Source organism: Kitasatospora sp. NPDC058478, from assembly GCF_042720345.1.
Classification (GTDB): domain Bacteria; phylum Actinomycetota; class Actinomycetes; order Streptomycetales; family Streptomycetaceae; genus Kitasatospora.
Window position 1 is genome coordinate 13,170 of the sequence record NZ_JBHXML010000042.1, and the last position, 57,671, is coordinate 70,840.

A 57,671-nucleotide genomic window follows, 5' to 3' on the forward strand; every position below is an offset into this window, starting at 1 on the left:
CCCACTTTTATCTATTTTGTGGGGTGGGTGGGGGGGGGGGGGGTGGGGGTGTGGGGGGGGCCCCGGGCCGCCGCCCGCCCCCGGGGGGGGGGCGCCCGCCCTCCGGTCGGGCGGGCTCAGCGGCCCGCGTAGACGTCCTCGACGTAGCGGCGCTCGTCGATCAGGCCCTGGAGCCAGGCCTGGGCCCGGCCTTCGTCGGCGCCGGGGGTCCGGCTCAGGTAGAGCTCGCGGAAGGCGGCGCGGACGCCCGGGGCCATCCGGGCGCCGTCGCCGCACACGTAGACCTCGGCGCCGGCGGCGAGCAGGCTCCAGACCTCTGAGCCCTCGGCGGCGATGCGGTCCTGGACGAAGCGCCGGCCGTCGACGGGCTGTTCGCTGAAGACCGGGCGCATCGAGACGGCGCCGGCCTGCTCGGCGGCGAGCAGTTCGTCGCGGTGCAGGTAGTCGGCGTCGGGCGCGTCGCAGCCGAAGTAGAGCAGGGCCGGGGCGAGTTCGGCGCCCCTGTCCCTCTCCGTGGCCTCGGCGGTGGCGGTGGCCTTGTCGGCGGTGGCGGCGAGCAGGGCGCGGCGGTCGGCGACCGCGCCGCGGAACGGCGCCAGGCCGGTGCCGGCCGCGATCATGATCACCGGGGCGCGGTGGCCGATCCGGAACGTCTCGCGGCACGGCTGGAGGCGCGCCAGCACGGTGTCCCCGACGGCCACCCGGTCGAGGTAGCCGGATCCGACGCCCCGGAAGGAGCCCCGGCCGGAGCGGGCCGGGGCGTCGAGCACGGAGACCATCAGGTCCACGTGGCGCGGGGCGCTGGTCGGCGAGGTGGAGATGGAGTACATCCGGGGTCGGATCGGCGGCAGCAGTTCCAGCAGCACCGGCCAGGTCAGGACCTCCCGCAGGGCCGGGTGGTCCTCGACCAGGTCCAGCAGCGTCCGCGGGTCGTCCTCGGGCAGCGCCCGCAGCGCGGCCCGCTCGGGCGGGCAGGGGTTGAGGTCGGCCAGCGTCGCGCGCTGGGCGGCGCTCGGGCGGTCCTGCAACTCGACGTGGTGGGTGAGCAGTTCGCGGACCGTCAGCGGCCGGTCCACGGCGAGGATGGTGCGCCGGTTCGCCACGATGCCGAGCAGGGTGTCCGGGTCGGCGCCGAACACCTTGGCGGCGCGCTCGACCAGGGCCGGGTCGTTGGCCGGCAGCACCGAGACGTGGTCCGCGGTGCGGTAGTCGACGCCCTCCGGCAGGGCCAGCCGGACCAGGCGCTTGACCCGGGGGTAGGCGGGGTCGGTGAGGCTGCCGACCGCCGTGACGGTCAGCCCGATCACGCGGCGCTTCGCGGCCAGGGCGTCCAGCGGGCCGCCGGCCAGCTCGGTCACGGTGTACGTCTCCAGGGCGGCGGCCTCGGCGGGCGCGGTGCCGGTGCCGGGGGCGGGGGCGACGACGGGTGCAGCGGCGTCGCCGTACCGCTCCAGCAGGGCCCGGCTCAGCGCCGTGGTGAACTCCGCCACCTTCCCGGCCAGATCGCCGGAGGCGTCGGCCGCGCCCCGGGCGAGCAGCCGGGTGCCGCCGAGGGCGGCGAGGCCCTCGTCGATCAGCGTCGGCACGCGCTGGTACGTGGCGGCGTACGTCCGGTCGCCGATGCCGAGCACCGCGTACCGGACGTCCTTCGCGAACCCGGCGGTGCTCGCGGCGCCCTCGCCGCCCTCGGCCTGTTCGGCCTGTTCGGCCTGCTCGGTCGCCGTCCGGAGCCGGCGGACGAACTCCGCCGCGTCGTCCGTCGGCTGGCCGTTGTACGAGGCGGCGGTGATCACCACCGGCCGGTCGGTGGGCAGCCCGTCCGCGTAGGCGTCCAGCGGGGCGACGGCGGTGTCGCAGCCGAGCGCGGCCGCCGCGTCGGCCAGCTGCCGGGTGAACTCGCGGCAGGCGCCGTAGTTGGAGCCGTGCAGGAGCAGCAGACCGGTGCCCTGGCGGACCCGCCCGGGCAGGTCGGCGGCGCGGACGGGCGCGTCCGCCACCGCCGGGGGCGTGGGCGTGCGCGGGGCGAGGGCGAGGGTGAAGTCGTCGGGCTTGATGGTGAGCGTCTGCTTGATGGTCAGCTGGTAGTCGGCGTGGTCGATCAGCCGGTAGCGGTGGACCAGCATGCCGAGCAGCATGGTCGCCTCGTGCAGCGCGAACTGCCGCCCGATGCAGGCGCGTTCACCGGTGCCGAAGGGCTTGAAGGCGTGCGGTGAGCGGGCCGCCTCCGGCTCGGGGTCGAAGCGGGAGGGGTCGAACAGCTCCGGGTTGTCGCCCCAGACGGGGTCGCGGTGCAGCATCATCGTGGCCACCAGGACCGGCTCCCCGGCGCGGACCGGGATCCGGCCGCCGAGCAGGGTGTCCGCGCGGGCCTCGCGGCTGAACGCGGGGGCCGTCGGCCACAGCCGCAGCGCCTCGTTGAGCACCTGCCGGGTGTACCGGAGCCGGCCGATGTCCTCGTACGAGGGCTCCGGATCGGCCTGGTCGCCCCAGAGCGCGTCCACCTCGCGCTGGACCTCGCGGAGTACGGCGGGGTGCTTGACGAGGTAGTACAGCGCGAAGGAGAGCGCGCCCGAGGTGGTCTCGTGGCCGGCGATCAGGAAGGTGATCACCTGGTTGCGGATGTTCTCGGCGTCCAGTCTGCTGCCGTCGGCGGGGTGCACGGCGTCGAGCATCAGGCCCAGCAGGTCCTCGGCCGGGCCCTGTTCGGGGCTGCCGGCGCGGGCGGCGATCACCTCGTCCACCACCGAGGCCAGGTACCGGGCGTCGCCCCGGGCGGCCTGGTCGGGCTCGCTGTGGTCGAGTTCCGGGTCGCGCAGGAGCTTGTTCATCGCCCAGTTCAGGGAGCGGACCATCGCCTCGACGAAGGGGTGCGGCTCCTCCCGGTCGAAGGAGCCGAAGTCGAAGCCGAAACCGGCCAGCCCGATGGTGTCCAGGGTCATCCGGGTCATGTCGCCGGGCACGTCCACGACCAGCCCGGCGGCCGACCGGCCGTCCCAGGACTCGATCAGGCGGCGGGCCACCCGCAGCATCACGGGGTGGTAGGTGCGCATCGAGCCGAGCGCGAAGGCGGGCATCAGGATGTCGTGCGCCCTGGCCCAGTTCGGCTCCGCGTTGTACGCCGTGAACAGGCCGTCCCCGGTGAACTCGCGGACGTTCTCCAGGGCCGGTCCGATCGACTTGGTGAACCGCTCCTCGTCGGCCAGCTCCTCGACCAGGTCCAGGCCACTGACGATCAGGGTGTCCCGCCCGTGCAGGCGCTGGACGAAGGCCGGGGCGTGCCGCCGGGCCAGCTCCATGGTGCGCAGCAGGGGGGCGGCGATCGGCGGCGCCGACGAGATGTCGACCAGCGGCACCCCGGCGGGGCTCTGCCGGGGCACCAGGGTCCCGGGCGGGAGCCCGGCCCCGGCCGGATTCGCAGCCTCGGCTGCCGCCGGGGTCATCGTCTCGGTCATGGGTTGTCGCCTTCCGTGGCAGGAGAAACCTCGTCGTCCTCCACTCTCGCCCGATCAGGGCGGGAACCCGGGCCCGAGGACTACATGTTTGTGCAGTAGCGGCGGGCGCGGAAGACTTGTCAACGGACCGTCAGGTCTGCTGCACGCGCAAGTTGTACACGGGAGGGGCCGGGCATGAGACTGACCGACTGCGAGTCGACGGCGGAGAGCTGGCAGGACCTCGCCGTCATCTGGCGCAACCGGACGCTGCGGTTGCTCGACCACGTGCCGGTGGCGCTGGCGGTGTGCGAGTTCAGCGGCCGGATCATGATCGTCAACCGGGCGATGGCCGCCGAATTCGGCCTGTTGCCCGGGCAGTTGCGCAACCGGAAGATCCTGGAGTTCTTCACCCTCCGGGACAGCGCCACCATACCGGCGCTCGCCGAGGCCGTCCGCCTGCACCGCCGCTCGCAGTACCCGGCGCCGGTCTCCTGGTCGGCCGCCGACGGCACCGAGCGGAGTGGCGAGATGACCGTCGCCCTGGTCGGCGACACCCCGGAGGACGCCCCGAACCTGCTGCTCTCGCTGCCGGTCCGCACCGGGCCCGCCGGCCCGCCGGCCGCCCCCCGCCCCGAGGTGAGCCCGATCGAGGCCCGGATCCTCGCCGCCGCCGCCCGCGGCGCCACCACCGCCCAGATCGGCCGGGAGATCGGCCTCACCCCGGACGGCGTCAACTACCACCTCGCCCGGCTCACCCGCCGCTGGCGGCTGCCCAACCGCACCGCACTGGTCGCCCGCGCCTACGCCACCGGCGTCCTGGCCCCCGGCGCCTGGCCACCGGAGCCGGCCCCCCGACCATGACGGGGGCGGCTCGCGGGGGAGGCCAGCAGGCTGGGCTGCGCGGGCTGGGTTGCACGGGGCTGGGCCGTTCGGTGATTTAGTTATATGCTCACAATGATTTCAACAATACAAATACTTGTGGAGCCCCCACCATGCCGGACGCCGCCCCACGACGGCCCTGGCTCGTGCTCGCCATCTGCTGCATGAGCCTGCTGATCGTCAGCCTCGACAACACGATCCTGAACGTCGCCCTGCCCGCCATCCAGCGCGACCTGCACACCTCGGTGTCCGGGCTGCAATGGACGGTCGACGCCTACACGCTGGTGCTGGCCAGCCTGTTGATGCTCTCCGGCTCCACCGCCGACCGGGTGGGCCGCCGCCGGGTCTTCCAGATCGGACTGGTGGTCTTCACCGCGGCGTCGCTGCTGTGCAGCCTGGCCCCCGGGCTCGGCTGGCTCGTCGTCGCACGGATGCTCCAGGCGGTGGGCGGATCGATGCTGAACCCCGTCGCCATGTCGATCATCAGCAACACCTTCACCGACTCCCGGCAGCGTGCCCGCGCCATCGGCGTGTGGAGCGGCGTCGTGGGCATCAGCATGGCCGCCGGACCGATCGTCGGCGGCGCCCTGGTCGAGTCGGCCGGCTGGCGGGCCGTCTTCTGGATCAACGTGCCGATCGGCCTGGCCGCGCTGTTCCTGACCCGCAGGTACGTGCCGGAATCACGGGCGCCGCGGCCCCGCCGGGTCGATCCGGTCGGCCAGGTGCTCGTCATCGTCCTGCTCACCGCGCTCACGTACGCGATCATCGAGTCGCCGGAGCGCGGCTGGACCTCGCCGCTCGTCGTCGGCTGCGCGGCGGCGGCGCTGGGCGCGCTGCTGGGCCTGCTGTGGTACGAGCCCAGGCGCGCCGACCCGCTGATCGAGCTGCGGTTCTTCCGGTCCGCGCCGTTCGCGGGCGCCACCGTGATCGCGGTCGCCGCCTTCGCCTCCCTGGGCGGGTTCCTGTTCGTCAGCTCCCTCTACCTGCAGAACGTGCGCGGGCTCACCCCGCTGCACGCCGGGCTGTTCATGCTGCCGATGGCGGTGACGGCGCTGCTGACCGCACCGGTGTCCGGCCGCATGGTCGCCTCCCGGGGGCCGCGCATCCCCCTGCTCCTCGCCGGGGCGGCCCTGTGCGCGAGCGCCGTGCTCCAGGCGCTCACCTACTCCGAGCACCTTCCGACGGCCGTGCTGGTCGTCGCGTACCTGCTCTTCGGCACCGGCTTCGGCCTGGTCAACGCGCCCATCACCAACACCGCCGTTTCGGGCATGCCCCGTTCGCAGGCCGGTGTCGCGGCCGCGGTGGCCTCCACCAGCCGGCAGATCGGCCAGTCCCTCGGCGTGGCCGTCGTCGGCGCCCTGATGGCGGGCGGCGCGTACGCGCACACGGCGGCCTTCACCGACGCCGGGCGGACGGCGTGGTGGATCATCGCAGGTTGCGGCGCTGTCGTGCTGGTCACGGGTACGCTCACTTCCGGCCGCTGGGCCCGGGAGACGGCCCTGCGCACGGCGGAGCGGCTCGCCGCCGAGGAGACGCCTGAGACGCCGGAGGCGCCGGGGACGAGGGAGACGAAGGAGACGGTGAACACCTGATGGACCGCCCGCACACCGGCGAGCACCACGAGGGGGACGAGGCCGCCACCAGCACGGCGACCAGGGTCTGGCAGGGGCTGAACGCGCTCGTCCTGGAGCGCTACGACCGCCGCAAGACCGTCGCCGAAGCCCTCGGCATGAGCTTCAGTCGGGTCAGGGCGCTGCGCCGCCTCGGCGCCGACCCGATCACCCTGCGGGACCTGGCCGAGCGGCTGGGCAGTGACCCGCCCTACACCACCGTCATCGTCGACGACCTGGTGCGGCGCGGCCTCGCCGAACGCGTCACCAATCCCGCCGATCGCCGGTCCAAGCTGGTCCATCTGACCGAGGAGGGCCAGGCGAAGGCCGCCCTCGCCGCCAGGATCCTCACCACCCCGCCCGACGACCTGCTCGCCCTGCCCCCGGAGGACATCCAGGCGCTCGACCGCGTCCTGGCGAAGCTCCTGGACTGAACCCCCCGGGGCGGGTGCCGTCATGGCCGCCGACGGGCTGTGAGGCCAGCGTGAAGGTCGTGGGTGGGGCCGGTGATCGGCCGTTGATCGGGCGTAGACGGCAAGCCTGCAGCATCTGGAACCGGAGGGGACCGGTTCGGAGGCCACAGCCTGACCACCGGGACCCACGCGGTCGGACCACGGACCGCGCGGGTGCCCAGCGCTGATGCCGCCACCGGTCCCGACCCCCATCAGGAGTCCGGACCACGAAGGGCAGACGAGGCATGGACGGCGGGCAGTGGGTGCAAGCGGTGAGGCCGGCGGCGGGCTTCGGCGAGCAGTTGAGGGTACGGCGCGAGCGGATCGGCCTGACCCAACAGTGCCTGGCCGATCACGCCACCCTGAGCGTGCGGGCGATCCGGGACATGGAGAGCGGCCGAGTCAGAAGGCCGCGGAACGAGACCGTCCGGCTGCTGGCGGACGCGCTGCGGCTGGAGGGCCGCAGCCGGACGGACTTCGAGGAGGCCGCCCGTCGGCACCCGCTCGCCGATGAGCCGGCGGCCGTGGCGCCGGTCGCCCCGCCGGTGGCGCGCGGGGCCATCGTCGGCCGGGAGATGGAGGCCGAGGTGCTGTCCGACGCCTTCGCCGTGCACGGGGACCGGCTGGTCTCGCTGGTGGGGCTCGGCGGGGTCGGCAAGACCCGGCTCGCCCTGGAGGTGGCCCGCCGCCTGCACCTGGCCGCCTGCTGGTCGGTGCGCTGGGTGGACTGCGCCGGCGACCCGGCCCCCTGGCACGGCCGGATGGACGACATCGTCCGGGACATCGGCGACCGGCCCGCCCTGCTGGTGCTGGACGGCGCCGACGGCGGGGTGGACGCCGGCCGGCTGGACGGGCTGTTCCACCACTGCCCCGGGCTGCGGGTGCTGATCACCGCCCGGGAGGCCTGGCCGCTGCCCGGCGGGCAGGTCGTCCCGCTCGCGCCGCTGCCCGTACCGGCCCCCGAACTCGACGCCGAACCGGAGGCGCTGGCGCAGATCGGCGCCGTCCGGCTGCTGCTCTCGCACCTGCGCCGGCTGCGCCCCGGCTACACCCTGGAGCGCTCCGAGGCCCCCGCCGTGGCCGCGCTCTGCCGCCACCTGGACGGCCTGCCGGGGGCGTTGGAGCGCGCGGCGGGGTGGACGCTGGTGCAGTCCACCGCCCAGCTGCTGGCCCGGCTGTCGGCCGGCCCGTTCACGCTGGCGGCACCGCCGGTGGTGTACGGCACGCGCGGTGACGTCCGGGACGAGGTGGAGCCGGCGATCCAGCGGTTGACGGAGCGCCAGCGGGCCCTGCTGGACGTGCTCGTGGACGAGCCCGGCGACTGGTCGGGGGAGGACGCGGTGGTCCGCAGCGGCTGGGCGCCGCAGACCTGCCTGGCGACGGTGCACGAACTGCTGTCGCGCGGGCTGATCCGCAGCGTGCCCGCCCGCGACGGGGTGCGCTTCACGGTGCTCAACGTGTGCCGCCGCCTCCTCCAGGAGGAGCCCGGGCACCGGTTCGCGCCGGCCGGGGACGTCCAGCTGCTCGCCGTCGCGGGCTGACCACACGGCGGCCGGCCGGGTGTCGATACTGCCGCATCTTGCCCGCATCTTGCCGCACGAGCTGCCGGTCGCCGGGCCCGATCGTTCCTAGCGTTCTCCGCAGGGCTGGACCGTCGCGGAATACGCGCCGGAATTCCCGGGCCGCCGGCTGGGGCGTCGGCGGAATTCCATCGAGGATCGCTACCGACGAGGGCTGGATTGTGGAGCACAGAAATGCTGGAGAGAGAAGACTGGACGTCGTCGTGACGACGACGGCCTCGGATTCGCACACCTGGAACCTGGTGTTCCTGCAACTGCTGCTGGAGGAAATGGGCCACCGGGTGACGAACCTGGGCGCGTGCGTCCCCGACGCCCTGCTGCTCTCCGAATGCCGCCGGATCGAACCGGACCTGATCGTGGTCAGCAGCGTCAACGGGCACGGCTACCAGGAAGGACTGCGGGTGATCCCGGCCCTGCGCGCCTGCCCGGAACTGCGGCGCACCCCGACGGTCATCGGCGGCAAGCTCGGCATCGCCGGAACCGACGACCCCGACCGCGAGCGCACGCTGCTCGCGGCCGGCTTCGACCGGGTCTTCGAGGAGGACTCCGCGGTGGCCGGGTTCCGCGAGTTCGTCGACGGGCTGCACTCCCGGGTCCTGCTGTGACGAGCTTCGGCGCGTTCGTGGCGCAGGCCGCGGAGGCCGGCGCACTGGTGGTCCAGCCCCGGATGGGGATGGCGCAGGCGGCCCGGATGCGGGAGGGCCTGCTCGCCACCCGGGCGGCGGCCGCCGTCACCGTCGGCACCATCACCCTGGACAGCTACACCCGCACCGGCGACCTCGACGCCGCGCGGCGGGCCCTGGCCGCCGGGGCCGGCCTCAACGGCTACCCGATCGCCACCCACCCGGTCGACGTCACCCGGGCGGTCCTGGCCGGGGTGGCGGACGCGGGCTTCCCGGTACAGGTCCGGCACGGCTCGGCCGCGCCGGAGCACATCATCGGGGCGCTGCTGGCGGCCGGCCTGGACGCCACCGAGGGCGGACCGGTCTCCTACTGCCTGCCGTACGGCCGCACCCCGCTGCACGAGGCGGTGGCCCGCTGGCAGCGCAGCTGCGAACTGCTGTCGTCCATGCGGGAGTTCGGTGCGGATCCGCACCTGGAGACCTTCGGCGGCTGCATGATGGGCCAGCTCTGCCCGCCCTCGCTGCTGATCGCCATCAGCGTCCTGGAGGCGCTGTTCTTCCGTCAGCACGGGCTGCGCAGCATCTCGCTCAGCTACGCCCAGCAGGCCAACGCCCGCCAGGACGAGGAGGCGCTGGCCGCGCTCGGCCGGATCGCGGGCGAACTGCTCGCGGACGTCGGCCACCACCTCGTGGTGTACGCGTACATGGGCGTGTACCCGCGCTCGCCCGGCGGCGCCCGGCTGCTGCTGGAGGACGCCGCGCGGCTCGCGGTGCGCGGCGGCGCCGCCCGGCTGATCGTCAAGACCACGGCCGAGGCGCACCGCATCCCGACCGTCGCCGAGAACGTCCGGGCGCTGGAGACCGCCGCCGCGGCCGCCACGGCGGAACGCGCCCGCCCCCGGCCCGCCGCCCCGCCGGACACCGGGATCGAGGCCGAGGCCAGGGCGCTGATCGGTGCGGTGCTCGACCTGGACGCCGACCTCGGGCGGGCCCTGGTGCGGGCGTTCGCGGCCGGCTACCTGGACGTGCCGTACTGCCTGCACCCCGACAACGCCGGGCGGACGCGCAGCTCGCTCGGCCCGGACGGACGGCTGCTGTGGTCCGCCGTCGGCTCGATGCCGATCGCCGGGCTCGCCGAGGGTGGCCGCGCGCCGATCCTCGGCTCGGCCGGGCTGCTGGCCGCGCTCTCCCAGGTCCAGCAGCGCTACGACGACCGGGCCGGGCGCTCGCCCGCACCCGCACTGCGGGGGCTGCCCGCCGCGCGGTGAGACGCCCGGTGAGGCGCCCGCTGAAACGCCCGGTGAGACGTCCGGTGAAACGCCCGCTGAGAAACCACGCTTCACGCTTCACGCTTCACGCTCCACGAGAGAACGAGAGAAGAGGACCCCGACCATGCCCGACACCACGCCCCTGCCGCCGACCGACCCGGGCCGGCACCTGACCGCGCCGGCCACCCGCAGCGCGCTCCGGATCCAGCAGCACCTGCTCACCGCGGCCCGCGAGTTCCTGCGCGGCCGGGGCTTCACCGAACTGCTGCCGCCGATCATCGGCCCGGTCACCGATCCCGGTGCGCGCGGCTCCAAGCAGGTGGACATCGACTTCTACGGCCACCGCTACAAGCTGATGACCAGCGCGATCCTGTACAAGCAGGCCTCGCTGCTCGCCTTCGACAAGATCTTCTGCATCGCCCCGAACGTCCGCCTGGAACCGCTGGAGACCGCCGGGACGAACCGGCACCTCGCCGAGTTCCACCAGTTGGACGTGGAGGTCGCCGGGGCGAGCCGGGACGACGTCGTCCAGCTGGCCGAGGACCTGGTGGTGCACATGGTCGACAGCACCGTCCGCGCGCTGCCCAAGGAGTTCGCCGAACTCGGCCGGGACCCGCAGGCCTTCGCCGAACTGCTGCAGGGCTCCTTCGGCCGCATCCGGCACGCGGAGGCGGTCGCCGAACTCCAGGGCATCGGGCACCCGCAGAGCCCCGAGGCCGAACTCGACTGGGAGGGCGAGGCGTTGCTGTCGGCCCGGCGGGACCGGCCGTTCTTCGTCACCGACTACCCGAAGGGCTCGCGCGGCTTCTACGACCGCGAGCACCCCGACGACCCGGGCCTGCTGCGCAACTTCGACCTGCTGGCGCCCGAGGGCTACGGCGAACTGTGCAGCGGCAGCCAGCGCACCAACGACTACGCGGAGATCGTCACCCGGATGCGGGAGACCGGCGAGAACCCGCAGAAGTACCGCTGGTACCTGGACCTGGTGCGCGAGGGCGTGCCGGCCAGCGCGGGCTTCGGCATCGGGGTCGAGCGGCTCACCCGGTACGTCGCCGGGCTGGACGCCGTCTGGCAGGCCAGCGCCTTCCCGAAGATCGCCGGGGTGGTGTCCCCGTGAGCGACCTCAGCGCGCCGGGATTCCCGGAGGAGGAGGTCCGGCACCGGGCCCGCGCCGGGGCGGCCGCCGCCTTCCCGCCCGCCGAGGAGTACGGACACGTGCTGTTCGGCGCCGGCCACCCGGGCGCGGCGGACCGGGCGGCGCCGCCGGACGCCCTGGACGCGCTGCGGATCGTCCCGCCGCTGTTCCTGCCGCAGCGGCTGGCCAAGCTGATCGACCTCGGCCGCGAGCCCGACTACCGGGACGTCGAACTCGCCACCGCCATCGGCGGGTTCGCCTCCGCGCTGCCGGTGTACGTCTCCGCGACCGGCTCCACCCGGGCCGCCGGCGGTGACCTCGGGCTGGCGCTGAGCCGGCAGGCCGGGGCACTCGGCATCCCGATGGTGATCGGCGAGAACGTGGTGCCGGTCAACGGCTACGGCCGGCTCGGCGAGGCGGCCGACCGTACGCTGCTCGGCCGGCTGCGCGCCTACACCGAGGAACTTCCGGAAGGCCTCGGCGGCGTGGCCGTCCAGCAGAGCACCGAGGACGCCGACGCCGAGGTGTGGAACCTCGTCCACAGCGACCCGGCCGCCCTGCCGCTGCTGGAATCCGGGCGGCTGGCCTTCGAGTTGAAGGTCGGCCAGGGCGCCAAACCGGGCCTGGGCGGCATGACGGTGCTGGAGGCCGAGGCCGCCGCCGCGCTGGGCGACCGCTTCGGGCTGGACCCGTTGTTCGGCGACGGGCGGGTGCTGCGCGCCGCCACCCCGGGCACCTTCACCGCGGAGATCCTGCGCCAGCAGATCCGGCTGATGCGCAACAACTACCCGCGGGTGCGGATCTGGGTGAAGCTCTACCCCGGCCGGGACGTGGCCGAGGCCGCCCGGGTGGCGCACGAGGCCGGGGCGGACGCCGTCGTGGTGGACGGCGCCGAAGGCGGAACCGGCTGGGCGCCCGGGGTGTTCCTGCCGCACGTCGGACTGCCGCTCGCGGAGTGCCTGCGCCGGCTGGCGGTCGCGCCGCCGCCCTCGCTGCTGGTCTCCGGGCGGATCTGGGAAGGCGCCAGGGCGGTCAAGAGCCTGGCCTCGGGGGCCCGTGCGGTGGGCCTCGGGCGGGCGGCGCTGATCGCCGTGGCGGAGGACCGGGAATCCGGGCTCCGCCGTTTCGTGGACTGTCTGGCGCTGGAACTCCGACTGCTGATCAGCGCGCTCGGAAAGTACGCTCCGCAGGCCCTGGACCGGGAGGACGTCTGGTCCCCCGAGGAATGCGGAATCACCGCCGGCCGGTAGCCCCGGCCTGCCCGGGTCGATTCCTGCGGCATGTCCGGAAAGCGGCAGCGGAAAACTGCCGATTTCCTTCCTCCTTTCCTGCCGATAGGGCCGTCGAATTCCCCCTATCGTCGAACTCGTCGCCGATTCATCTCACTTCTGGGGCTGGATGATGTCCTCTCGCGGTTTTCCTACTGAGAATGCTGCGCCCGAAAGCACGGCGCCCGAAATCACGGTGCCTGAAATAACGGTGTCCGCTTTCGAGCCGCCCGCTTTCGAGCCGTTCGCCTCCGCCGTCCGCCGCTTTCCGGAGCGGCCGGCCGTCCGCACCGGCGGCCGGACCGTCAGCTACCGGGAGCTGGACGGCCTGACCGCCGCGCTCGCCGCCCGGCTCGCCCCCGGGGGGACGGTCGCCGTCACCGGCCGTGACCGGCTGGACCACGTGGTCGTGCTGCTGGCGGTCCTGCGGGCCGGCGCCACCTACCTGCCGCTGGACCGGGAGGCCCCGGAGGAGCGCAACCGCTGGATCACCGAGGACGCCGGGGCCTCCCTCGCCCTCGGCGGCAAGGAGCTCACCGAGCTCGGCGACGGTGCCGCAGCGGGTGCCGGTGCGGGCTACGTCATCTACACCTCCGGCACCACCGGCCGCCCGAAGGGCGTGCACGTCCCGCTCGCCGCGCTCACCGGCCACCTGGCCGCCGCCGTCCGGACCTTCGGCCTGACCGAGCAGGACGTGGTGCTGCAGTTCGCCCGTCCGACGGTGGACGTGGCCGTGGAGCAGGTCCTCGGCGCGCTGTCCGCCGGGGCCTGCCTGGTCCTCCCGGAGCACCAACTCCTCTCCCCGGCCGAACTGCTGGACCTGCTGGACGCCGAGGGCGTCACCGTCGCCAACCTGGCCGCCGGCTACTTCCAGGACGTGGTGGCGGCCCTGGGCGGCCGGGTGCCGCGCACCCTGCGGCTGATGATCTCGGGCAGCGACAAGCTGGAGCCCGCCACCGCGGCCGCCTGGTGGGCCGCGACCGGGGTGCCGCTGCTGAACGCGTACGGACCGACCGAGACCGTGGTCACCGCCACCACCCACCGGCTCGCGGGCGAGCAGCCCGAGGCGGGTGTGCCGATCGGGACCGCGCTCGGCGGGCGGCGGCTCTACGTGCTCGACGAGCGGCTGCGTCCGGTGCCGCCCGGCACGGCCGGCGAACTGTACGTCGGCGGGCCGCTGCTGGCCTCCGGCTACCTCGGCCGCCCGGGCCTGACCGCCGACCGCTTCGTCGCGGACCCGTTCGTGGCCCCGCTCGCGGACCCGGGCGGGGCGGCGCCCGCAGCGCCGAGCGGCGCTCCCGGCGCGCGGATGTACCGCACCGGCGACGTGGTGCGCCGCACGACCGAGGACGGCCCGCTGGAGTTCGTCGGCCGCAGCGACCATCAGGTGAAGGTCCGCGGCTTCCGGGTCGAGCCGGGCGAGATCGAGCAGGTGCTGGCCGGGTACCCGGGCGTCACCGGCTGTGTGGTGGTGGCGCGCGAGGGCCGGCTGGCCGGCTACCTGACCGGCGCCGCGCCGCAGTACGCCGAGGCGCGGGCTTGGCTGGCCGAGCGGCTGCCCGAGCACATGATCCCGGCGACGCTCACCGCGCTGGACGCCTTCCCGCTGACCGGCGGCGGCAAGGTGGACCGCCAGGCGCTGCCCGAGCCGCAGGCAGCCCCCGAGGGCCAGCCGACCGGCCGCCCGCCGCGCACGCCCGCCGAGCAGCTGATCGCGGCGGTCTGGGCGGACGTGCTAGGGGTGCCCGAGGTCGGGGCGGACGACAACTTCTTCCACCTGGGCGGCGATTCGCTGACGGCCGTGCGGGTGGTGGGTCGGGTCTTCGACGTCTTCGGCATGGTGTCCCCGTACACCATCTTCGACGCGCCGACGCTGGCGGAGTTCGCCGCCGCGGTGACCGCCGCCTCCGGCGGTGAGCGCCCGGCGCTGGTCCGCTCGGGCGCCGCCGAGGCCCCGCTGTCCAAGTTCCAGCGCGGCCTCTGGTTCCTCGACCAGTGGAACCCGGACGCGCCGACCTACGTGGTGCCCTGGGTGTTCCGGTTCGCCGGGCCGGTCGACCCCGAGCTGCTGCGCCAGGCGCTGGCCGGGGTGGTGGCGCGGCACGAGAGCCTGCGGACGACCTTCGAGCTCGCCGAGAACGGCCCGCGCCAGGTCGTCCACCCGGCCGTGGAGCTGCCGTTCACGCTCACCGAGACCACCGCCGGCCAGGTGGACGACCTGGTGGCCGAGGCCGCGCTGGAGCCCTTCGACCTGGAGGCCGGGCCGCTGGTGCGGGCGCGGGTCTTCCGGGCCGCCGGGGCGACCACGCTGCTGCTGCTCCTCCACCACATCGTCTGGGACGAGGGCTCGCTGCCGGTGCTGGAGGCCGAACTCCAGGAGCTGTACGCCGCGGCGGCCGAGGGGCGCCCGGCCGAGCTGCCGGAACTCGCCGTCCAGTACGGCGACTACGCGGCCTGGCAGTACCAGGATGACACCGCCGAGCGGCAACTCGACTACTGGCGCGAGCAGTTGTCCGACGCGCCGGACGCCGACGCGCTGGCGCCGGACCACCCCCGCCCCGAGGAGCAGGCCTTCCGTGGCGCGTTCCACCGCTTCGCGATGGCGGATCCGGTGGCCGGGGCCGTCCGGGCGCTCGCCCGCAGCGAGGACGCCACCCCGTTCATGGTGCTGCTCGCCGGGCTGGCGCTCACCCTGCACCGCCGCTCCGGGCAGCGCGACCTGGTGCTCGGCTCGCCGGTGAACGTCCGTGGCCGGGCCGAACTCGACGGTCTGATCGGCTACTTCGTCAACCTGCTGCCGCTGCGCCTGAAGGTCGAGGAGGGCGTCTCCTTCCGCGAGCTGGTCCGGCACGTGCGCGAGGTGTCGATCGCCGGCTACCGGCACCAGGAGGTGCCCTTCGACGACATCGCGAACGCGGTGGTGGAGGAGCGCCCCGAGGACCGCAACCCGCTGTGCCAGGTGCTGCTGGAGCTGCACCCGCTGGACACCCGCCCGCTGACCGTCGGCGGCTGCGAGGTCACCCGCGAACTGCACTCCAACCCCGTCTCCCGCTTCGACCTGTCCGTCTCGGTGGACGACCGCGGCACCGGCTTCACCGGCCGCTTCGAGTACGACAGCGACCTCTTCGAGGCCGCCACCATGGCCGGCCTGTGCGAGCAGTGGCTGGGCACCCTGGCCGCCGCCCTGGAGGTGCCGGGGCACGCCCTGTTCGAGGCGCAGGCCGCCCGGGCCCCGCAGGCCACCGCCCTGATCTCCGGTGAACGGACCGTCCCGTACGGTGAGTTGAACGCCGCCGCGAACCGGCTGGCCCGCCACCTGGTGGGCCTCGGCATCGGCCGCGGCGACACCGTCGCCGTACTCGCCGAGCGCGGGCCGGAGATGGTCACCGCGCTGCTGGCCGCCCTCAAAACCGGCGCCGCCTACACCCTGCTCGACCCGGACTTCCCGGCCGAGCGGCTGGCCGGCGCGGTCGCCGACACCGGCGCCGCCACGGTGATCACCCACGGCCACGCCACCGTGCCGTTCGCCGTCCGGCGCCAGGTGGACCTGGACGCCGCGGCCGCCGAACTGGCCCGGTGCGCGGCGCACGACCTCGGCCTGCCGGTCGACGGCGGCGACCTCGCCTGCGTGATGTTCACCTCCGGCTCCACCGGCCGCCCCAAGGGCGCGGCCGTCCCGCACCGCGCGCTCACCACCACCTACCTCGGCCAGGACTACGCCCGCTTCGGCCCGGACGAGGTCTGGCTGCAGTGCTCGCCGGTCTCCTGGGACGCCTTCGCGCTGGAGCTCTACGGCGCGCTCTGCTTCGGCGGAGCGTGCGTCCTGCAGCCCGGCCAGCGCCCCGACCCGCAGGCCATCGCCGAGCTGACCCGCCGCCACGGCGTCACCGAACTCCAGCTCTCCGCCAGCCTGTTCAACTTCCTGCTGGAGGAGCTCCCGGAGACCTACGACGGCCTCAAGCTGGCCATCACCGCCGGCGAGCGGGCCTCCGTCACCCATGTGGCCAAGGCCCTGGAGGCCTACCCCGGCCTGGTGGTCGCCAACGGCTACGGCCCGGTCGAGAGCCTCGGCCTGACCACCTGCCACCAGGTCGGCCCGGAGGACGTCACCGGCAGCTCCGTCCCGATCGGCGTCGCGCTGAACGGCAAGGGCATCCTCGTCCTGGACGAGCTGCTGCGCCCCGTCGAGCCCGGCGTGACCGGCGAGCTGTACGCCTCCGGCGGCGGTCTCGCCTACGGCTACCTCGGCCGGCCCGGCCTCACCGCCGAGCGCTTCGTCGCCTCCCCGTTCGGCGCCCCCGGCGAGCGCATCTACCGCACCGGGGACCTCGGCTACGTCAGCACCGGGGGCCTGCTGGAGGTCACCGGCCGGATCGACGACCAGGTCAAGATCCGCGGCTTCCGGGTCGAGCCCGGCGAGATCGAGGACGCGCTCACCCGGCACCCCGCCGTCCAGGAGGCCGCCGTCACCGTCCACGAACCCGCCCCGGGCGACCACCGCCTGGCCGCCTACGTCACCGTCGGGGCCGACGCGCCGGACCCGGAGGTGCTCCTCGACCACCTGGCCGGCCTGCTGCCCGAGCACATGGTGCCCGCCACCCTGGACGTCCTGGACGCCCTGCCGCTCAACCACAACGGCAAGGTCGACCGGAAGGCGCTGCCCGCCCCCGCCGGGCGCCGGGCCGCCGCCCGCGACCCGCTGACCGAAGCCGAACGGCTGGTCGCCGAGGCCATGTGCGAGGTCCTCGACCTCACCGAGGTCGGCCGGGAGGACAACTTCTTCCGGATCGGCGGCAACTCGCTGGCCGCCGTCCGGGTCGCGATGCGGCTGTCCCGGGAGACCGGCACCCGCGTCCCCCCGCAACTGGTGTTCCGGGCCAGGACCGTGAGCGCCATCGCCGAACGGCTGGCCGCCCGATGACGGGCCGCACCGCACACGAAGGGAACGAGGCCGTGAGCCCGTCCGACCACCCGGCGCGCACCGCGCCCGCCTCGGGGCTGCAACGCGGCCTCTGGTTCCTCGACCGCCTCGATCCGCGGCAGGTCACCTACTGCACGCCCTGGACGGTCGACGTCACCGGCCCGCTCGACCTCCCGCTGCTCCAGCGCGCGCTGGACGCCCTGGTGGCCCGGCACGAGGTGCTGCGCACCACCTTCGCGCTGCACCCCGACGGCCCGCGCCAGCAGGTCCACCACACCCTCGCCGTGCCGCTCGCGGTGACCGACCTGCGCCCGCAGGGCGGCCCCGAGCAGGCCGGACGCCTGGAGGAACTGCTCACCGCCCGCTGCGCCGAACCCTTCGACCTGGCGGCCGGCCCGCTGCTGCGCGCCGAGGCCTTCCAACTGGCGGACGAGCGCACCACGCTGCTGTTCACCGTCCACCACATCGTCTGGGACGGCTGGTCCGCCGAGGTCTTCGAGCGTGAACTCGCCGACCTGTACGGCGCCGCGGTGCAGGGCCGGCCCGCCGAACTGCCGGAACTGACCGTGCAGTACGCCGACTACGCGGTGGAGGAGCTCGACACCTCCTTCGAGGAGCACCTGACCTACTGGAAGGAGCAGCTGCACGGCGCGCCCGCCCTGCTGGAGCTGCCCACCGACCGGCCCCGGCCCGCCGAGCGCGGCGCGGCCGGACGGACCGAGGAGTTCGGGCTCGCCCCCGGCACGGCGGCGAAGGTGCGCGCCCTGGCCGAGGCGGAGGGCGTCACCCCCTTCACCGTCCAACTGGCCGCCTTCGCCCTGCTGCTGAACCGCTGGACCGGCGCCGACGACCTGGTGATCGGCACCCCCGTCACCACCCGCAACCGGCCCGAACTGGAGCACCTGCTCGGCTACTTCGTCAACCTGCTGCCGCTGCGCCTGCGGCTCGCGCCCGGGCTGAGCTTCCGCGCCCTGCTGGAGCACGTCCAGGACGTCGCCTTCGAGGCCTACGGCTACCTCGACGTGCCCTTCGACCAGCTGGTCGACCAGCTCGGCACCGCCCGCACCGCGCAGCACCCGCCGCTGGTCCAGGTGGTGTTCGGCGCCCACGGCGAGGACCGCACCCCGCTCGTGCTCGGCCCGGCCACCGCCGAGAGCCGGGTGCGCTCCAACGGCACCAGCAAGTTCGACCTCACCTGGTCCGTCTTCGACAGCAGCGGGACGGGCAGCGGGGCCGGCAGCCGGACCGGCGACCCCACCGGCTCCGGCGGCGAACTGCGCGGCGAGGCCGAGTACCGCAGCGAGCTGTTCGACGCCGGGACGGTGCGCCGGCTGGCCGCCGACTACGGCGCCCTGCTCACCGCGGCCCTGGACGACCCCGACGCCACCGTGCTGCGGCTGACCGGCCGCACCGCCGCGGCCGAGGCCGTCCGGGCCACCGACACCCCAGGCCACTGCCTGCACCGGCTGTTCGAGCAGGCCGTCGACGCCCACCCCGACCGGCCCGCCGTCAGCGACTCCGGCCACACCCTGAGCTACGCCGAACTCGACCGCCGGGCCAACCGCCTGGCCCACGCCCTGCGCGCCCGCGGGGCCGGCCCCGGCGACCGCGTCGGCATGCTGCTGGACCGCACGGCCGACGTCCTGGTCACCGTCCTCGGCGTGCTCAAGACCGGCGCCGCGTACGTGCCCGTCGACCTCGCCGCCCCCGCCGACCGCGCCGCGCTCGTCTTCGCCGACGCCGACGTCACCCTCGTCGTCACCGACCGCCCGGACCGGGCCCCCGAAGGCCCCTGGCAGGCCTACGACCTGACCGCCGAGGCCGCCGACCTGGCCGCCCGCCCGGACCACCGCCCGCCGGCCGCCGGGCGCCCCGGCGACGTCGCCTACATCATCTTCACCTCCGGCTCCACCGGCCGCCCCAAGGGCGTCGCCGTCGCCCACGAGCACGTCAGCCGGCTCATGGCGGACGGCGCGGAGCACTTCGACTTCGGCCCGGAGGAGACCTGGACGCTCTTCCACAGCTACGCCTTCGACTGGACGGTCTGGGAGATGTGGGGCGCCCTGCTGCACGGTGCCCGCCTGGTCGTCGTCCCCTACGTCACCAGCCGCTCGCCGGAGGAGTTCGCCGAACTGCTGGAGCAGGAGCGGGTCTCCTTCCTCTGCCTCACCCCCTCGGCGCTGCGCCAGCTGGAGCCCGTGCTGCGGCGCGGCCCGCGCGACCTGTCCGCGCTGAAGTGGATCATGCTCGGCGGGGAGGCGCTGGACCCGGGCGTCGTCCAGCGCTGGTTCGAACTCGACCCGCCGCCCCCGGCCCGGCTCTGCAACCTGTACGGCATCACCGAGACCACCGTCCACGTCACCACCCACGACCTGGCCGGCAGCGCCGGCTTCGAGCGCAGCCTGATCGGCGCGCCCATGCCGCACCTCACCGCCCAGGTCCTGGACGACTGGCTGCGCCCGGTGCCGCCCGGCGCGGCCGGCGAGCTGTACATCGGCGGCGGCAGCCTCGCCCACGGCTACTGGGGCCGCCCCGGCCTCACCGCGGGCCGCTTCGTCGCCGACCCCTACGGCCCGCCCGGCGCGCGGCTCTACCGCACCGGCGACGTCGCCCGCCGCCTGCCCGACGGCGGACTGGAGTACATCGGACGCGCCGACTTCCAGGTCAAACTGCGCGGCTTCCGGATCGAGCTCGGGGAGATCGAGAACGCGCTCGCCGCCCACCCGGACGTCGACGCCTGCGTCGTCACCGTGCACGACGACCGGCTCGCCGCGTACGTCACCGGGCGCGAGCCCGCCGACGTGCGCGCCTTCCTCGGCCGCGCGCTGCCCCCGTACATGGTCCCGGCGAGCTTCACCGTCCTGGAATCGCTGCCGCTCACCGTCAACGGCAAGGTGGACCGCGCCGCGCTGCCCGCCCCCGGCCAGCGCAGCACGGCCACCGGAGGCCGCCACGTCGAGCCGCGCACCCCGGAGGAGGAGGCCTTCGCCGCCGTCTGGACGGAGGTCCTCGGAGTGGACGGCATCGGCGTCCACGACGACTTCTTCCACCTCGGCGGCGACTCCATCCGGGCCGTCCAGCTCGCCGGCGCGCTGCACGAGCGCGGCTGGGGGGTGAGCCTGCGGGACGTCTTCAACGCGCCCACGGTCGCCGCCCTGCTGCCGCTGGCCGAGCCCGTCGCCGAAGGCCCGGCCGACCACGAGCCCTTCGCCCTGATCACCCCGGAGGACCGCGAGGACCTGCCGCCCGGCCTCGCCGACGCCTACCCGATGGTCTCCATGCAGCTCTCCATGGTCTTCCACATGGAGATCGCCGGCGGCACCGACAGCTACCACAACGTCAACTCCTACCGGATCTCGGGCGACCTCGACGAACAGGCCTTCCGCCGCTCGGTCGCCGAGGCCATGGAGCGCCACGCGGTGCTGCGCACCGGCCTCGACCTGTCCGGCTACGGCGAACCGCTCCAGCTCGTGTACGGGCGGCTGCCCGCGCCCGTCGAGTTCACCGACCTGCGCGGCGAGCCCGACCAGGACACGGCGGTCCGCGAGGTGTTCGACACCCACCGGTGGACGCCCTTCGACCTCGCCACTCCGCCGCTGTTCCGGATCACCGTGCAGCGCCTCGCCGAGGACGCCTTCCAGCTCACCATCTCCGAGCACCACGCCATCCTCGACGGCTGGAGCTTCACCTCGCTGTTCACCGAGATCCTGGAACGCCACACCGCCCTGGCCGCCGACCCGCTCGGCGCCCCCACCCCGCCGCCGCGCACCGCCTTCCGCGACTTCGTGGCCGTCGAACGGCAGGCCGCCGGGGACGAACGGTCGCTCGCCTACTGGCGCGACCGGCTGTCCGGCGTCAGCGGCCAGCTGTTCCCCGGCAGCGAGGACGTGCACGAGGCGCCGCGCACCGTCGAGCGGGTGCTGCCCGAGGCGCCCGAGCAGCTGCGGCAGGTCGCCGACGCACTCGCGGTGCCCCTCAAGTCGGTCGCCCTCGCGGCCCACCTGCACGCCCTCGCCGCCATCACCGGGCGACGGCGCGTCACCACCGGCCTCGCCGTGAACGGCCGGCTGGAACGGCTCGGCGGCACCGAGGTGTACGGGCTGTTCCTCAACACCGTCCCGCTGAGCTGCGAGCCCACCGGCGACCTGCTCGCCCTGGTGCGCGAGGTGCACCGGGAGGAACTGGACATGATGCCGCACCGCCGGGTGCCCTTCGCCCGGCTCGCCCGGCTGATGACCGACACCGCGCTGGACAGCCAGTTCGGCTACCTGCGCTTCCACGCCCTGGGCCGGCTCAGCTCCGCCCGCATCGTGGACGGCCGGATCGGCTGCGAGCCGACCCTGCGCCACGAACCCAACAGCTTCGCGTTCGGCGCCTCGCTGATCCAGGACCCGGTCTCGCAGCGCGTGCTGCTCGCCGTGGACCACCAGCGCTCCCTGGTCACCGACACCACCGCCGAGCAGTTCATCGACACCTACACGGCAGCCCTGCACGCCATGGCCGCCTCCGTCCGAGAGTCCTGAGGAACCGTCATGACCGACCTCCTGCACCGCCTGCGCGATGCCGTCGCCGCCCACCCCGAGCGCACCGCCGTCCTCGCCGGAACGGCCCGCCTGGACTTCGCCGAACTCGACCTGCGCACCGCCGCGCTGGCCCGCGCCCTGCGCGCCCACGGCGTCGGCCGCGGCGACCGGGTCGGCGTCCACCTCGCCCGCACCGCCGACCTGCCGGTCGCCCTGCTCGCCGTCTGGCGGGCCGGCGCCGCCTACGTCCCGCTCGACCCGGCCTACCCCGCCGAGCGGCTGGCCTTCATGGCCGCCGACGCGCGGCTCGCGGCCCTGATCAGTGCGGACGGCCTCCCGGCGGCCCAGGGCGTGCCGGTCCTGCGCCCGGACGCCGCCGGGCCGGACACCGTCGAAGGCCTTGAGCTGCCGGAGGCGGCCGACCCGCTCGACCCCGCCTACGTCATCTACACCTCCGGCTCCACCGGGCTCCCCAAGGGCGTCGAGGTGCCGCGCGGCGCCGTCGCCGCCCTGGTGGAGGCACTGGAGGCCACCGGCGCCTACCGCGCCGAGCCCGGGGTGGTCGGCTGGAACGCCAGCGTCTCCTTCGACGCCTCCGTCCAGCAGTGGGCCCGGATCTGCCGCGGCGACACCGTCCTGGTCATCGGCGACGAAGACCGCGCCGACCCGGCCCGGGTGGCCGCCCTGCTGGCCGAGCACGCCGTCACCGACCTCGACCTGACCCCCTCGCACTGGGAGCTGCTGCGCGAGCCGCTCACCGGCGCCCGGGTGCCGCGGCTGTTCATGGGCGGTGAGCCCGTCCCCGAGCACACCTGGCGGGAGCTCGCCGACGGCGGCATCGACGCGCTCAACCTGTACGGGCCCACCGAGTGCACCGTCGACGCCGTCACCGCGCCGATCAGCGGCCCCGGGCCGCACCTGGGCGAGCCGCTGCCCGGCGTGCGCCTCCACCTGCTGGACGAGAAGCTCGCCCCGGTCGCCGACGGCCTCGTCGGCGAGCTGTACCTCGCCGGGCCCGGGCTCGCCCACGGCTACCCCGGCCGCCCCGGGCTGACCGCCGGACGCTTCGTCGCCGACCCGACCGCCCCCGGCGAGAGGATGTACCGCACCGGCGACCAGGCCCGGCGCGGCGAGGGCGGCCGACTGGAGTACGCCGGCCGGGTGGACCGCCAGGTCAAGCTGCGCGGCTACCGGATCGAGCTCGGCGAGGTCGAGCACGCGCTGGCCCGGCTGGACGGCGTCCAGGCCGCCGCCGTCACCGTCCACGAGCCCGCCCCCGGCGACCGCCGGCTCATCGGCTACGTCACCGGCGCCGCCACCGCCGCCGAACTGACCGAGCGCCTGCGGGCCACCCTGCCCGCGCACCTGGTGCCCTCGGCGATCACCGTGCTGGACGCCATGCCGCTCACCCCGAACGGCAAGGTCGACCACGCGGCCCTGCCCGCCCCCGCGGCGCAGCCCGCCCCCGCGGCCGAGGAGACGCCCGCCGAGGGCGCCGACGGGCTGGCGGAGCAGGTCGCCGAGGTCTGGCGCACCGTGCTCGGCCTGACCGGCGTCACGCCCACCGACGACTTCTTCTCGCTCGGCGGCCACTCGCTCGCCGCGCTGCGCGTCGTCCACCTGCTGCGCCGCCGGCTCGGCATCGAGCTCCAGCTGCGCCACCTGCTGGACTCGGCCGACCTGGCCGCCTTCACCGCCACCGTCGGGAAGGCCGTCGAGGCCGGCACCGCCGCCCCCCGGCCCGCCCTGACCGCCCGCTCCCGGGTGAGCGGCGCATGACCACCGCCGCGCGGGTGCGCCCCCGCGTCGAGGGGGACTGGCTGCTCGTCCCCGCGCCCCAACCGCACCGCCCGTTCCGGCTGTTCTGCTTCCCGCACGCCGGGGGCGACGCCACCGCCTACACCCCGCTCGCCCGCGCCCTCGCCCCGACCGCCGAGGTCTGGGCCGTGCGTCCGCCCGCCCGCGGCGGCCGCCTCGGCCACCCGATGCCCGCGAGCTTCGACCTGCTGGTCGACGCCGTCGTGGACGCCCTCACCCCGCACCTGACGGGCCGGTTCGGCTTCTACGGGCAGAGCTTCGGCGCCCTGCTCGGCTACGAGGTCGCCCGGGCGCTGCCCGCCGAGCGGCGGCCCGAACTCGTGGTCGCCGCCTCCGCCTCGCCGCCCGCCACCTGGGCCGGCCGGGACCGCCCGCAGCACACCGCCGACGACCTGCTGCGCCTCGCCGGAATGGCTGAACTCATCGAGGGCGACCAGGAGTTGAAGGAGCACGCGCTCCAGGGCATCCGTACCGACCTGGCCGTGGTCGCCACCTACCGCCCCCGCCCGCACCCGCCGATCGGCTCCGACCTGCACACCGTCGCCGGCGCCGACGACCCGATGCTCGCCTCCGCCGGACTCCAGGGCTGGGCCGTCCACACCCGCGGCGCCAGCGGCCACCACGTCGTCCCCGGCGGCCACCTGCTCGCCACCGTCGACGGGCCCGGCCCGGTCGACCTGCTGACCTCCCTCATCGAGCGACCGGGCCCGGGCCACCGGGCCGGCGCCGCCGCCGACCAGTCCACGACGGAGTAGCCATGCTGACCACCACCCCGGTCGACCTCACCGACCCGGACCTGTGGGCCCGCCCCGACACCCCCGCCCTGGTCGCGGAGCTGCGCCGGGAGGCCTCCGTCCACCGCACCGACACCGTCGACGACGGGCCGATCTGGTCGGTGCTCTCCTACCGGCACTCCGCGGAGGTGCTGCGCAACGCCACGCTCTACAGCTCCGAGCAGGGCTCGCTGCTCGGCGCCGGCGAAGGCAACGTCCCGGTCGGCTCCGGCCGGATGATGGCCCTCACCGACCCGCCCCGGCACCGCGAACTCCGCGCGCCCGCCAACCCGTTCTTCGCCCCCGGCCCGGTGCGCGGAGCATCCCGCGGCATCACCGAACTCGCCGCCTCGATCGTCGACCGGGCCGTCGAGCTGGGCGAGGTCGACCTCGTCGACGCCGTCTCCGCCCTGCCGCTGTCCGTCATGTGCGACCTCCTGGACGTCCCCGAGAAGGACCGCGAGATGGTCGAGCGGGTCTGCGACGTCGCCTTCCTCGGCCGCACCCCCGAGGAGCGCCGGGCCGGCCACCAGCAGCTCATCCCCTACCTGCTGCACCAGGTGATGCTGCGCCGCACCGACCCGCGCGACGACCTGATCAGCATGATGGCCACCTACCGGGTCGGCGGCAAGCTGCTGCCGATCGAGGACGTCGTCCTCAACCTGGACAACATCGTGGTCGGCGGCGTCCAGACCGTCCGCCACACCGCGGCCATGGGCCTCCACACCCTCGTCCAACACCCGGAACTGTGGCGGCAGTTGCAGCGGGGCGAGGTCGGCATGGACTCGGCGCTGGACGAACTCCTGCGCTGGACGTCCGTCGGGCTGCACACCCTGCGCACCGCGAGCCGCGACACCGAGCTCGACGGCCGCACCATCCGGCGCGGCGACCGGGTCGCGGTCTGGGTGTGGTCCGCCAACCGCGACCCGGAGGCCTTCGACCGGCCCGAGGAGATCCTGCTCGACCGCGCCCCCAACAAGCACCTCGCCCTCGGCCTCGGTGCCCACTACTGCATCGGCGCGCCGCTGGCCAAGGCCGAACTCGGCGCCCTGTTCACGGCGATGCTGGAGCGCGTCGCCGAGATCGAACCGACCGGGCCGGTCGTCCACAACCGCTCGATCATCAACTTCGGCCTGGACCACTTCCCGGTGCGCCTCACCCCGCGCTGAACCGGCCCGCCTCACCCCGCGCTGAACCTGCCCGCCGCGGACCGCCGACGGGGCCCGAACCGAACTGCCGCGTTCCTGCCGCGACTCCTGCCGTTGCGCCCCCCGGCCCGCCCCTACCTTCGAAGCAACCCAAGGAGGACACCATGAGCAACCCGTTCGAGGACGACAACGCCGGCTACCTGGTGCTGGTCAACGACGAGAACCAGCACTCGCTGTGGCCGGTCTGGATCGACGTGCCGGCCGGCTGGACCACCGTCCACGGCGAGGACACCCGCCAGGGCTGCCTCGACCACATCGAGGCCAACTGGACCGACATCCGGCCCGCCAGCCTGACCGCCTCCCTCGCCCGGCAGTGAGCGCGACCATGCTGAACTGGGAACTGAACCCCGGCCGCCCGGCCCTCGCCCACGCCCCGCGCACCGCCGACATCGGCGAGGCCGGCGCGTGGCTGCGCGAGAACGAGACCGAGCTCACCGAAGCCCTCCACCGGCACGGCACGATCTTCCTGCGCGGCCTGCCGGTCGCGAGCACCGAGGACGTCGCCGCCGTGCGCGACGTCCTCATCCCCGAGCGCACCCCCTACCGGGAGAAGGCCACCCCGCGCAGCGACTACGGCAACGGCGTCTTCTCCTCCACCGACCTGCCGTCGCCCCAGCCGATCCGGATGCACAACGAGAACAGCTACACCCTCACCTTCCCGGGCCGGCTGCTCTTCGCCTGCCTGACCGCCCCCGAGGAGGGCGGCGCCACCCCGACCGCCGACTGCCGCCAGGTGCTCGACCACCTGCCCGCCCGCCTGGTCGAGCGGATGCGGACGTCCGGCTGGACACTCACCCGCAACTACTCGGACTACGTCTCCCTCGGCTGGCGCACCGCCTTCGCCACCGAGGACCGGGCCGCGGTCGAGGCCTACTGCCGGGAGAACGGCATCACCTGGGAGTGGCTGCCGGACGGCAACCTGCGCACCGGCCAGCTGCGCCCCGGCACCATCCACCACCCGGCGACCGGCGAGGAGGTCTGGTTCAACCACCTCGCCTTCTGGAGCGAGTGGTCGCTCGACCCGGACATCCGCGAGGCGATGACCGACGAGTTCGGCCCGGACGGCTTCCCGTTCAACACCGGCTTCGGGGACGGCGAACCGCTGGAGCGCGCCGACGTCGACGCCCTCAACGAGGCGTACCACGCCGCGACCGTGCGCGAGCGCTGGCAGGTCGGCGACGTGATGCTGGTCGACAACGTGCTGTGCGCGCACGGCCGGGACCCGTACCGCGGCGACCGCAGGATCGCCGTCGCGATGGGGCAGCCCCTGGACGTCCTGGACTGCCGGCCCAGCGTCCGGCCCACCCTGGCCTCCGCCTGACCGTCTGCCCAAGAACACCCCGTGCCGTGACGTGAGTAGAGGAAGCACCGTGATCCCGGTTTCGTACGCACAGCAGCGTCTCTGGCTGATCGACCAGATCGAGGGGCCGACCGCGCTGTACAACCTTCCGTTCGCCCTGCGCCTGCGCGGCGAGCTCGACACCGCCGCGCTGCGCGCCGCGACGGTGGACGTGGTCGCCCGGCACGAGGCCCTGCGTACGGTGTTCCCGGTGGACGGGGGAGTCCCGGTGCAGCAGATCCTGCCGGCCGAGGAGGCGCAGCCGCGCTTCCTGGTCGTGGACTGCGCACCGGACGACTACCCCGCCCGCCGGGACGCGGCCTCCGCCGAGACCTTCGAGCTGAGCCGCGAACTGCCCATCCGGGTCACGGTGTTCACTCTCGCTCCGACCGAGCACGTGCTGCTCGTCGTCCTGCACCACATCGCCGGTGACGGCTGGTCGCTCGGCCCGCTGCTGCGCGACCTCGCCACCGCCTACCGGGCCCGGCTCGCCGGCCGTGCCCCCGACTGGGAGCCGCTGCCCGTCCAGTACGCCGACTACGCGCTCTGGCAGCGCGACCTGCTCGGCGACGAGCGCGACCCCGAGAGCCTGCTCGCCCGCCAACTCGACCACTGGCGAACCGCCCTGGCCGGACTCCCGGAGGAGCTGGAGCTGCCGACGGACCGCCCCCGACCGCCCACCCCCACCGGCGCCGCCGACTCCGTCGACCTCGCCTGGGGCGCTGACCTGCACACCGCCCTGCTCGGCCTCGCCCGGACGCATCGCACCACCCTGTTCACCGTCCTCCAGGCAGGCCTCGCCGCACTGTTCACCAGGCTCGGCGCCGGCACCGACATCCCGCTCGGCACCGGCCTCGCCGGCCGCGCCGACGAGGCCCTGGACGACCTGGTCGGCTTCTTCGTCAATTCGCTGGTGCTGCGCGCCGACACGTCCGGCGACCCGAGCTTCGCCGAGCTGCTCGGCCGCGTCCGGGAGGCCCAGCTCGACGCCTTCGCCCACCAGGACATCCCCTTCGAGCGCCTCGTCGAGGAGCTCAACCCGACCCGCGCCCTCGGCCGCCACCCGCTGTTCCAGACCCTGCTGGTGCTCCAGAACCACGGACAGCAGGCCGAACTCGACCTGCCCGGGCTGGAGTCCGCGCCCGAGCCGATCGGCCTGCGGGTCGCCAAGTTCGACCTCAACATCGGCATCGCCGAACGCCACGGACCCGACGGTGCCCCCGCCGGGCTCACCGGCTCGATCGAGTACGCCGCCGACCTCTACGACCACGCCACCGTCGCCGCCCTGGCCGCCCGGCTAGGCCTGCTGCTGACCGGTGCTGCCGCCGACCCGCACGCCCCCATCGGCACCCTCGACGTCCTCGCCCCCGACGAGCGCACCCGCATCCTCACCGAGTGGAACGCCACCGGCGCCCCGGCCCGGCCCGGCACCCTCGCCGAGTCCTTCGAGCGCCAGGCCGACCGCACCCCGCACACCACCGCCCTCGCCCACGACGGCGGCACCCTCGACTACGCCGAACTCGACGCCCGGGCCAACCGCCTCGCCCACCACCTGATCGCCCTCGGCGTCGGCACCGAGACCCCCGTCGCGATGCTGATGGAGCGCTCCGTCGAGGTCGTCGTCGCCACCCTGGCGATCCTCAAGGCCGGCGGCTGCTACGTGCCCATGCACCCCGGCCTGCCGCCCGAGCGGATGACCGACGTGCTCGCCGACACCGGCGCCCCCGTGCTGCTCACCGACCGCGCCGACCCGGGCTTCCCGCACCGGGCCGTGGTGGTCCGCCCCGGCGACGAGGCGGCCGCCCCCGCCCACCGCCCCGGCGTGCCCGTCCACCCGGACCAGCTCGCCTACGCGATGTACACCTCCGGCTCCACCGGCCGCCCCAAGGGCGTCGCCGTCCGCCACCGCGACGTCCTCGACCTCGCCGCCGACCGCCGCTGGCAGGACGGCCGGCACGAGCGGGTCCTGCTGCACTCCCCGCACGCCTTCGACGCCGCCACCTACGAGATCTGGACGCCCCTGCTGGCCGGCGGCACCGTCGTGGTCGCCCCGCCCGGCGCCCTCGACGCCACCTCCCTGCACGCCGTCACCACCCGCCACGGCGTCACCGCCGTCTTCCTCACCAAGGCCCTGTTCGACCTCGTCGCCGAGCAGGCCCCGCAGACCTTCGCCGCCCTGCGGGTCGTCTGCACCGGCGGCGAGGCCGCCTCCGGCACCCTGATGCGGCGCGTCCTGGACGCCTGCCCCGACCTGCTGCTCGCCCACGTCTACGGGCCCACCGAGACCACCACCTTCGCGACCCACCACCCGCTCGTCCACGCCGACCTCGACGGCCCCCGGGTGCCGATCGGCGGCCCGCTCGACGCCATGCGCAGCTACGTCCTCGACGCCCGGCTGTGCCCCGTCCCGCCCGGCGTCCCGGGAGAGCTGTACATCGCCGGTGCCGGCCTGGCCCGCGGCTACCTGAACCGGCCGGCCCTGACCGCCGAGCGGTTCGTCGCCTGCCCGTACGCGCCCGGGGAGAGGATGTACCGCACCGGCGACCTGGTGCGGCTGCGCGCCGACGGCGCCGTGGAGTTCCTCGGCCGGATCGACGGACAGGTCAAGCTGCGCGGCTTCCGGATCGAACTCGGCGAGATCGAGGCGACGCTCTCCCGCCACCCCGCCGTGCGCCAGGTCATCGTGATCGCCCGCGAGGACCGCCCCGGCGACACCCGGCTGGTCGCCTACTGCACCGCCGACGCCTCGCTCACCCCGGCCGAGCTGCGCACCTTCGCCGGCACCACGCTGCCCGGCTACATGGTCCCCTCCGCCGTCGTCCTCCTCGACGCCCTGCCGCTCAACGCCAACGGCAAGGTCGACCGCCGGGCCCTGCCCGCCCCGGACGTCGCCGCCGACGGCACCGGCCGCGAGCCCCGCGACGAGCGCGAACGGGCGCTGTGCGAGCTCTTCGGCGACCTGCTCGGCATCGACGACATCACCATCGACGACGACTTCTTCGCGCTCGGCGGGCACTCGCTGCTCGCCACCCGCCTCACCGGGCGGGCCCGCGCCGAACTCGGCATCGAACTCGCCATCGGCGACCTCTTCCAGGCCCCCACCGTCGCCGGGCTCACCGACCGGCTCGCCGACCGCGCGGCCGACGCGCCCGCCCCGGCCCGCCCGGCGCTGCGGCCCGGCCCCCGGCCCGACCGGGTGCCGCTCTCCTTCGCCCAGCGCCGCCTCTGGTTCCTCGCCCAGGCGGACGGCCCCGCCAGCACCTACAACGTGACCCTCGCCCTGCGGCTGCGCGGCCCGCTCGACCCCGCCGTCCTCGCGGACGCCCTCGGCGACACCGTCCGGCGGCACGAGGCCCTGCGCACCGTCTTCGGCGAACAGGACGGCGTCCCGTACCAGCACGTCCTCGACGGGCCGACCGCCCCGCTGCTCACCGTCACGGACCGCCCGAGCGACGAACTCGCCCGCCACACCTTCGACCTGGCCGCCGACCTGCCCCTGCACGCCTACCTGCGGCCCGAGGGCCCGGACGAGCACGTCCTGGTCCTCGTCCTGCACCACATCGCCGGGGACGGCGCCTCGCTGGGCCCGCTCTACCGCGACCTCACCGACGCCTACCGGGCCCGGCTCGCCGGCCGCGCCCCCGGCTGGGAGCCGCTGCCCGTCCAGTACGCCGACCACGCGCTCTGGCAGCACGCCCTGCTCGGCGACGAGGACGACCCGCAGAGCCTGGCCGCCCGCCAACTCGCCTACTGGCGCGACGCACTGGCCGGCCTGCCGGAGGAGCTGCCGCTGCCGCTCGACCGGCCCCGGCCCCCGGTCGCCAGCCACCGCGGGACCGTCCTCCCGCTGGAGCTCGACGCCGAACTGCACGCACGCCTCGGCGCCCTCGCCGTCGAGCACGGCGCCACGCTGTTCATGGTCCTCCAGGCCGCCTACGCCACCCTGCTGCACCGCTTCGGCGCCGGCACCGACCTGCCGATCGGCACCCCGGTGGCCGGCCGCCTCGACGAGGCCGTCACCGACCTGGTCGGCTACTTCGCCAACACCCTGGTGCTGCGCACCGACGTCTCCGGCCGCCCCAGCTTCGCCGAACTGCTGCACCGCGTCCGCGACACCGACGTGGCGGCGTACGAGCACCAGGACACGCCGTTCGAGTCGCTGGTCGAGGAGCTGAACCCGGCCCGGTCACTGGCCCGGCACCCCCTGTTCCAGGTGATGCTGGCCTTCGCCGGCACCCCCGAGGACGGGCCGGACCTGCCCGGCGTCACCGTGACCGAGGAGCCGGTCGACTTCGGCACCGCGACCTTCGACCTCACCCTCAGCCTGGTCGAGCGGCTCGCCGCCGACGGCTCCCCGGCCGGGCTGAGCGGCGGCCTGGAGTACGCGACCGACCTGTTCGACCGGGAGACGGTCCGGCGGCTCGCCACCGCCCTGGAGCTGATCCTGCGCCAGGCGGTCGAGGACCCCGAGCGCCCGGTCGCCGCCCTGGAGGTGCTCGGCGAGGCCGAGCGGGACGCTCTCGCCGCATGGAACGACACAGCGCTGCCGGACGCGGGCGCGCCCTACCTGACGGTGTTCGAGGAGCAGGCCGCGCGCACCCCCGGGGCCGTCGCCCTGGTCTGCGGCCCCCAGTCGCTGACCTTCGCGGAGTTGAACGCCCGGGCCAACCGGCTGGCCCGCGCCCTCGTCGACGAGGGCGCCGGGCCGGACACCGTGGTCGCCCTCGCCGTGCCGCGCTCGGTGGAGTCGGTGGTCGCCACGCTGGCGACACTGAAGGCCGGCGCGGCCTTCCTGCCCCTGGACCCGGAGTACCCGGCGGAGCGGATCGCCCACATGCTGGCCGACTCCGCCCCGGCGGTCGTGCTCACCGACCACCGCTGGCCGCTCGCCGAGTCGCTGGACGGACGCACCGTGCTGCCCGTCGACGACGAGCTGTGGGCCTTCCACGACGACCACGACCTGCCCGGCACCGCCCACCCGGGGCACGCCGCCTACATCATCTACACCTCCGGCTCCACCGGCAGGCCCAAGGGCGTCGTGGTCTCCCGCGGCAACTTCGCCAATCTGCTGGCCTTCCACCGCGCCGAGGTCGGGGCCGCCGTCGAGCGAGCCCGGCCGGGCCGCCGGCTGACGGTCGCGCTCACCGCCTCGCTGTCCTTCGACGCCTCCCTGGAGGGCTTCCTCTGGCTCGCGGCCGGGCACGAGCTGCACCTGATCGGCGACGACGTGCGCCGCGACGCCGCCGCGCTGGTGCGCCACGCCGAGCGCACCGGGATCGACGTCCTCGACCTCACTCCCACCTACGCGGACCAGCTGATCGAGGAGGGACTGCTCACCCGCTGCCCGCCGGCCCTGCTGCTGCTCGGCGGCGAGGCCACCGGCCAGGCCCTGTGGACCACCCTGCGGGACGCCCCGGACCTGATCGCGTACAACCTGTACGGCCCGACCGAGTGCACCGTCGACGCCCTGTACCACCGCCTCGCCGACAGCGAGCGCCCGCTGATCGGCCGCCCGCTCGGCAACCTCCGCGCCTACGTGCTGGACTCCCGGTTGAACCCGGTGCCGGCCGGGGTGCCCGGTGAGCTGTACCTGGCGGGGGCGGGTCTGGCCCGGGGCTATCTGAACCGGCCGGGGCTGAGCGCTGAGCGGTTCGTGGCCTGCCCGTTCGCGTCCGGGGAGAGGATGTACCGCACCGGCGACCTGGTGCGCCGCCGCCCGGACGGCGACCTGGACTACCTGGGCCGCACCGACCAGCAGGTCAAGATCCGCGGCTTCCGGATCGAACTCGGCGAGATCGAGACCGCGCTGACCTCGCAGCCCGGGGTGCTCCAGGCCGCGGTGCTGCCGTACGAGCAGGGCCCGGGCGGGGCGCGGCTGGTCGCCTACCTGGTCGGCCCGGCCGCGTCGGACCCGGCCGAGCTGCGCGCCGCCGTCGCGGCCGAACTGCCCGCCCACATGGTGCCGGCCGCCTTCGTGGGGCTGGAGGCGCTGCCGCTCAACGCCAACGGCAAGCTGGACCGCTCCGCGCTCCCGGCGCCGGACTTCGCGGAGTTCGCGGGTGGCCGGGCGGCGCGGACGGCGGAGGAGGAGATCCTCTGCGGCCTGTTCGCCGAGGTCCTCGGTGTCGAACGGGTGGGCGCCGACGACGACTTCTTCGCGCTCGGTGGTCATTCCCTGCTGGCGACGCGGTTGTTGAGCCGGGTGCGGTCGGTGCTGGGGGTGGAGCTGGGGGTGCGGGATGTGTTCGAGGCGCCGACGGTGGCGGGGCTCGCGGCCCGTTCGGGCGCGGCGGCCGGCCGGCCGGTGCTGTCGGGGGGCGTCGAGCGTCCGGAGCGGGTGCCGCTGTCGTTCGCGCAGCAGCGGCTGTGGCTGATCGACCGGATGGAGGGCCCCAGCGCGCTCTACAACGTGCCGGTCGCGCTGAGGCTGGGCGGTGAGCTGGATGTGGCGGCGCTGGAGGCGGCGCTGGGTGATGTGGTGGCGCGGCACGAGAGTCTGCGCACGCTCGTGGCCGAGGTGGACGGCGAGCCGTACCAGCGGATCCTGCCGCCCGATGAGGCCCGGGTCACCGTCGAACGCCGGGACTGCCCGGCCGACGCGCTGGCCGACGCCGTGGACGAGGAGTCCCGCCGCCCCTTCGACCTGGCGGCCGAACCCCCCTTCCGCGCGACCCTGCTGAGGACGGCCGAGGAGAGCCACGTGCTGCTCCTGGTGCTGCACCACATCGTCAGCGACGGCTGGTCGATGGGTCCGCTGCTGCGGGATCTGTCGACGGCGTACGCGGTGCGGTCCGGTGGCGAGGTGCCGGTGGTGGAGCCGCTGCCGGTGCAGTACGCGGACTACGCGCTCTGGCAGCGCCGACTGCTGGGGGAGGAGTCCGACGAGAACGGCCTGCTGTCACGTCAACTCGACTACTGGCGCGGGGTCTTGACCGATCTCCCGGAGGAGTTGGCGTTGCCGGTGGATCGTGCGCGTGGTGTGGTGGCGTCGCATCGGGGCGACCGGGTGGTGCTGCCGCTGGGTGTGGAGCTGCATCGTGGGTTGGTGGGGTTGTCGCGTGCGCATCGGGTGACGTTGTTCATGACGGTGCAGGCGGCGTTGGCGGCGTTGTTGACCCGGTTGGGTGCGGGGACGGATGTGCCGATCGGCACGGTGGTGGCCGGTCGTTCGGACGAGGCGTTGGACGAGTTGGTCGGGTTCTTCGTCAACACGCTGGTGCTGCGGACCGATACGGCGGGTGACCCGAGTTTCGCGGAGTTGCTGGGTCGGGTGCGGGAGTCGGATCTGGGGGCGTTCGGGCACCAGGACGTGCCGTTCGAGCGTCTGGTGGAGGAGCTGAACCCGGCGCGGTCGCTGGCCCGCCACCCCCTCTTCCAGGTGATGCTGGTCCTGCAGAGCAACGAGCAAGCCGAACTGGAGCTGCCCGGACTGCGCGTCGAGACCCTGCCGGCCGGGACCGGGGTCGCCAAGTTCGACCTCAACGTGATCATGGAGGAGGTCTTCGGCCCGGACGGCGAACCTGCCGGAATCGACTGCGCGATCGATTTCGCGACGGATCTGTTCGACCGGGAGACGGTGGAGTCGCTGGCGGTGCGGTTCGGGCGGTTGCTGCGGGCGGTGGTGGAGCGTCCGGAACTGCCGGTGGGCCGGGTGGAGTTGCTTGCGGCGGACGAGCGGGCCGGGCTGGTGGGGGGCGGGTTCACGCCGCTGCCGTCGCGGGTGTCGCTGGTGCCGGAGGTGTTCGAGGCGCAGGTCGCGCGGACTCCGGAGGCGGTGGCGCTGGTGTGCGGCGCCGAGACGTTGACCTTCGCCGAGTTGAATGTGCGGGCGAATCGGCTGGCGCATCGGCTGATCGCTGCGGGCGTGGGGCCGGAGTCGGGTGTGGCGTTGGCGCTGCCGCGTTCGGTGGAGTCGGTGGTGGGGTTGCTGGCGGTGCTGAAGGCCGGCGGGGTGTACCTGCCGCTGGACGCCGAATACCCCGCCGACCGCACCGCCGACACCCTGGCGGACTCCCGTCCGTCGCTGGTGCTGACCGACCCGCGGTGGCCGCTGCCCGAGGTCCTGGCGGACCTGCGGACGCTGGACGTCACCGAGGACGGCCCCGGCCCCGAGAGCGATCCGGCCCCCCGCGTCACCGCGCAGGACGCGGCGTATGTGATTCACACGTCGGGTTCGACGGGTCGTCCGAAGGGCGTGGTGGTGTCGCACGGGAGCCTGGCCGCTCTGCTGGCGGCGCATCGTGTCGGTGTGATGGCGGGTCGGGTGCGGTCGCGGGTGGCGTTGACGGCGTCGTTGTGCTTCGACGCTTCCTGGGACGGCCTGTTGTGGCTGGTGGCCGGGCATGAGCTGCACCTGGTCGGTGATGAGGTGCGGCGGGACGCGGCAGCGCTGGTGCGCCATGTCCGCGAGCGCGGTATCGGGGTGCTGGAGGTGACGCCGTCCTTCGCCGAGCAGTTGGTGGAGGAGGGGTTGTTGGCCGAGTCGGCGCCGGAGCTGTTGCTGCTCGGTGGTGAGGCGGTGGGCCAGGCCCTGTGGACCATCCTGCGGGAGGCGTCGGCGACGGAGGCGTACAACCTGTACGGCCCGACGGAGGCGACGGTGGATACGCTCGTCCACCCGCTGGCCGCGACGGAGCAGCCGGTGCTGGGCCGGACGGTCGCCGGGACGCAGGCCTATGTGCTGGACGAGTGGTTGAACCCGGTGCCGGCCGGGGTGCCCGGTGAGTTGTACCTGGCGGGGGCGGGTCTGGCCCGGGGGTACCTGAACCGGCCGGGGCTGACCGCGGAGCGGTTCGTGGCCTGCCCGTTCGCGTCCGCTGGGTCCCTCCGGCCCGATGGCGGGCAAGGAGGGAGGATGTACCGTACGGGCGACCTGGTGCGCCGTTCGCGGGACGGTGAGTTGGAGTACCTGGGCCGCACCGACCAGCAGGTCAAGATCCGTGGCTTCCGGATCGAACTCGGCGAGATCGAACAGGTGCTGGTCCGCCACGAAGCCGTCCGCCAGGCGGTCGTCACCACCCGGGAAAGCGACGACGGCGACCGCCGGCTGGTGGCCTACTGCGCGGTGACCGAGCAGCTCCCTGGGATCGCCCTCGACCTGCGGGAGTTCGTCGGCCGGGCACTGCCCGGCTACATGGTGCCGGCCGCCGTCGTCCCGCTCACCGCTCTGCCGCTCACCGGCAGCGGAAAGGTGGACCACCGAGCCCTGCCGGCGCCGGACTTCGCGGAGTTCGCGGGTGGCCGGGCGGCGCGGACGGCGGCGGAGGAGATCCTCTGCGGGCTGTTCGCCGAGGTCCTTGGGATCGCCGGGGTCGGCATCGACGACGACTTCTTCGCGCTCGGTGGTCATTCCCTGCTGGCGACGCGGCTGTTGAGCCGGGTGCGGTCGGTGCTGGGGGTGGAGCTGGGGGTGCGGGATGTGTTCGAGGCGCCGACGGTGGCGGGGCTCGCGGCCCGTTCGGGTGCCGGGGTCGGTCGTCTGGTGCTGTCGGCGGAGGCGGAACGTCCGGAGCGGGTGCCATTGTCGTTCGCGCAGCAGCGGTTGTGGCTGATCGACCGGATGGAGGGCCCGAGCGGGCTCTACAACCTCCCCGTGCTGCTCCGCTTGGGCGGTGGGCTGGATGTGGCGGCGCTGGAGGCGGCGCTGGGTGATGTGGTGGCGCGGCACGAGAGTCTGCGCACGCTCGTGGCCGAGGTGGACGGCGAGCCGTACCAGCGGATCCTGCCGCCCGAGGAGGCCCGGGTCACCGTCGAGGTCCTGCCCGTGGGCACCGACCCCGAGAGCTGCGTCGACCGGCCGTTCGACCTGTCCGCCGACCTGCCCATGCGCGTCCAGGTGATTCCGGGCGGGTCCGACGGAGACCTGCTGGTGCTGGTGCTGCACCACATCGCCGGTGACGGCTGGTCGATGGGTCCGCTGCTGCGGGATCTGTCGACGGCGTACGCGGTGCGGTCCGGTGGCGAGGTGCCGGTGGTGGAGCCGCTGCCGGTGCAGTACGCGGACTACGCGCTCTGGCAGCGCGGGTTGTTGGGGGAGGAATCGGATTCCGGGAGTGTGCTTTCGCGTCAGTTGGATTACTGGCGTGGGGTGTTGGACGGCCTCCCGGAGGAGTTGGCGTTGCCGGTGGATCGTGCGCGTGGTGTGGTGGCGTCGCATCGGGGTGACCGGGTGGTGTTGCCGCTGGGTGTGGAGTTGCATCGTGGGTTGGTGGGGTTGTCGCGTGCGCATCGGGTGACGTTGTTCATGACGGTGCAGGCGGCGTTGGCGGCGTTGTTGACCCGGTTGGGTGCGGGGACGGATGTGCCGATCGGCACGGTGGTGGCCGGTCGTTCGGATGAGGCGTTGGACGAGTTGGTCGGGTTCTTCGTCAACACGCTGGTGCTGCGGACCGATACGGCGGGTGACCCGAGTTTCGCGGAGTTGCTGGGTCGGGTGCGGGAGTCGGATCTGGGGGCGTTCGGGCACCAGGATGTGCCGTTCGAGCGTCTGGTGGAGGAGCTGAATCCGGCGCGGTCGTTGGCCCGCCACCCCCTCTTCCAGGTGATGCTGCTGCTGGAAGGCGACCGGACGGCCTCGGCGCCGCTCACCCTCGGCGCCCTGCCCGCCACCGTGCAGTCGACGGCCGGATCGGTGGCCAAGTTCGATCTGAGCATCGGCATGGGCGAGACCTTCGACGCGGACGGCGAGCCCGCCGGCCTGGAATGCGCGATCGACTTCGCGACGGATCTGTTCGACCGGGAGACGGTGGAGTCGCTGGCGGTGCGGTTCGGGCGGTTGCTGCGGGCGGTGGTGGAGAGTCCGGAACTGCCGGTGGGCCGGGTGGAGTTGTTGGCGGCGGAGGAGCGGGCCGGGCTGGTGGGTGGCGGGTTCACGTCGCTGCCGTCGCGGGTGTCGCTGGTGCCGGAGGTGTTCGAGGCGCAGGTCGCGCGGACTCCGGAGGCGGTGGCGCTGGTCGTCGGCTCGGAGCGCCTCACGTTCGCGGAGTTGAATGTGCGGGCGAATCGGCTGGCGCATCGGTTGATCGCTGCGGGGGTGGGGCCGGAGTCGGGTGTGGCGTTGGCGCTGCCGCGTTCGGTGGAGTCGGTGGTGGGGTTGCTGGCGGTGTTGAAGGCCGGCGGGGTGTACCTCCCGCTGGACGCCGAGTACCCCGCCGACCGCATCGCCCGTACGCTCGCCGACGCGCAGCCCGTCCTCGCCGTGACCGACGATCGCTGGCCGCACCCGGAGTTGCTGGCCGGGCTGACCGTGGTGGAGGCCGGTGACGTGGCCGGTCCGGAGTCGGAACCGGTCGCGCGGGCTTCGGCCGGGGACGCGGCGTATGTGATTCACACGTCGGGTTCGACGGGTCGTCCGAAGGGCGTGGTGGTGTCGCACGGGAGCCTGGCCGCTCTGCTGGCGGCGCATCGTGTCGGTGTGATGGCGGGTCGGGTGCGGTCGCGGGTGGCGTTGACGGCGTCGTTGTGCTTCGACGCGTCGTGGGACGGCCTTCTCTGGCTGGTGGCCGGGCATGAGCTGCATCTGGTCGGTGATGAGGTGCGCCGGGACGCGGCAGCGCTGGTGTGCCATGTCCGCGAGCGCGGTATCGGGGTGCTGGAGGTGACGCCGTCCTTCGCCGAGCAGTTGGTGGAGGAGGGGTTGCTCACCGGCTGCCCGCCGGAGCTGTTGCTGCTCGGTGGTGAGGCGGTGGGCCAGGCCCTGTGGACCACCCTGCGGGAAGCTCCGGCGACGGAGGCGTACAACCTGTACGGGCCGACGGAGGCGACGGTGGACACGCTCGTCCACCCGCTGGCCGCGACGGAGCAGCCGGTGCTGGGCCGTACGGTCGCCGGGACGCAGGCCTATGTGCTGGACGAGTGGTTGAACCCGGTGCCGGCGGGGGTGGCGGGGGAGTTGTACCTGGCGGGGGCGGGTCTGGCCCGGGGGTATCTGAACCGGCCGGGGCTGACCGCGGAGCGGTTCGTGGCCTGCCCGTTCGTGTCCGGGGAGAGGATGTACCGCACCGGCGACCTGGTGCGCCGTTCGCGGGACGGTGAGTTGGAGTACCTGGGCCGCACCGACCAGCAGGTCAAGATCCGGGGCTTCCGGATCGAACTCGGCGAGATCGAACAGGTCCTGAGGCGGCACCCCCGGGTGTCGGCGGCCGTCGTCCGCCCGGTCGAGGACCGGGCAGCGGGCACTCGTCTGGTCGCCTACGTGGTGGCCGACGGCCGGCTGGACCAGGCAGGTCTGCGGGCCTTCGCGGGCGGGTTCCTGCCCGGCTACATGGTGCCGGCCGCCGTCGTCCCGCTCGACGCGCTGCCGCTCACCGGCAGCGGCAAGCTCGACCACCGGGCCCTGCCCGCCCCGGACTTCGCCGAACTCGCCGGGGGCCGCGCGCCGCGCACCGAACAGGAGCGGGTCCTCTGCGGGCTGTTCGCCGAGGTCCTGGGGATCGCCGGGGTCGGCATCGACGACGACTTCTTCGCGCTCGGCGGTCACTCCCTGCTCGCGATGAAGCTGCTCGCCCGGATCCGTGCTGCCCTCGGCGCCGACCTCGGGATGCGCGCGCTGTTCGAGGCCCCGACCGTCGCCGGACTGGCCGGCCGGCTCGGTGCCGGGCCGGCCGCCGACGCCCTGGACGTACTGCTGCCGCTGCGCACCGGTGGCGGCCTGGCCCCGCTGTTCTGCGTCCACCCGGCCGCCGGCATCAGCTGGGTCTACTCCGGCCTGCTGCCGCACCTCGGCGCCGACCGGCCGGTCTACGGTCTGCAGGCCCGCGGTCTGCGCGGGGAGGCACCGGCGAGCGTCGCCGAGATCGCCGAGGACTACGTGCGGCAGATCCGGGCGGTGTGGCCGTCCGGCCCGTACCACCTGCTCGGCTGGTCCTTCGGGGCGGTCGTCGCGCAGGAGATGGCCGTCCGGCTCCAGGCCGAGGGCGCACCGGTCGGTGTGCTCGCCCTGCTCGACGGCGCACCGGTCACCGGCCACGGTCCGGCGGCCGTCGACGGGCCGGAGGAGGACGAACCCGTCGACACCCTGGCCGAGTTGCTGCTGTCACTGGGCTACGACCCGGAGGCCGGGCGCGGCCAGGCCGAGCTGGCCGCCGTCCTGGGGGAGGCCGCCGCCGAGCTGCCCGGCATGTTCGAGCGGCACCGCAAACTCATGGCCGAGCACGTGCCCGGCCGCTACCGGGGCGACGCCGTCTTCTTCGGCGCGACCCTCGACAAGCCCGCCGACTGGCCCTACGAACGGTCCTGGCGGCCGTACCTGGACGGCCGGATCGAGCCCCACCGCCTCGCCTGCGCGCACGGCGAGCTGACCCGTCCGGAACCCCTCGCACGGATCGCCTCCGTGCTCGCCGAGAAGCTTGGAGAGTGACCCGCGATGTCCGTCACCACCCCCGCCATGGCTCCGCCGGAGCCGTCCCGCAGCCGCTGGGGGCTGTGGGCCCAGGCCGACTTCCGTCGGCTCTGGATCGGTGAGACCACCAGCGGTCTCGGTACGGCGGTCGGCAACGTGGCGCTGGCCCTGGTGGCCGTCGTCACCCTGCACGCCAGCCCGCTCGCGGTCGGCCTGCTGACCGCCTCGGCCTGGCTGCCCTGGCTCTTCCTCGGGCTGCCGGCCGGTGCCTGGGTGGACCGCTGGCCCAAGCTGCGGGTGATGCTGGTCTGCGACCTGCTGCTGCTCGTCCTGTTCGTCAGCGTGCCGGTGGCCGGCTGGCTCGGTGTGCTGACCATGGCCCAACTGGTGCTGGTGGCCCTGCTGACCGGCGGGGTGAAGGTGTTCTTCTCCACCGCGTACGGGGCGGTGCTCCCGTCGCTGGTGGCCAAGGAGGACGTGCTGGAGGCGAACGTCAAGCTGCGTTCCGGGGAGTCGGCGGTGGAGATCGCCGGTCCCGGTGCGGCCGGCCTGCTGTCGCAGGTCTTCGGCGCGACCAGCGGCCTGCTCGCCGACGCGGTGAGCTACCTCGTCTCGGCGGTCTGCGTGGCCCGGATCACCGTGGTGGAGCAGCCTCCGCCGCCGTCGCAGCGGCGGGGCATCCTGAAGGAGATCGGCGAGGGCGTGGGCTTCCTGGCCCGCGACCCGTACCTGCGGACGCTGGCCTGCTTCGGGGCGGTCGGCAACCTCGGGCTGAACGGCATCCAGGCCGTCCAGACGGTCTTCCTGGTGCGCAGCGTCGGCATCGGATCCGGCGAGGTGGGCCTGGTGTTCGCGGTGGTGAGCATCGGCGGGCTGGCCGGCGCGGCGGTGGCCGGGCGGCTGGCCGGGCGGCTGGGCAGCGCCCGCGGGCTGCTGCTGTGCGAGCTGGTGGTCGCGCCCTTCATCTTCCTGCTGCCGATGGCCGGCGACCAGCTGCCGCTCGCGGTCAGCGCGCTCGCGTGGTCGGTGGCCGTCTGCGGCGTCGTGGCCGGGAACGTGCTGGCCGGCAGTTTCTACCAGTCCTACTGCCCGCCCGCGATGATCGGGCGGATCAGGGCCAGCGCCTCGACCGTCAACTACAGCGCGATCCCCCTCGGCGCCCTGCTCGGCGGCTGGCTCGGCGAGGTGCTGGGCCCGCGCACCACGATCTGGATCATGGCGGGTGTGCTGCTGTCCGCAGGCGCCGTGCTGCTGGCGAGCCCGCTGCGCGGAATGCGCGACTTCCCGGCGCGCCCCGAACACGGCGACCACCGCGCCGACGACGCGCGGCCCGAGCCCGCCGTCTGACCCCGCCGCCTGAGCCCGCCGTCTGACCCCTCCGCCTGACCCGCATACCCCGCCCCGACCGCCCGATCCCTCACCCCGGAGCCCTCCGATGACCCGCACTGCCCGCCCGCGCCACTACCTGATGTGCCGTCCGACCCACTTCGAGGTCACCTACGCGATCAACCCGTGGATGGACCCGGCGAAGCCGGTCGACACCGGGCTCGCCGTGGCGCAGTGGGAGCGGTTGTACGCGCTCTACCAGGAGCTCGGTCACCGGGTCGACCTGATCGACCCGATCCCGGGCCTGCCCGACATGGTCTACGCGGCCAACGGCGCCACCGTGGTGGACGGCAAGGTGCTCGGCGCCCGCTTCCGCAACGCCGAGCGGGCCGCCGAGGGCCCCGCCTACCTGGAGTGGTTCCGCGCCCGGGGCTTCGAGACGCGCGATCCGGAGCACGTCAACGAGGGCGAGGGGGACCTGCTGCTGACCGCGGGCTCCGTGCTGGCCGGGCGGGGCTTCCGCAGCGTGGCCGACGGGCACGCGGAGGCCCAGGAGTTCTTCGGGCGCCCGGTGATCGGCCTGGAGCTGATCGACCCGCGCTACTACCACCTGGACACCGCGCTGGCCGTGCTGGACGGTGACGAGATCATGTACAACCCGGAGGCCTTCTCGGCCGGCAGCCGTGCCGTCCTGCGCCGGCTGTTCCCCGACGCCCTGCTGGTGGACGGCGCCGACGCGGCGGTGTTCGGCCTCAACGCCGTGAGCGACGGCCTGCACGTGGTGCTGCCGGAGGCGGCCGTCGGCCTGGCCGCGCGGCTGCGCGAGCGCGGATTCCGGCCGATCGGGATGGACCTCAGCGAGCTGCTCAAGGGCGGTGGCAGCGTGAAGTGCTGCACCCTGGAGATCCGCGCGGCGGCCTGAACGGCAGCCTCGACGGGCGGCCTGAGCGGGTGGCCTGAGCGGGCGGCAGTGATCACCGGTGCTCGGTTGTAGATCCGCCGTTGAACGCCCCCGGCCAGACTGGTGCCACACCACGACGGAAGCCCTTCCCCACCAGGGAAGCGAGCCAAGGGAGCACCAGAGATGACGCAGCGTCCGGCCACCGCCCCCATCCGCCTCCGCCTGTTCACGGTCGGTCTCGGGGTGGCCGTCGCCCTGGGTGCCGGTCTCTCCGCCACGGCCGCCGTGGCGGAGACGGCCGGCACCGGGACGGCGACGGTGGTGAGCGGCGGCGCAACGCCGACGCCCACCCCCGCCCAGCCCAGCCCCACCGGCACCGTCCACGGCAGCACCGGCGACTGGAACAGCACCGGTTCCTGACTACACCGGTTCCAGACCGCACCGGCTCCTGGCCTCACTGGCTCCAGACCGCACCGGAACAGCGGCAGGATCGATTCTTCAGTAGCTGGTCATCAGCTCGTCAGCGGCCCGGCCCGCAGCTCGTCACCGGAGCGCCCGCCGCCCCCCGGCCACCGCCCCGACGCCCATCCGAGACGGACGGAGCCGCCGGCGTCGACGGAGCCGAAGCGGCAGAAGAGGCCGAAGCAGCCGTAGCAGCCGTAGCGGCCGAAGGGTTCGAACCCTCCCCCCGGGGCAGCAGCCCCGCCACCTCCTCCGCCTCCGGCAGCCCCAGCCGGACGAAGATCCGGTGCGCCTCCCGCAGCCGGCCCCACGCCGCGGCCTCCCGCCCGAGGTCCGCCAGCGTCCGGCCCAGCACCACCAGCGCGTGGCCCTGGTCCCGCTCGGCCCCCAGTTCCTCGCACAGCGTCAGCGCCTGCCCGGCGTGCTCCAGCGCCTCGTCCGTCCGGCCCAGCGAGCGCAGACTGTCCGCCATCCGGTAGCGGGCGTGCGCGGCCCGGGCCCGCAGCCCGGCCGCCGAGGCCACCGCCAGGCACTCGCCGAACCAGGTGACGGCCTCCTCGTGCTGCCCCAGCCCGTGCAGTGCCAGCCCCAGTACGTACAGCGTGTACGCCCGGCCGGGATCGTCGTGCCGGGTCCGCAACTCGGCGAGCGCCTCGTGGCAGATCGGTACGGCCTCGGCGGCCCGCCCGCTGCGCACCCGGGCCAGCGCGGCGTTCACCGTCGTCACCAGCGCCCCGGAGCGGTGGCCGAGTTCGCGGGCCAGCAGCAGCGCCTCGTCGTAGTGCCCGACGGCCTCGTCGTAGCGGCTGAGGAACTGGCAGACCAGGCCGAGGTCGTTCAGCGCCTGGCGCAGGATCACCGTGTCGCCCGCCGAGCGGGAGGCGGCCACCGCCAGCCGGGAGGCCGCCTCGGCCTCCTCCAGACGGGTGGCGGCCAGGGCGACGTTGCCGCGGAGGAAGTGCGCCCGACCAGCTGCCCGGTGGTCGGTGTGGTGGTCCGCGGCGGTGGCCAGGGCCTCCGCCGTACTGGCGAGCTGGCGGCTGGGCGGGGCGAGGACGAACGGCGTGAGCGCGATCAGCAGGTCGATCGCGGCGCGCAACGCATCCGGTGCCGCGCCGCCGTCGGCCGGGGCCGGCGCGGTGTCGTCCGCGACGGTCCAGCATGCCACCTGGGCGGCGAGCGCGATCGCCCCGGAACCCTCCGCCTCGGCCCAGGCCCGGGCGCCGTCCGGGCCGCCGAGGTCCACGCCCGCGCTGCGGGCCGGCCCGAGCGCACCGGCGGCCGGATCTCCCGGGACGGCGTGCTGGAAGGCCGCGCACGCGGTGGCCAGCAGGTGGTCCAGCAGCCGGTCACGGGCCTCCACGGCCGCGCCCGGGTGGTCCGGGCGCCGCCGGGCGAAGGCGCGCAGCAGGTCGTGGTAGCGGTAGCGGCCGGGGAACGGCGACTCCATCATCGCCACGTCCACCAGGGACTCCAGCAGGTCCTCGGCGTCGTACTCGTCCAAGTCCAGCAGGGCGGCCGCGGCGGGCAGCCCGATGTCGGGGCCGTCCACTGAGGCGGCCAGCCGGAACGCCCGGGCCTGGGCGGGCGTCAACTGGCGGTAGCTCAGTTCGAAGGCGGCCTCCACCGCCAGGTCGCCGATGCGCAGCTCGTCGATCCGCCGCCGTTCGACCGCCAGCCGGCGGCCCAGCGTCTGGACCGTCCAGCTCGGCCGGGCGGCCAGCCGGGCCGCCACGATCCGCACCGCGAGCGGCAGGTGGCCGCAGACGAGCAGCAGCTCCCGGGCGGCCTCCGGCTCGGCGGCCAGCCGCTCGGCGCCGATCGTGCGGCCCAGCAGTTCGAGTGCCTCCGCCGGCTCGAACACGCCGAGGTCGGCCTGGACGGACGAGGGCAGGCCCGAGAGGCGGGTACGGCTGGTGGTGAGCACGGCGCAGCCGACCGCGCCCGGCAGCAGGGGCCTGATCTGCGCGGTGTCGTGGACGTTGTCGAGCACCAGCAGCAGCCGCCGGCCGTCGACCACCGAGCGGAACAGCGCCGAGCGGGCGTCCAGCCCCTCGGGCACCCCGTCGGCCGGCACGCCGAGCGCCACCAGGAAGCTGCTGAGCACCGCCTCCGGGTCGGCCGGGGTGGTGTCGGCGCCCCGCAGGTCGACGTAGAGCTGCCCGTCGGGGTAGGAGTCCCGGGCCCGGTGGGCGACGTGCAGGGCCAGCGCGGTCTTGCCGACCCCGCCCATGCCGACCACGGTCGCGATCACCAGCGCCTGCTGGCCCGGGGCGCCGAGGGCCTCGCCCAGCCGCTCGACCTGGACGGTGCGGCCGGTGAAGTCCGCCGCGTCGGGCGGCAGCTGGGCCGGTCTGGGCGCCGTCGTGCTGGTGCCGGCGGGCGCGGCGGGCGCACCCGCCGCCGTGGGGCCGTCCGGCGGATCCTGCGCCTCGGGCCCGGGCCCGGCCGGCTTCACCGGGCCGGGGAGCAGCGCCGCGGCCGGCGCCGGGGCGGCGAGCGACAGGTCGCCCTCCAGGATCCGCCGGTGCAGCTGGTCCAGCTCCGCCCCGGGCTCCACCCCCAGCTCGTCCAGGAACAACTGGCGCACGCCCCGGTACACCGCCAGCGCGTCCGCCTGCCGCCCGGCCTGGTACAGCGCGCGCATCAGCAGCCCGTACGCCCGCTCGTGCAGCGGGTGCTCGGTGGTCAGCGCGGTCAGCTCCGGGATGCACCGGGAGAAGCGGCCCAGCGTCAGATCGAGGGCGATCCGCTCCTCCAACAGGGTCAGCCGGAGCTCCTGCAACCGCTGGCGCTGCCGCTGCGCGAACGGGCCGGGGATGCCGGCCAGCGGCTCGCCCTGCCACAGCTCCAGCGCCTGGTTCAGCAGGTCACGCGCCTGCTGCGGCTGTCCGGCGGCCGCCGTGCGCTCGGCCTGCGCCGCCAGCTCCTCGCCCTGCGCCGCGTCCACCGAGTGCTTGGGCAGCACCAGCCGGTAGCCGTCCCCGACCGAGGTCAGCACGGTCGGCGCGTCCGGCTCGTCGCCGTGCAGGATCTTGCGCCACCGCCAGGCGTACGTCCGCACCGTCGTCACCGCGGTGCTCGGCGGCTCCTCGCCCCACAGGGCGTCGATCAGGTCCGTGGCGCTCGCGCCGTGCCCCGGCCGGAGCAGCAGCACCGCCAGCATCGCCTGTTGCTGGGGACTGCCGACCTTCAGCACGGTCGTGCCGCGCTGCGCTCTCATCAACCCCAGCACCGAGAACCGGAAATCACTCATTCGTGCACCTGCCCGCTTCATGTGCCCGCCCCCGCCCACGCACGCGTCCGCCCCCCGATTGATGAGTCCCTATCAACCCACGCCAGCCGGTGGGCTGTCGAGAGATCGTCGACCCCGTAGTGATCCGGTGTTGATCGCCCACCGTCACAATCACTGGTGTGGCCCCCCAGCCGTCGGCCCGGTACGACCCGCCGGGCCCGCCACACCCCCCGGGTGCCGCCGCCCGGGCGACCACCACGTTTCTCGGAGGCCGACGCCAGTGAACACCGACCTGCTCTACCGGTTGCTCGACGTCGACCCGGTCGCCGGACCGGTCGAACTGCTCCACCGCGCCCGCGGCGCCCGCGACCTCCCCTACCTGGTGCTCGCCGCGCTCGTCCGGGAGGACGTCCGGATGGGCGAGCACGCCCGCGCCGAACTGCAGCGCGCCCGCGACCGGGCCGACTGTTACGCCCGGCTCGCCCGCGACCTCGCCGACGCCACCGGGGTGCGCCCGATCCGAGACCTCCCGCTGGCCGGCTACTACCCGTCCGACCTGCCCCGGCCGCTGGGCGAGCTCACCCTCGTCAGCCCCACCGAGGCCGCGCTCTGGCAGGCCGTCAGCCGGCTGGTCACCGAGCACCCGGTGGAGTCCGTGGAGGTCACCCTGCTCGGCGAGCGCCCCCGGCACACCTCCGTCACCCTGCGCTGGCCGGCCGAGGACCCGCTGCTCGACCCGTGGTACCAGGTCCGGCTCGGAACCGCCGCGCTCACCGGCGACCTCGCCACCGTCCCGGTCCGGCCCTACCTGGCCGCCGACGACCACGTCGAATGCCTGATCGCCCTCGCGGAGGAGGGGCTCGGCCGCGCCTTCCGGGCAGGTGACGTGATCGACGTGGCCCGCCTGGCCCGGCAGTCCTTCGAAGCCGTCGAGACCGCCGCCGTGGTCGCCGCCTACCGGCTCGCCCCGGAGGCCGTCGCGCTCCTCGACCTCGCCGCCGAACACGTGCCGCTGGGCTCCCTGGGCGGCGTGCGCACCGTCCTGGAAGCCGAGGTCGCCCCCGAACTCCACCGCCGCGAAGCCCTCACCCGCCCGCTCCGACCGCGGCACGGCACCCTGCTGCGCCGCACCGTCATCCGGCACCAGTGGGACGAGGCCCGCCTCCTCCCGGCCGGACCCGCCACCCTGCTGCTCACCCCGGTCGCCGACTTCCTCCTCGCCCCGGAGGGCGTCCGCCCGACGGCCCCCGCCCGCGCCGCCGCCCTCACGGCCCTACGGGCCTGGGACACCACCGCCCCCGCCACCCCGGACGGCACCCCCCGCGCCCGCCTCCCGGAGTCCAAACACGGGTGAACACGACCGCCCTCCGGGCCGCCCGCCTCGACGACGGGTCAGCTCCTCGGGACGAGGGTGTTCTCGTTGGTGCGGCCGGCGGCGTAGTCGTCGATGTTGCGGGTGGTGGCGTCGATGATCTGGGTGACGGCGGTGTGGGTGAAGTAGGCCTGGTGGCTGGTGACGAGGACTTGGGGGAATGTGACGAGGCGGGCGAGGGTGTCGTCGGTGATGCCTTCGATGGAGCGGTCGGTGAAGAAGACGCCGGTTTCCTCTTCGTAGACGTCGAGGCCGACGCCGGAGAGGCGGCCGGCGCGGAGGGTTTCGACGAGGGCGGCGCTGTCGATGAGGCCGCCGCGGCTGGAGTTGACGAGGATGGCGTCGTCCTTCATCCGGGCGAGGGCGGCGGCGTCGATGAGGTGGTGGGTGGCGGGGAGCAGGGGGACGTGCAGGCTGATGAGGTCGGCGCGGGTGAGGAGTTCGGGGAGTTCGGTGTAGGTCATGCCGAGGTCGAGGCAGGCGGGGTTCTGGGCGATGTCCCAGCCGAGCAGGTCGGTGCCGAAGCCGGCCGCGATGCGGGTGAAGCACTCGCCGATCTTGCCGGTGCCGATGACGCCGATGGTCATGCCGTGGATGTCGCGGCCGAGGAGGCCGTCGAGGCGGAAGTCGAACTCGCGGGTGCGGGTGGCGGCGCGGGTGAGGCGGCGGTTGACGGCCAGGGCCAGCGTCCAGGCGTGTTCGGCGACGGCGTAGGGGCTGTAGTAGGAGACCCGGGCGACGGTGAGGCCGAGGTCGGCGGCGGCGTCGAGGTCGATGTTGTTGAAGCCGGTGGAGCGTTGGGCGATCAGTTTGGTGCCGCCGGCGGCGAGGACGGTGAGGGTCTCGGCGTCGAGGACGGCGTTGACGCTGCTGCTGACGGCGGGGTAGCCGGCGGCGAGTGGGGCGGTGTCGCGGTTGAGGAACATGCTCAGGCAGCGCAGCCCGTGCCGGCCGGCGAAGGCCTGTTCCAGCAGCGGCCGTTCGTCGGCCTGCACCCCGTACGCGAGGATCTCCATCGGTTGCCTTTCCGCGAGTGGTCCGCTCCACGGGCCACGCTAGCGGGGCCGTCGCGGGGGCGCCCGTCGGACGCACGAGGGCCCGGACCGGTGGCGGTCCGGGCCCTCGACGGGGCGGGGGAGGTCAGATGACCGTCTCCGCCTCCAGGTAGCGCTCCTGCGGGACGGTCTTCAGCTCGGCGACCGCCTCGGCGATCGGCACCAGGTTGATGTTGGTGCCCTGCAGTGCGGTGATGTGCCCGAACGCGCCCTTGTGGACGGCCTCGACGGCGTGCCAGCCGAAGCGGGTGGCGAGCACCCGGTCGTACGCGGTCGGGGTGCCGCCGCGCTGGGTGTGGCCGAGGATCACCGGGCGGGCCTCCTTGCCGAGGCGGTGCTCCAGCTCGCGGGAGAGCTGGGTGGCGATGCCGGTGAACCGCTCGTGGCCGTAGATGTCCTTGGTGCCCTCTTCCCAGTGCATGGTGCCGGGCTCGGGCTTGGCGCCTTCGGCGCAGACCACGATGGCGAACTTCTTCTGCCGGTCGAAGCGTTCGCGGACGACGGCGGTCAGCTTGTCGATGTGGAACGGCCGCTCCGGGACGACGATGGCGTGCGCGCCGGCGGCCATGCCCGCGTTGAGCGCGATCCAGCCGGTGTGGCGGCCCATGACCTCGACGACCATGACCCGCTGGTGGGATTCGGCGGTGGTCTTCAGCCGGTCCAGCGCCTCGGTGGCGACCGAGACGGCGGTGTCGAAGCCGAAGGTGACGTCGGTGGAGGCGATGTCGTTGTCGATGGTCTTCGGGACCCCGACCACCGGCAGTCCGGCGTCGCTCATCAGCTTGGCGGCCTTGAGGGTGCCCTCGCCGCCGATCGGGATCACCGCGTCGATGCCGAGGTCCGCGCACAGTCGCTTGGCGCGCTCGACGCCGTCGCGCAGGTGGCTGGGCTGGACCCGGGACGAGCCGAGGATCGTGCCGCCCTGGGCCAGGATGCCGCTCACCGAGTCGAGGGTGAGCGGCCGGTGGACGCCCTCCAGGAGACCGCGCCAGCCGTCCTGGAAACCGATGATCTCGTCGCCGTGGTCGACCACCCCCCGGTGGACCACGGAACGGATCACCGCGTTCAGGCCGGGGCAGTCACCGCCGCTGGTCAGCACTCCGATACGCATTAGCTTTGCAACTCCCGAGCAGAACCGAGGAACGGCCGGACTACAGGCTGGGACGACGAGCCGTCACCGTAGCGGGGCGCTCCCACGCCGGAGTGGCGGGGAGGTGGCCGCGGGGTGAAGGACCGGCCGATCCGGACAGAACGCCCGAAAACGGCCGCGAAGTCGAGCATACGGCCCCTGGTCCGGCCGGGCAGGAGCCGACGCGGGAGCGGCGCCGTCGGCGCCCCCGCGCGGAAGTGCAGCCTGCTGCCGAGGAGGGTGTGCAGTAGGCAGCCCCATTGTGGTACGTCCGGGGCCGCCCCTGAACCGGGTGACCGCATCGCGGGCACCCGGTTCAGGGGCGGGCGGACGTACTACGCGGGGCGCGTCGTGGCGGCGATGCGCTCGGCGCGCAGCGCGTCGTACCAGGTGGTGTCGGCCGGCGGCAGGGCGTTGACGTCCAGCGCCAGCTTGATCAGCATGTCGGCCACGGCGGGGTTGCGGGCCAGCACCGGGCCGTGCAGGTAGGTGCCGAACACGGTGTCCCGCCAGGCGCCCTCGGTGCCGTCGCCGGTGCCGTTGCCCCGGCCGGCGACCACGGTGGCCAGCGGCTGGACGCCCTGGCCGAGGTGGGTGACGCCCTGGTGGTTCTCGAAGCCGGTCAGCTGCGGCAGGCCGAGGCGCGGGTCGACGTCGGCGAGGACGTCGCCGACGCAGCGGGCGCCGTCGCCGCGGGTGGTCCAGACGTCGAGCAGGCCGAGGCCCGGCTCGCGCTCGCCGAGGTCGTTGACGAACTCGTGGCCCATGATCTGGAAGCCCGCGCAGACGCCGAAGATGATCGCGCCGTTCTCGGAGGCCCGGATCAGGCCGCTGTCGTTGCGCAGCCGCTCGGCGGCGAGCCGCTGCGGACGGTCCTCGCCGCCGCCGATCAGGTAGATGTCGCCGCTGGTGGGGACGGACTGGTCGGAGCGGACGTCGATCCGGGTCACGTTGAGATGGCGCTGGCGGGCCCGGCGCTCCACGACCAGGGCGTTGCCGCGGTCGCCGTAGGTGCTGAGCAGGTCCGGGTAGACCCAGACCACGCGCAGGCTGCTCTCACTCATCCTCGAAGGCCTTCCGTCACGATCAGATGGGGCTGCAGGCGCGGCATCAGCCGGCCACGACCTTCCGCAGCTGCTGGAAGGCGGTGTAGTTGGCGATGGCCTCGATCCGGCCGGGCGGGGCCATCCGGACGGCCTGCTCCAGCGTGTCCACCACGTGGAACTGCAGTCCGGCGACCTCCAGGCGGACGGCCAGGTCCAGCTTGCGCTGCCCCATCACGAACACCGGGTGCCCGGCGAGGCGCTCGTAGTCGACGTCCCACAGCCAGGAGGTGTCCGTGCCGTCGGCGTCGAGCGCGTTGACGGAGAGGATCACCGGCGCGGGCGGGCCGTCGATCAGCGAGAAGGTCTCCAGCCAGCCGGCCGGGTTCTTGGCCAGCAGCAGCCGGATGTCCCGGCCCTGGTACTGGACCACGTCGTAGCGGCCGGCGACGGCCGAGACCGAGCGCATCCGCTCCAGCGCGACCTGCGGGGAGACGCCGAACACGGCGGCGACGGCGGCCGAGCTGGTGGCGTTGGCCAGGTTGGCCCGGCCGGGCAGCTGGAGCTGGATCGGCCAGGCGCCGCGCTGCGGGTCGATCACGTGGGTGCCCTGGAGCGCCCAGTGCGGGTTGGGGCGCCGGAAGCCGCACTCCTGGCAGAACCAGTCGTCGCCGGGGCGCTGCATCACACCGCCGCAGGCGGGGCAGGACCAGGCGTCCTCCTTCCAGGCCTGCCCGGCGGCCACCCAGACCACCTTCTTGCAGGAGGAGGCGGCCCAGGTCACCAGCGGGTCGTCGGCGTTGGCGATGACCACGGCCTCGGTGTCCTGAAGGCCCTCGCGCCACTTCTCGGCCATCATCCGGGTCTCGGCGGCGCGGTCGAGCTGGTCGCGGGAGAGGTTGAGCAGGGCGATCGCCTTGGGGCGGGTGTCGCGGGCGACGCCCGCCAGGTACTTCTCGTCGACCTCGATCACGCCGAAGCGGGCGTCCGAGCCGCCGGCCAGGGCGGAGGTGATGCCGGCCGGCATGTTGGCGCCCAGGGCGTTGGAGACCACCGGGCCGGCGGCGCGCAGCGCCTCGGCGATCAGGCGGGTCGTGGTGGTCTTGCCGTTGGTGGCGCTGACCAGGACGACGTCGAGGTGGTCGGCGAGGGTGGCGAGCAGGTCGGGGTCGAGCCTCAGGGCGACCTTGCCGCCGATCACCGAGCCGCTTCCGCGTCCGGCCTTGCGGGACACGGCGGCAGCGACCCGACCGGCCGTGACCGCGATCTTGGCGCGGGCCGGCAGCGAGGCGTCGCGTGCGCCTGTGGGCTCCGATTCGGTGCCTGCCATGCTCAGTGGTTCCTCCTTGCTGCGGCACCACCCGGGTCCGGATTAACGGGCCGTCGGGCGGCGGGGACGGGGCCAGCCTACCGACTCCGCCGCCCGGCTCGACGATCCGGACCCCAGGCAGCCTGCTGCGACGCGGCCGGAGGCGCCGCCTCGGGCGCCCTGACGGATCGTCGGGGAAGGCGGTGTACGGAGGGGGCCTTCGCCGCTTGGGACGCTCTCCGGGCTCTCGGGGTTCCCGGGTGAGGATGTGGTGAAGAAAAGATCAGCGGCCCGGACGGACGCAGGAGACCGGCTCGCCCGCGGCCAGCGTGGCGGTGATCACCAGGGTGCCGTCCTCGGCCCGGAAGTCCAGTGGCGCGGCCAGCCGGCGCATCGCGGTGATCAGCCCGGTGTTGGAGGCGTGGGTCACCGCGTACACCGTCGTCACACCGGCCGCCCGGGCCGCCGCCGACAGCTGCCGCAGCAGGGCCGGACCGAGTCCGCGCCGCTGCCAGGCGTCCTCGACCAGCACCGCCAGCTCCGCCTCGTCGTCGTCCCACATCAGGTGCCCGAGGGCGACGATCCGCCCGTCGGCGGCCGTCGCGGCGAGGCTGTGGCCGTGCCGGGCGTCCAGCAGGTGGTCCAGGTAGCGGCCGGCGTCGCGGACCGGCCCGTGGTAGCGCAGCCGCAGCGAGGCGGGGGAGCAGCGGAGGTGCATCGCCAGGGCCGCGGCCCGGTCGGCCGGTCCGGCGGGGCGCAGCGTCAGCGCCGCCCCGTCCGCCAGCGTCAGGCGGGACGGCGCCGCCCGGTCCGGCTCCGTCACGGCTCGCGGCCGGTCGACCGGGGGGTGCGGACGGGCGGGCCGCAACGGGCCCCCGGTGAGCGCGGGCAGCCGGGCGGCCTGGCCCTCGGGCGCCGCGCACCTGCGGTCGGACCTGCGGAAAGGCCGGTGCCAGAGCCGTTCGGGGCGAGTGCGTGATGCCGTCATGCCGCCGACGCTACCGACGCCGCGCTTCCGGCCGGTTACGTGATCGTGAACGCAGGAATGACCTGGGCGGTTCCGGAGCGTGACGAGCGCGGCCATGTCCCGGGGGCTCGACGGGGCTCGACCGGCCCCGACCGGGCTGTTGACCTGAACACGCTCACGGATGGCGCAGAATCCGGGAACGGACGAGCCCCTTCGGATAGGGATGGCTCGGCTTTCCGCCGATCCCACCTCCCCCGAAGGGGCCCACATGTCCTTCCCCTCGTCCCTCCTGAAGAAGTCCGCCCTCGTGCGGCGGTCCGTACTGGGCGCGGTGTGCTGCGCACTGCTGCTGGCCGCGCCGATCGCCCTCGCCCAGCCGGCGGCCGCCGCGGACGGGCCCAAGACGCCCCAGGAGGCCGCCGCCTGCAAGGCTGTCGTCTCCACGCTGCTCGGCGGCTTCGGGTCGATGCTCGCGAACTCGGCGTGCGTCGTCCAGCCGAGCGACAGCTGAGCGACAACTGAGCGGTGGCCGGGCGACGGCCGAGTGACGGCCGGGCGACCCGGCGGGCCGGGGCCACCCGAGGGACCGCCTCAGGCCCCGGCCACCGCTGCCACCTGGGCGGCCGTATCTCACGGCTGCGGTTGAGCGGTCAGGGGTGGGACGGGTCGTCGGGGAGGGTGAGGGTGGCGAGGGCGCCGCCGTCGGGGTGGTTGGTGAAGGTGAGGTCAGCGCCGATGACCCGGGCGTGGCCGGTGGCGATGGTGAGGCCGAGGCCGTGGCCGCGTCCGCGTTCGGGGGCGTTGGTGCGGAAGCGCTGGGGGCCGCGGGCGAGGAGGTCGTCGGGGTAGCCGGGGCCGTGGTCGCGGACGGTGATCCGGTGGCCGTCGACGTGCAGCCGGATCGGCGCGGTGCCGTGCCGGTGGGCGTTGAGCAGCAGGTTGCCGAGGATGCGGTCGAGGCGGCGCAGGTCGGTGCGGACCTGGCGGTCGGCGGCCGCGTCCACGTCCACGTCGACCTCCAGGCCGGTGAGCGTGACGGTGCGGCGCACCGCCCGCTCCAGCGGGACGGGGGCGAAGTCCGGGATCTCGGCGTCGGCGTCGAGGCGGGAGACCTCCAGCAGGTCCTCGACCAGCGAGCGCAGGGCCTGCACCCGGTTCTGGACGAGTTGGGTGGGGCGGCCGGGCGGGAGCAGTTCGGCCGCGGTGACCAGGCCGGTGAGCGGGGTGCGCAGTTCGTGGGCGACGTCCGCCGTGAAGCGCTGCTCGTCCTCCAGCCGCTGGTGCAGGGTGCGGGACATCAGGTCGACGGCGGCGGCGAGGTCGGCGACCTCGTCCTTCCCGTCGACGAGCTCGCCGATCCGGGTGTCCGTCCGGCCGGCGGCGATGCCCCGGGCGGCCGTCGCCGCGGTGCGCAGTCGGCGGCTGATCCGGTCGGCGACGAGCACGCCGGCCAGGACCGTGGTGAAGACCGCGGCGACGACGGTGATCAGGATGATCCGGTCGAGGTCGGCGATCGCCTGCCGGTCCTGGGTGAAGTCCACCCGGACGGAGAGCACCCCGGTCTGGACCGGTCGGGCCGCCCACATCGACTCGCCCTGCGGACCGCCGGCGAGCAGCGAGCCCTCACGGCCGTCGGCCGCGAGCGTCCGCAGCCCCTGGGGCAGCGCCGGGTCGTCCAGGGCGAACCGGTCGGTGACCTCGCCGCGCTTGTAGGTGTCCACGGCCGAGCCGAGCGCGGCGAGCGCGGCGGCGCGGGCCTGGTCCACGTGCTGACGGATCATCGCCTGGTGGACCAGCAGGCCGACGGCCACCGCCACCAGGACGGCGATGGCGGCGACGGCGGTGGCGATCTGACGGCGCAGGGTCATGCCGGACGCCGCAGCTTGTAGCCGAACCCGCGGACGGTCTCGATCCGGCCGGAGCCGATCTTGGCGCGCAGCCGCTGCACGTGGACGTCCACCACCCGGGTGTCGGCGCCCCAGTCGTAGTCCCAGACGCGTTCCAGCAGGGTGGAGCGCTCCAGCACGATGCCGGGCGCGGCGGTGAACTCCAGCAGCAGCCGCAGCTCGGTGGGGGTGAGCGGGACGAGGTGGCCGTCGACGCGCACCTCCATGCTGTCGGTGTCCACCTGCATGCCGTCGAAGCTGCGCAGCGCGGAGGAAGGGGCGTCCGCAGGCACGGCGGCGGTGGGAACGGCGACGGCAGACGCTGCGACGGGGACGGCGGGGTCCACCGGCTCCTCGGGCAGCGCGGGTTCGGCCGGGACCACCCGCACCCGGCGCAGCACGGTGCGGATCCTGGCGACCAGCACGGCGCTCTCGAAGGGCTTGACGACGTAGTCGTCCGCCCCGGCCTCCAGACCGGACACCACGTCGACCGGGTCGGTGCGCGCCGACATCATCAGGATCGGCAGCTGGCTCTCCTCCCGGATCCGGCGGCAGAGTCCGACCCCGTCGAGGAGCGGCAGCATGACGTCCAGCAGGAGGAGGTCGGGGCGCACGGCGTGGAAGGCCTCCAGGCCCTCCAGGCCGTCGGCGGCCGTGGTGACCGGGAAGCCGTAGCGCTCCAGGGCCATCCGGGTGGCCTCCCGGATCACCTCGTCGTCCTCGACGAGCAGGATGTGCGGGTGGGCGGGCGCGGCTGCGGGGGTCATGGCTTCGCTTCCGAGGGAGCCGAGGGCGGGCGGATGGGGATCGGGACGGCCGTTTTCGGGGAGGAGACGCCCGCGCCGGCTTCGGGCAGGGAGGGCTGCGGCTGGGCGGATGGGCGGCCGCTGCGCTGGGCGACGGCGGGGCCGGCGGAGGGCGTGCTGGTGGGCGTCTGTGCGGCGCCGTTCGTGGCTCCGCCGGCCGGGCCGGCGATCGGGCCGGCGATCGGGCCGGTGTCCTCGACCTTCCGCTCCAGCAGGCCGAGCCGGACGCCGTCCCACTGGTAGTGGCTGCTGGTCCGGACGAACGCGCCGGTCGGCTCGTAGAGCCACAGGTCGGATCCCACGGTCGCGGCGCTGAACCCCTTCAGCACCTCGACCTGGAGGATGGGCAGCAGCCGGTCGTCGGCCAGCAGGTAGACGTGCAGGACCACGGGCCCGGGGGTGGCGACGGAGACGACCAGTTCCTCCCGCCCGTCGCCGGTGAGGTCACGGAACTCGGGGCTGCGGACGTCGCAGGCGGGGCAGGAGTCCAGGGCGCGCCGCTCCTCCGGGCCCACCGTGGAGTCCTTGGCGAGGACGGTGCGGACGTCGACCGTCCTGATGTCGTGCCCGGGGACGGTCACGTCCGGGACGGGTTGCGGCGCGGCCTGGGTGGCGGCCCCGGCGCCGGTGGCGGGAGGGCGCGGCGGCGGGGAGGCCGCCAGGTCGGGCCAGAGCGGCTGGGCCACCAGCGGCGGCGCCACCGGCTGGGTGGCGCCGTGGTCCTGGAGCCCGCCGGGGGTGGCACGGCCGAGGGCCAGGGCCGCGAGCGTCACGAGGACGGCCAGGGCGGCGAGGGCCGCCACCGGCACGGCGACGGGCCGGCGGCGGGGTGGGGATGCTGCTGCCACGGTCGGTGCTCGTCCTCCTGGTCTGCGGCGATGTGCCGGTTCGTCCCCGCTCCGGCCTCGGTGGTAGGTCGCGTGGACGGCGGTCGGTGGTTCCCGTCCCGCCGTCCCGGCCGCCGCGCCGGTTCGACAGTCGAAACGACCCGACGGCCGGGACGACCGGGACGGCGCGGTGGCTTCAGCCGGTCGCGCCGCCCGGACCGGCCAGGTCCGCCAGGACGATGATGTTGTCCGTCCAGTGCCCGTCCGAGCCGATCCGCCCGCCGCAGGTGATGAGCCTGAGAGCGGGTTCGGGAGTGTCACCGTAGACCGTTTCGGTCGGGAAGCGGTCCTTGGCGGCCTGGAGCAGCGAGCGGACCTTGAAGTCCACGGTGCTGCCGTCCGCGCGCCGCACCTGGATCAGGTCGCCCGGCCGCAGCTTCGGTACGCCGTGGAAGACCGCCGGGCCGTGCGCGGTGTCGTAGTGCCCGATGAGGACGGCGGGGCCGGCCTCCCCGGGCGTCGGCCCGTTGCGGTACCAGCCGACCTCGTCGGCCCGGTCGGCGGCCGGCACTTCGACCGTCCCGTCGGGATTCAGCCCGAGGCCGGTCACCGGGGCGTCCACCCCGGCGGCCGGGACCAGCAGCCGGGTCGGCGCCGAAGCGGCGAAGGGCTTCGGCGCGCCGGCCGGGCTTCCGGCGGTCCCGGCCGTCCCCGTGGTCCCCGCGGTTCCGGGGCCTCCCGAGGGCGCGGCCGCCGGGTTGTCGGTACTGCCGTGCACCGAGGGCTCGACCCGCACCACCGGGGTGTGCCGGCCGGACAACGCCACGGTGGTGCCCAGCACCAGGCAGGCGAGGCCCGCCGCACCGAACGCCGTCCGGCGCAGTGTGCCCGGGCCGGGGGAGGCCTTGCGGCGCCGCCGGTTGCGGCCACCGCGCGGGAGGCCGTGGCGGGCCGGCCCGTCGGCGCCGGGCGTGCTGTCGGGCTGCCCACCGCCCGCCGGGGCCCCGGTACCCACCGGGCCCCCGGCGCCGCCTCCCCACCCGGTCAAGGGCGGGGGAACGGCGCCGGGGTGCCCGGCGGACTCGGGGCCGGTGTCAGCCGCGCGCACCGGAGCGGCGGCGCAGCATCGCGAAGCCCAGCGCACCGGCGCCGACGGCCGCGACGGCCCCGCCACCGGCCAGCATCA

General features: G+C 74.5%; 33 protein-coding genes (1 of these 33 only partly in view). 21 read left to right on the forward strand and 12 right to left on the reverse strand.

Going from position 1 to position 57,671, the window contains the following annotated elements; translation table 11 throughout:
- Window positions 1–116: 116 nt before the first annotated feature.
- Complete coding sequence (locus tag ACFWPT_RS23380) at window positions 117–3,452, reverse strand: cytochrome P450 (protein ID WP_380483953.1); 3,336 nt, start codon at window positions 3,450–3,452, stop codon at window positions 117–119.
- Between the two features lie 174 nt (window positions 3,453–3,626).
- Here ACFWPT_RS23380 and ACFWPT_RS23385 point away from each other — a divergent pair, with 174 nt between their 5' ends.
- The 19 genes from ACFWPT_RS23385 (at window position 3,627) to ACFWPT_RS23475 (ending at window position 42,814) form a co-directional block, all read left to right on the forward strand.
- Window positions 3,627–4,292 (forward strand): PAS domain-containing protein, encoded by a 666-nt coding sequence (locus ACFWPT_RS23385; RefSeq protein ID WP_380376847.1) that lies wholly within the window; start codon window positions 3,627–3,629, stop codon window positions 4,290–4,292.
- Window positions 4,293–4,423: 131 nt separating this feature from the next.
- A complete protein-coding gene (locus ACFWPT_RS23390; RefSeq protein ID WP_380483955.1) occupies window positions 4,424–5,902 on the forward strand; it encodes an MFS transporter in 1,479 nt (492 codons plus the stop codon).
- Window positions 5,902–6,354 (forward strand): MarR family winged helix-turn-helix transcriptional regulator, encoded by a 453-nt coding sequence (locus ACFWPT_RS23395; RefSeq protein ID WP_380376841.1) that lies wholly within the window; start codon window positions 5,902–5,904, stop codon window positions 6,352–6,354. The genes ACFWPT_RS23390 and ACFWPT_RS23395 overlap by 1 nt, the downstream gene beginning before the upstream one ends.
- Before the next feature lie 263 nt (window positions 6,355–6,617).
- On the forward strand, window positions 6,618–7,913 hold the full coding sequence (locus ACFWPT_RS23400; protein ID WP_380376838.1) for a helix-turn-helix domain-containing protein: 1,296 nt from the start codon (window positions 6,618–6,620) through the stop codon (window positions 7,911–7,913).
- 242 nt (window positions 7,914–8,155) lie between these two features.
- Window positions 8,156–8,557 (forward strand): cobalamin B12-binding domain-containing protein, encoded by a 402-nt coding sequence (locus ACFWPT_RS23405; RefSeq protein WP_380343369.1) that lies wholly within the window; start codon window positions 8,156–8,158, stop codon window positions 8,555–8,557.
- The gene (locus ACFWPT_RS23410; protein ID WP_380483957.1) at window positions 8,554–9,843 is read left to right on the forward strand and encodes a methylaspartate mutase; all 1,290 of its coding nucleotides are present in this window, start codon (window positions 8,554–8,556) and stop codon (window positions 9,841–9,843) included. Before ACFWPT_RS23405 ends, ACFWPT_RS23410 begins: the two co-directional genes overlap by 4 nt.
- Window positions 9,844–9,967: 124 nt before the next feature.
- A complete protein-coding gene (locus ACFWPT_RS23415) occupies window positions 9,968–10,960 on the forward strand; it encodes an asparagine synthetase A (protein WP_380376833.1) in 993 nt (330 codons plus the stop codon).
- Window positions 10,957–12,228 (forward strand): glutamate synthase-related protein, encoded by a 1,272-nt coding sequence (locus ACFWPT_RS23420; RefSeq protein WP_380483959.1) that lies wholly within the window; start codon window positions 10,957–10,959, stop codon window positions 12,226–12,228. Before ACFWPT_RS23415 ends, ACFWPT_RS23420 begins: the two co-directional genes overlap by 4 nt.
- 229 nt (window positions 12,229–12,457) lie before the next feature.
- Window positions 12,458–17,167, forward strand: coding sequence for an amino acid adenylation domain-containing protein (locus ACFWPT_RS23425; RefSeq protein ID WP_380483961.1), 4,710 nt, complete (start codon window positions 12,458–12,460; stop codon window positions 17,165–17,167).
- A gap of 32 nt (window positions 17,168–17,199) precedes the next feature.
- Window positions 17,200–21,690, forward strand: coding sequence for an amino acid adenylation domain-containing protein (locus ACFWPT_RS23430; RefSeq protein WP_380483963.1), 4,491 nt, complete (start codon window positions 17,200–17,202; stop codon window positions 21,688–21,690).
- A gap of 9 nt (window positions 21,691–21,699) precedes the next feature.
- Window positions 21,700–23,469: a non-ribosomal peptide synthetase gene (locus ACFWPT_RS23435; protein ID WP_380483965.1), complete on the forward strand. Its 1,770-nt coding sequence runs from the start codon at window positions 21,700–21,702 to the stop codon at window positions 23,467–23,469.
- Complete coding sequence (locus ACFWPT_RS23440) at window positions 23,466–24,263, forward strand: thioesterase II family protein (RefSeq protein WP_380483967.1); 798 nt, start codon at window positions 23,466–23,468, stop codon at window positions 24,261–24,263. The genes ACFWPT_RS23435 and ACFWPT_RS23440 overlap by 4 nt, the downstream gene beginning before the upstream one ends.
- A 2-nt stretch (window positions 24,264–24,265) precedes the next feature.
- Window positions 24,266–25,450: a cytochrome P450 gene (locus ACFWPT_RS23445; RefSeq protein WP_380483969.1), complete on the forward strand. Its 1,185-nt coding sequence runs from the start codon at window positions 24,266–24,268 to the stop codon at window positions 25,448–25,450.
- Window positions 25,451–25,593: 143 nt separating this feature from the next.
- Complete coding sequence (locus tag ACFWPT_RS23450; protein WP_063350320.1) at window positions 25,594–25,806, forward strand: MbtH family protein; 213 nt, start codon at window positions 25,594–25,596, stop codon at window positions 25,804–25,806.
- 8 nt (window positions 25,807–25,814) lie between these two features.
- Window positions 25,815–26,810 carry a TauD/TfdA family dioxygenase gene (locus ACFWPT_RS23455; protein ID WP_380483971.1) on the forward strand — a complete coding sequence of 332 codons (996 nt, stop codon included), beginning with the start codon at window positions 25,815–25,817 and terminating at the stop codon, window positions 26,808–26,810.
- A gap of 49 nt (window positions 26,811–26,859) precedes the next feature.
- A complete protein-coding gene (locus tag ACFWPT_RS23460) occupies window positions 26,860–40,185 on the forward strand; it encodes an amino acid adenylation domain-containing protein (protein ID WP_380483973.1) in 13,326 nt (4,441 codons plus the stop codon).
- Between the two features lie 6 nt (window positions 40,186–40,191).
- On the forward strand, window positions 40,192–41,514 hold the full coding sequence (locus tag ACFWPT_RS23465; RefSeq protein ID WP_380483976.1) for an MFS transporter: 1,323 nt from the start codon (window positions 40,192–40,194) through the stop codon (window positions 41,512–41,514).
- A gap of 88 nt (window positions 41,515–41,602) precedes the next feature.
- Window positions 41,603–42,415 carry a dimethylargininase gene (gene ddaH / locus ACFWPT_RS23470; RefSeq protein WP_363370824.1) on the forward strand — a complete coding sequence of 271 codons (813 nt, stop codon included), beginning with the start codon at window positions 41,603–41,605 and terminating at the stop codon, window positions 42,413–42,415.
- A gap of 162 nt (window positions 42,416–42,577) precedes the next feature.
- Window positions 42,578–42,814, forward strand: a complete 237-nt coding sequence (locus ACFWPT_RS23475; RefSeq protein WP_063350324.1) for a hypothetical protein — start codon at window positions 42,578–42,580, stop codon at window positions 42,812–42,814.
- Between the two features lie 100 nt (window positions 42,815–42,914).
- Here the strand turns inward: ACFWPT_RS23475 and ACFWPT_RS23480 are convergent, their stop codons facing one another.
- Window positions 42,915–46,112 (reverse strand): BTAD domain-containing putative transcriptional regulator, encoded by a 3,198-nt coding sequence (locus tag ACFWPT_RS23480; protein WP_380483978.1) that lies wholly within the window; start codon window positions 46,110–46,112, stop codon window positions 42,915–42,917.
- Window positions 46,113–46,371: 259 nt separating this feature from the next.
- Here ACFWPT_RS23480 and ACFWPT_RS23485 point away from each other — a divergent pair, with 259 nt between their 5' ends.
- A complete protein-coding gene (locus ACFWPT_RS23485) occupies window positions 46,372–47,445 on the forward strand; it encodes a hypothetical protein (protein ID WP_063350325.1) in 1,074 nt (357 codons plus the stop codon).
- A 38-nt stretch (window positions 47,446–47,483) separates the two neighbouring features.
- Here the strand turns inward: ACFWPT_RS23485 and ACFWPT_RS23490 are convergent, their stop codons facing one another.
- The 5 genes from ACFWPT_RS23490 to ACFWPT_RS23510 all read right to left on the reverse strand — a co-directional run bounded on the left by ACFWPT_RS23490 (window position 47,484) and on the right by ACFWPT_RS23510 (window position 52,987).
- Window positions 47,484–48,479, reverse strand: coding sequence for a 2-hydroxyacid dehydrogenase (locus ACFWPT_RS23490; protein ID WP_380483980.1), 996 nt, complete (start codon window positions 48,477–48,479; stop codon window positions 47,484–47,486).
- Between the two features lie 124 nt (window positions 48,480–48,603).
- Window positions 48,604–49,629 carry a 6-phosphofructokinase gene (locus ACFWPT_RS23495; protein ID WP_063350327.1) on the reverse strand — a complete coding sequence of 342 codons (1,026 nt, stop codon included), beginning with the start codon at window positions 49,627–49,629 and terminating at the stop codon, window positions 48,604–48,606.
- A gap of 353 nt (window positions 49,630–49,982) precedes the next feature.
- A complete protein-coding gene (locus ACFWPT_RS23500) occupies window positions 49,983–50,711 on the reverse strand; it encodes a type 1 glutamine amidotransferase (RefSeq protein WP_063350328.1) in 729 nt (242 codons plus the stop codon).
- Window positions 50,712–50,757: 46 nt separating this feature from the next.
- A complete protein-coding gene (locus ACFWPT_RS23505) occupies window positions 50,758–52,020 on the reverse strand; it encodes a MurT ligase domain-containing protein (RefSeq protein ID WP_063350329.1) in 1,263 nt (420 codons plus the stop codon).
- Between the two features lie 262 nt (window positions 52,021–52,282).
- Window positions 52,283–52,987, reverse strand: a complete 705-nt coding sequence (locus ACFWPT_RS23510; RefSeq protein ID WP_380483983.1) for a GNAT family N-acetyltransferase — start codon at window positions 52,985–52,987, stop codon at window positions 52,283–52,285.
- A 247-nt stretch (window positions 52,988–53,234) separates the two neighbouring features.
- Here ACFWPT_RS23510 and ACFWPT_RS23515 point away from each other — a divergent pair, with 247 nt between their 5' ends.
- Window positions 53,235–53,477: a hypothetical protein gene (locus ACFWPT_RS23515; protein WP_063350331.1), complete on the forward strand. Its 243-nt coding sequence runs from the start codon at window positions 53,235–53,237 to the stop codon at window positions 53,475–53,477.
- A gap of 139 nt (window positions 53,478–53,616) precedes the next feature.
- On the opposite strand, the gene ACFWPT_RS23520 is transcribed toward ACFWPT_RS23515, so the two are convergent.
- The 5 genes from ACFWPT_RS23520 to ACFWPT_RS23540 all read right to left on the reverse strand — a co-directional run.
- Window positions 53,617–54,834 carry a sensor histidine kinase gene (locus ACFWPT_RS23520; RefSeq protein ID WP_380483985.1) on the reverse strand — a complete coding sequence of 406 codons (1,218 nt, stop codon included), beginning with the start codon at window positions 54,832–54,834 and terminating at the stop codon, window positions 53,617–53,619.
- The gene (gene cseB / locus ACFWPT_RS23525; protein WP_380380582.1) at window positions 54,831–55,619 is read right to left on the reverse strand and encodes a two-component system response regulator CseB; all 789 of its coding nucleotides are present in this window, start codon (window positions 55,617–55,619) and stop codon (window positions 54,831–54,833) included. The genes ACFWPT_RS23520 and cseB overlap by 4 nt, the downstream gene beginning before the upstream one ends.
- Window positions 55,616–56,506 (reverse strand): hypothetical protein, encoded by an 891-nt coding sequence (locus ACFWPT_RS23530; RefSeq protein ID WP_380483987.1) that lies wholly within the window; start codon window positions 56,504–56,506, stop codon window positions 55,616–55,618. The genes cseB and ACFWPT_RS23530 overlap by 4 nt, the downstream gene beginning before the upstream one ends.
- 175 nt (window positions 56,507–56,681) lie before the next feature.
- Entirely contained in the window at window positions 56,682–57,500 is an 819-nt protein-coding gene (locus ACFWPT_RS23535; protein ID WP_380483989.1) for a class F sortase, read from the reverse strand.
- A gap of 79 nt (window positions 57,501–57,579) precedes the next feature.
- Window positions 57,580–57,671 carry the 3' end of a sortase-dependent protein gene (locus ACFWPT_RS23540; protein WP_380483991.1) on the reverse strand. Its footprint extends 391 nt past the window's final position, so 92 of the gene's 483 nt are visible here — the last part of the coding sequence; its start codon lies off the right edge, out of view; it ends in the stop codon at window positions 57,580–57,582.

Coding starts and splice junctions, on each gene's coding strand:
- ACFWPT_RS23380 (WP_380483953.1), bottom strand. CDS start 3,452: ATGACCGAGACGATGACCCCGGCGGCAGCCGAGGCTGCGAATCCGGCC.
- ACFWPT_RS23385 (WP_380376847.1), top strand. CDS start 3,627: ATGAGACTGACCGACTGCGAGTCGACGGCGGAGAGCTGGCAGGACCTC.
- ACFWPT_RS23390 (WP_380483955.1), top strand. CDS start 4,424: ATGCCGGACGCCGCCCCACGACGGCCCTGGCTCGTGCTCGCCATCTGC.
- ACFWPT_RS23395 (WP_380376841.1), top strand. CDS start 5,902: ATGGACCGCCCGCACACCGGCGAGCACCACGAGGGGGACGAGGCCGCC.
- ACFWPT_RS23400 (WP_380376838.1), top strand. CDS start 6,618: ATGGACGGCGGGCAGTGGGTGCAAGCGGTGAGGCCGGCGGCGGGCTTC.
- ACFWPT_RS23415 (WP_380376833.1), top strand. CDS start 9,968: ATGCCCGACACCACGCCCCTGCCGCCGACCGACCCGGGCCGGCACCTG.
- ACFWPT_RS23435 (WP_380483965.1), top strand. CDS start 21,700: ATGACCGACCTCCTGCACCGCCTGCGCGATGCCGTCGCCGCCCACCCC.
- ACFWPT_RS23440 (WP_380483967.1), top strand. CDS start 23,466: ATGACCACCGCCGCGCGGGTGCGCCCCCGCGTCGAGGGGGACTGGCTG.
- ACFWPT_RS23445 (WP_380483969.1), top strand. CDS start 24,266: ATGCTGACCACCACCCCGGTCGACCTCACCGACCCGGACCTGTGGGCC.
- ACFWPT_RS23450 (WP_063350320.1), top strand. CDS start 25,594: ATGAGCAACCCGTTCGAGGACGACAACGCCGGCTACCTGGTGCTGGTC.
- ACFWPT_RS23455 (WP_380483971.1), top strand. CDS start 25,815: ATGCTGAACTGGGAACTGAACCCCGGCCGCCCGGCCCTCGCCCACGCC.
- ACFWPT_RS23465 (WP_380483976.1), top strand. CDS start 40,192: ATGTCCGTCACCACCCCCGCCATGGCTCCGCCGGAGCCGTCCCGCAGC.
- ddaH (WP_363370824.1), top strand. CDS start 41,603: ATGACCCGCACTGCCCGCCCGCGCCACTACCTGATGTGCCGTCCGACC.
- ACFWPT_RS23475 (WP_063350324.1), top strand. CDS start 42,578: ATGACGCAGCGTCCGGCCACCGCCCCCATCCGCCTCCGCCTGTTCACG.
- ACFWPT_RS23480 (WP_380483978.1), bottom strand. CDS start 46,112: ATGAGTGATTTCCGGTTCTCGGTGCTGGGGTTGATGAGAGCGCAGCGC.
- ACFWPT_RS23490 (WP_380483980.1), bottom strand. CDS start 48,479: ATGGAGATCCTCGCGTACGGGGTGCAGGCCGACGAACGGCCGCTGCTG.
- ACFWPT_RS23495 (WP_063350327.1), bottom strand. CDS start 49,629: ATGCGTATCGGAGTGCTGACCAGCGGCGGTGACTGCCCCGGCCTGAAC.
- ACFWPT_RS23500 (WP_063350328.1), bottom strand. CDS start 50,711: ATGAGTGAGAGCAGCCTGCGCGTGGTCTGGGTCTACCCGGACCTGCTC.
- ACFWPT_RS23505 (WP_063350329.1), bottom strand. CDS start 52,020: ATGGCAGGCACCGAATCGGAGCCCACAGGCGCACGCGACGCCTCGCTG.
- ACFWPT_RS23510 (WP_380483983.1), bottom strand. CDS start 52,987: ATGACGGCATCACGCACTCGCCCCGAACGGCTCTGGCACCGGCCTTTC.
- ACFWPT_RS23515 (WP_063350331.1), top strand. CDS start 53,235: ATGTCCTTCCCCTCGTCCCTCCTGAAGAAGTCCGCCCTCGTGCGGCGG.
- ACFWPT_RS23520 (WP_380483985.1), bottom strand. CDS start 54,834: ATGACCCTGCGCCGTCAGATCGCCACCGCCGTCGCCGCCATCGCCGTC.
- cseB (WP_380380582.1), bottom strand. CDS start 55,619: ATGACCCCCGCAGCCGCGCCCGCCCACCCGCACATCCTGCTCGTCGAG.